At 37.0% G+C, this 57,671-nt stretch carries 49 protein-coding genes, 1 tRNA gene, 1 other RNA gene, 1 pseudogene and 1 other annotated feature (2 of these 53 running past the window's edge); of the genes and pseudogenes, 29 read left to right on the top strand and 23 right to left on the bottom strand.

Annotation, left to right across the window (positions count from 1 at the left end; translation table 11 throughout):
- The 10 genes from B9O19_RS05200 to B9O19_RS05155 form a co-directional block, all read right to left on the bottom strand.
- A protein-coding gene (locus tag B9O19_RS05200) for a cysteine desulfurase family protein (protein WP_245863026.1) crosses the window boundary here: on the bottom strand, positions 1-249 show its start. It extends 879 nt beyond the left edge of the window; 249 of the gene's 1,128 nt are visible here — the first part of the coding sequence; it begins with the start codon at positions 247-249; its stop codon lies off the left edge, out of view.
- Positions 250-296: 47 nt separating this feature from the next.
- A complete protein-coding gene (locus B9O19_RS05195) occupies positions 297-494 on the bottom strand; it encodes a hypothetical protein (RefSeq protein ID WP_102365415.1) in 198 nt (65 codons plus the stop codon).
- Entirely contained in the window at positions 484-1,929 is a 1,446-nt protein-coding gene (gene brxL, locus B9O19_RS05190) for a BREX system Lon protease-like protein BrxL (RefSeq protein ID WP_102365414.1), read from the bottom strand. Before brxL ends, B9O19_RS05195 begins: the two co-directional genes overlap by 11 nt.
- Before the next feature lie 12 nt (positions 1,930-1,941).
- Positions 1,942-4,212, bottom strand: a complete 2,271-nt coding sequence (gene pglZ / locus B9O19_RS05185) for a BREX-4 system phosphatase PglZ (protein ID WP_102365413.1) — start codon at positions 4,210-4,212, stop codon at positions 1,942-1,944.
- An 11-nt stretch (positions 4,213-4,223) separates the two neighbouring features.
- Positions 4,224-6,896: a hypothetical protein gene (locus B9O19_RS05180; protein ID WP_102365412.1), complete on the bottom strand. Its 2,673-nt coding sequence runs from the start codon at positions 6,894-6,896 to the stop codon at positions 4,224-4,226.
- A 23-nt stretch (positions 6,897-6,919) separates the two neighbouring features.
- A complete protein-coding gene (locus B9O19_RS05175) occupies positions 6,920-8,419 on the bottom strand; it encodes a hypothetical protein (protein WP_102365411.1) in 1,500 nt (499 codons plus the stop codon).
- Positions 8,420-8,431: 12 nt separating this feature from the next.
- Positions 8,432-10,753: a phosphoadenosine phosphosulfate reductase domain-containing protein gene (locus tag B9O19_RS05170; RefSeq protein WP_102365410.1), complete on the bottom strand. Its 2,322-nt coding sequence runs from the start codon at positions 10,751-10,753 to the stop codon at positions 8,432-8,434.
- 4 nt (positions 10,754-10,757) lie between these two features.
- Positions 10,758-13,340: a hypothetical protein gene (locus B9O19_RS05165; RefSeq protein ID WP_102365409.1), complete on the bottom strand. Its 2,583-nt coding sequence runs from the start codon at positions 13,338-13,340 to the stop codon at positions 10,758-10,760.
- A 486-nt stretch (positions 13,341-13,826) separates the two neighbouring features.
- Entirely contained in the window at positions 13,827-14,033 is a 207-nt protein-coding gene (locus tag B9O19_RS05160) for a helix-turn-helix domain-containing protein (protein WP_102365408.1), read from the bottom strand.
- A gap of 656 nt (positions 14,034-14,689) precedes the next feature.
- On the bottom strand, positions 14,690-15,550 hold the full coding sequence (locus B9O19_RS05155; protein ID WP_102365407.1) for a LysR family transcriptional regulator: 861 nt from the start codon (positions 15,548-15,550) through the stop codon (positions 14,690-14,692).
- A gap of 151 nt (positions 15,551-15,701) precedes the next feature.
- On the opposite strand from B9O19_RS05155, the pseudogene proB reads away from it, so the two are divergent.
- The 4 genes and pseudogenes from proB to thrS all read left to right on the top strand — a co-directional run bounded on the left by proB (position 15,702) and on the right by thrS (position 21,420).
- Positions 15,702-16,489, top strand: a pseudogene (gene proB, locus B9O19_RS05150) (glutamate 5-kinase).
- 3 nt (positions 16,490-16,492) lie between these two features.
- Positions 16,493-17,374 (top strand): DMT family transporter, encoded by an 882-nt coding sequence (locus B9O19_RS05145; RefSeq protein WP_102365406.1) that lies wholly within the window; start codon positions 16,493-16,495, stop codon positions 17,372-17,374.
- A gap of 505 nt (positions 17,375-17,879) precedes the next feature.
- Positions 17,880-19,295 carry an alanine/glycine:cation symporter family protein gene (locus B9O19_RS05140; RefSeq protein ID WP_102365405.1) on the top strand — a complete coding sequence of 472 codons (1,416 nt, stop codon included), beginning with the start codon at positions 17,880-17,882 and terminating at the stop codon, positions 19,293-19,295.
- Positions 19,296-19,365: 70 nt separating this feature from the next.
- Positions 19,366-19,587: a binding site (T-box leader), on the top strand.
- A gap of 69 nt (positions 19,588-19,656) precedes the next feature.
- Positions 19,657-21,420: a threonine--tRNA ligase gene (gene thrS, locus B9O19_RS05135; RefSeq protein ID WP_102365404.1), complete on the top strand. Its 1,764-nt coding sequence runs from the start codon at positions 19,657-19,659 to the stop codon at positions 21,418-21,420.
- A 153-nt stretch (positions 21,421-21,573) separates the two neighbouring features.
- On the opposite strand, the gene B9O19_RS11830 is transcribed toward thrS, so the two are convergent.
- Positions 21,574-21,750 (bottom strand): hypothetical protein, encoded by a 177-nt coding sequence (locus B9O19_RS11830; RefSeq protein WP_169925267.1) that lies wholly within the window; start codon positions 21,748-21,750, stop codon positions 21,574-21,576.
- A gap of 398 nt (positions 21,751-22,148) precedes the next feature.
- On the opposite strand from B9O19_RS11830, the gene B9O19_RS05130 reads away from it, so the two are divergent.
- Positions 22,149-23,381: a 6-phosphofructokinase gene (locus B9O19_RS05130; RefSeq protein ID WP_102365403.1), complete on the top strand. Its 1,233-nt coding sequence runs from the start codon at positions 22,149-22,151 to the stop codon at positions 23,379-23,381.
- A gap of 1,203 nt (positions 23,382-24,584) precedes the next feature.
- Here the strand turns inward: B9O19_RS05130 and B9O19_RS05125 are convergent.
- Positions 24,585-25,028 (bottom strand): SLOG family protein, encoded by a 444-nt coding sequence (locus B9O19_RS05125; RefSeq protein ID WP_102365402.1) that lies wholly within the window; start codon positions 25,026-25,028, stop codon positions 24,585-24,587.
- A gap of 176 nt (positions 25,029-25,204) precedes the next feature.
- On the opposite strand from B9O19_RS05125, the gene B9O19_RS05120 reads away from it, so the two are divergent.
- Together B9O19_RS05120 and B9O19_RS05115 are read left to right on the top strand one after the other, a co-directional pair.
- Entirely contained in the window at positions 25,205-25,522 is a 318-nt protein-coding gene (locus B9O19_RS05120) for a helix-turn-helix domain-containing protein (protein ID WP_158648920.1), read from the top strand.
- A 38-nt stretch (positions 25,523-25,560) separates the two neighbouring features.
- Complete coding sequence (locus B9O19_RS05115; RefSeq protein WP_102365400.1) at positions 25,561-25,869, top strand: helix-turn-helix transcriptional regulator; 309 nt, start codon at positions 25,561-25,563, stop codon at positions 25,867-25,869.
- A gap of 798 nt (positions 25,870-26,667) precedes the next feature.
- Here B9O19_RS05115 and B9O19_RS05110 read toward each other — a convergent pair.
- Positions 26,668-28,170 (bottom strand): IMP dehydrogenase, encoded by a 1,503-nt coding sequence (locus B9O19_RS05110; protein ID WP_102365399.1) that lies wholly within the window; start codon positions 28,168-28,170, stop codon positions 26,668-26,670.
- Between the two features lie 650 nt (positions 28,171-28,820).
- Between B9O19_RS05110 and B9O19_RS05105 the strand changes: the two genes are divergently transcribed.
- Positions 28,821-29,099: an HU family DNA-binding protein gene (locus B9O19_RS05105; RefSeq protein ID WP_102365398.1), complete on the top strand. Its 279-nt coding sequence runs from the start codon at positions 28,821-28,823 to the stop codon at positions 29,097-29,099.
- Between the two features lie 181 nt (positions 29,100-29,280).
- Here the strand turns inward: B9O19_RS05105 and mreB are convergent, their stop codons facing one another.
- Positions 29,281-30,285: a rod shape-determining protein gene (mreB, locus tag B9O19_RS05100; RefSeq protein ID WP_102365397.1), complete on the bottom strand. Its 1,005-nt coding sequence runs from the start codon at positions 30,283-30,285 to the stop codon at positions 29,281-29,283.
- A 364-nt stretch (positions 30,286-30,649) separates the two neighbouring features.
- Between mreB and B9O19_RS05095 the strand changes: the two genes are divergently transcribed.
- The 11 genes from B9O19_RS05095 to B9O19_RS05045 all read left to right on the top strand — a co-directional run bounded on the left by B9O19_RS05095 (position 30,650) and on the right by B9O19_RS05045 (position 40,282).
- Entirely contained in the window at positions 30,650-31,525 is an 876-nt protein-coding gene (locus B9O19_RS05095) for a substrate-binding domain-containing protein (RefSeq protein WP_102366615.1), read from the top strand.
- A gap of 27 nt (positions 31,526-31,552) precedes the next feature.
- Positions 31,553-32,407, top strand: coding sequence for a phosphate ABC transporter permease subunit PstC (gene pstC / locus B9O19_RS05090; RefSeq protein ID WP_102365396.1), 855 nt, complete (start codon positions 31,553-31,555; stop codon positions 32,405-32,407).
- Positions 32,408-32,472: 65 nt separating this feature from the next.
- Complete coding sequence (gene pstA / locus B9O19_RS05085) at positions 32,473-33,297, top strand: phosphate ABC transporter permease PstA (protein WP_102366614.1); 825 nt, start codon at positions 32,473-32,475, stop codon at positions 33,295-33,297.
- A 55-nt stretch (positions 33,298-33,352) separates the two neighbouring features.
- A complete protein-coding gene (pstB, locus tag B9O19_RS05080) occupies positions 33,353-34,102 on the top strand; it encodes a phosphate ABC transporter ATP-binding protein PstB (RefSeq protein WP_102365395.1) in 750 nt (249 codons plus the stop codon).
- A gap of 4 nt (positions 34,103-34,106) precedes the next feature.
- Positions 34,107-34,748, top strand: coding sequence for a phosphate signaling complex protein PhoU (phoU, locus tag B9O19_RS05075; RefSeq protein ID WP_102366613.1), 642 nt, complete (start codon positions 34,107-34,109; stop codon positions 34,746-34,748).
- Between the two features lie 12 nt (positions 34,749-34,760).
- A complete protein-coding gene (locus tag B9O19_RS05070) occupies positions 34,761-35,441 on the top strand; it encodes a response regulator transcription factor (RefSeq protein ID WP_102365394.1) in 681 nt (226 codons plus the stop codon).
- Positions 35,442-35,502: 61 nt separating this feature from the next.
- Positions 35,503-37,191 carry a sensor histidine kinase gene (locus tag B9O19_RS05065; RefSeq protein ID WP_102365393.1) on the top strand — a complete coding sequence of 563 codons (1,689 nt, stop codon included), beginning with the start codon at positions 35,503-35,505 and terminating at the stop codon, positions 37,189-37,191.
- 687 nt (positions 37,192-37,878) lie between these two features.
- On the top strand, positions 37,879-38,274 hold the full coding sequence (locus B9O19_RS05060) for a helix-turn-helix domain-containing protein (RefSeq protein ID WP_102365392.1): 396 nt from the start codon (positions 37,879-37,881) through the stop codon (positions 38,272-38,274).
- Between the two features lie 38 nt (positions 38,275-38,312).
- On the top strand, positions 38,313-39,116 hold the full coding sequence (locus B9O19_RS05055) for an ABC transporter ATP-binding protein (protein ID WP_102365391.1): 804 nt from the start codon (positions 38,313-38,315) through the stop codon (positions 39,114-39,116).
- Complete coding sequence (locus B9O19_RS05050) at positions 39,109-39,861, top strand: hypothetical protein (RefSeq protein WP_102365390.1); 753 nt, start codon at positions 39,109-39,111, stop codon at positions 39,859-39,861. The genes B9O19_RS05055 and B9O19_RS05050 overlap by 8 nt, the downstream gene beginning before the upstream one ends.
- A gap of 13 nt (positions 39,862-39,874) precedes the next feature.
- Complete coding sequence (locus tag B9O19_RS05045) at positions 39,875-40,282, top strand: YxeA family protein (RefSeq protein ID WP_102365389.1); 408 nt, start codon at positions 39,875-39,877, stop codon at positions 40,280-40,282.
- 369 nt (positions 40,283-40,651) lie between these two features.
- Here B9O19_RS05045 and B9O19_RS05040 read toward each other — a convergent pair.
- The 3 genes from B9O19_RS05040 to pdxR all read right to left on the bottom strand — a co-directional run bounded on the left by B9O19_RS05040 (position 40,652) and on the right by pdxR (position 42,580).
- A tRNA-Pro gene (locus B9O19_RS05040) sits at positions 40,652-40,728 on the bottom strand.
- A 151-nt stretch (positions 40,729-40,879) separates the two neighbouring features.
- The gene (locus B9O19_RS05035; protein WP_102365388.1) at positions 40,880-41,092 is read right to left on the bottom strand and encodes a hypothetical protein; all 213 of its coding nucleotides are present in this window, start codon (positions 41,090-41,092) and stop codon (positions 40,880-40,882) included.
- A gap of 105 nt (positions 41,093-41,197) precedes the next feature.
- Complete coding sequence (pdxR, locus tag B9O19_RS05030) at positions 41,198-42,580, bottom strand: MocR-like pyridoxine biosynthesis transcription factor PdxR (protein ID WP_102365387.1); 1,383 nt, start codon at positions 42,578-42,580, stop codon at positions 41,198-41,200.
- Between the two features lie 174 nt (positions 42,581-42,754).
- Here pdxR and B9O19_RS05025 point away from each other — a divergent pair, with 174 nt between their 5' ends.
- Positions 42,755-46,669, top strand: coding sequence for a glycosyl hydrolase family 95 catalytic domain-containing protein (locus B9O19_RS05025; RefSeq protein WP_102365386.1), 3,915 nt, complete (start codon positions 42,755-42,757; stop codon positions 46,667-46,669).
- A 953-nt stretch (positions 46,670-47,622) separates the two neighbouring features.
- On the opposite strand, the gene B9O19_RS05015 is transcribed toward B9O19_RS05025, so the two are convergent.
- Positions 47,623-47,946 carry a helix-turn-helix transcriptional regulator gene (locus B9O19_RS05015; RefSeq protein ID WP_102365385.1) on the bottom strand — a complete coding sequence of 108 codons (324 nt, stop codon included), beginning with the start codon at positions 47,944-47,946 and terminating at the stop codon, positions 47,623-47,625.
- A 122-nt stretch (positions 47,947-48,068) separates the two neighbouring features.
- On the opposite strand from B9O19_RS05015, the gene B9O19_RS12255 reads away from it, so the two are divergent.
- Positions 48,069-48,344: a DUF6794 domain-containing protein gene (locus B9O19_RS12255; protein ID WP_353964138.1), complete on the top strand. Its 276-nt coding sequence runs from the start codon at positions 48,069-48,071 to the stop codon at positions 48,342-48,344.
- 110 nt (positions 48,345-48,454) lie between these two features.
- Here the strand turns inward: B9O19_RS12255 and B9O19_RS05005 are convergent, their stop codons facing one another.
- The 5 genes from B9O19_RS05005 to smpB form a co-directional block, all read right to left on the bottom strand.
- The gene (locus B9O19_RS05005) at positions 48,455-48,730 is read right to left on the bottom strand and encodes a barstar family protein (RefSeq protein WP_102365383.1); all 276 of its coding nucleotides are present in this window, start codon (positions 48,728-48,730) and stop codon (positions 48,455-48,457) included.
- 101 nt (positions 48,731-48,831) lie between these two features.
- Positions 48,832-49,179, bottom strand: a transfer-messenger RNA (tmRNA) gene (gene ssrA, locus B9O19_RS05000).
- A gap of 26 nt (positions 49,180-49,205) precedes the next feature.
- On the bottom strand, positions 49,206-50,042 hold the full coding sequence (locus B9O19_RS04995; protein WP_102365382.1) for an alpha/beta hydrolase: 837 nt from the start codon (positions 50,040-50,042) through the stop codon (positions 49,206-49,208).
- A 27-nt stretch (positions 50,043-50,069) separates the two neighbouring features.
- Entirely contained in the window at positions 50,070-50,507 is a 438-nt protein-coding gene (locus tag B9O19_RS04990; protein WP_102365381.1) for a GatB/YqeY domain-containing protein, read from the bottom strand.
- A 24-nt stretch (positions 50,508-50,531) separates the two neighbouring features.
- Entirely contained in the window at positions 50,532-51,005 is a 474-nt protein-coding gene (smpB, locus tag B9O19_RS04985) for an SsrA-binding protein SmpB (protein WP_102365380.1), read from the bottom strand.
- A gap of 291 nt (positions 51,006-51,296) precedes the next feature.
- Here smpB and B9O19_RS04980 point away from each other — a divergent pair, with 291 nt between their 5' ends.
- The 8 genes in view from B9O19_RS04980 to rho are tightly spaced (at most 38 nt apart) and all read left to right on the top strand, a layout consistent with a single transcriptional unit that may run on beyond the window.
- On the top strand, positions 51,297-52,178 hold the full coding sequence (locus B9O19_RS04980; RefSeq protein WP_102365379.1) for a class I SAM-dependent methyltransferase: 882 nt from the start codon (positions 51,297-51,299) through the stop codon (positions 52,176-52,178).
- A gap of 22 nt (positions 52,179-52,200) precedes the next feature.
- On the top strand, positions 52,201-53,055 hold the full coding sequence (locus tag B9O19_RS04975) for an energy-coupling factor transporter ATPase (RefSeq protein WP_102365378.1): 855 nt from the start codon (positions 52,201-52,203) through the stop codon (positions 53,053-53,055).
- A gap of 38 nt (positions 53,056-53,093) precedes the next feature.
- Positions 53,094-53,936 (top strand): energy-coupling factor transporter ATPase, encoded by an 843-nt coding sequence (locus B9O19_RS04970; RefSeq protein WP_102365377.1) that lies wholly within the window; start codon positions 53,094-53,096, stop codon positions 53,934-53,936.
- Positions 53,937-53,970: 34 nt separating this feature from the next.
- The gene (locus B9O19_RS04965) at positions 53,971-54,780 is read left to right on the top strand and encodes an energy-coupling factor transporter transmembrane component T family protein (RefSeq protein ID WP_102365376.1); all 810 of its coding nucleotides are present in this window, start codon (positions 53,971-53,973) and stop codon (positions 54,778-54,780) included.
- A 1-nt stretch (position 54,781) separates the two neighbouring features.
- Complete coding sequence (gene truA / locus B9O19_RS04960; RefSeq protein ID WP_102365375.1) at positions 54,782-55,534, top strand: tRNA pseudouridine(38-40) synthase TruA; 753 nt, start codon at positions 54,782-54,784, stop codon at positions 55,532-55,534.
- A gap of 16 nt (positions 55,535-55,550) precedes the next feature.
- Positions 55,551-56,774, top strand: a complete 1,224-nt coding sequence (locus tag B9O19_RS04955; RefSeq protein ID WP_102365374.1) for a DUF5711 family protein — start codon at positions 55,551-55,553, stop codon at positions 56,772-56,774.
- 36 nt (positions 56,775-56,810) lie between these two features.
- Positions 56,811-57,458, top strand: coding sequence for a CvpA family protein (locus tag B9O19_RS04950; RefSeq protein ID WP_158648919.1), 648 nt, complete (start codon positions 56,811-56,813; stop codon positions 57,456-57,458).
- A 9-nt stretch (positions 57,459-57,467) separates the two neighbouring features.
- A protein-coding gene (gene rho, locus B9O19_RS04945; protein ID WP_102365372.1) for a transcription termination factor Rho crosses the window boundary here: on the top strand, positions 57,468-57,671 show its beginning. It continues 1,248 nt past the right edge of the window; 204 of the gene's 1,452 nt are visible here — the first part of the coding sequence; it begins with the start codon at positions 57,468-57,470; the stop codon falls past the right edge of the window.

Genomic DNA, 57,671 nt, shown 5'->3' with positions numbered 1-57,671 from the left:
TGTTCCTTTTATTGCCCAATTATCGCTTTCTGTACCACCAGAAGTAAAGTAGATTTCTTCTGGTTGGGCGTTAATACATTCTGCAATTATTTGCCTTGCATTTTTTAAAGCTTTTTTACTTGCTCTTGAAAATGAATAGGGTTGTGAAGCATTGCCATAATCGTTTAGCAAATATGGTTTCATAGCTTCGAAAGCTTCATCATCAAGTTTTGTTGTTGCTGCATTATCAGCGTAAACCAATTTTTTCATAAACACATCCTTTAATACTTTTGAAAGCACTTTGTTTTCGTTTTGATTTACAAAAACAGAGTACAACCTTCCTCTTTAAATTCTTCGATTTTATCCAACAATTCCTCAACTGTACAACCTAAATACTCTGCAAGACAATCCATACAATAAAAATTGGTAATATCAATTCCCAAAAGCTTTTTATTTATACCAATCGTATCTTTTTCTAAATCATTTTTTCCGCAAATAACACAATCAATTTTCATTACTAATATCCCTCACCGAAAAACTTGGTACATTTTTACCCTTAAATTCAGAATCAAGAATACCGAGCTGAATCTTTATAATTCCTCTCATTTTTGTAGCAGGTCTTAAACAATAGCGATTAAATTCACGAACATTTACATCATCAACAGAACGAACATTAGGGAACAAGAGTTTTAGATACGCAGTACATATTCTTTTTACAGCTTCAGTATCTCTTGTGTCAGAATGTTCCGGAACTTCTACCAATTTATCAACAATAGCACGATAACTGGCATCATCACGAAGCATATGCATAATCGTACAAAAATACTCTGAGTTTAATGCCCAACTGGAAATTTTTAAATCATCGTGCATTCTTGGAATATCCCATCCTTTAATAAAACCGTGGAATCTGTCTAATAATGCACTTTCGTGAAAAGCAGTAGGTAATTCGGAAAACATACTTTTATATTCGTCCATATTATCCTGACTAATATTTCCTAACAGAATAATTCCTGAATCTGCCACACCTTCATAATTTCCTACCGTAAAAACGCCAGACTCCATATAGCCTTTTAGTGCTGCTCTCATTTCATCTATATCAGTAAAGGAAATGGTCTGAACTTCATCTAATGCTACATAGTCGTTATTGCACACAAGTCCTTGTGTCCTTTTGCTAATGTCATAAAACATTTTTGCTCTGGACATTACTCCACCAGAAGAAAGCCATCCAAATTTACTTACTCGCCCAAACAAGTATGATTTACCAGTACCCTTTGGTGCAAGTTCTATCAAGTTGAGTCTTTTTTCAATAAATGGCAACAATCGAGTTAGCATAGCTAACTTTTGATGTTCATCTTCATAGCCATCAGCATTATAGTCAATTGCCCCCAATAAAACATCAATCCATTCACTGACAGTAAATTCGCTTCTTACATCTTTGTAATAATCAAGATCTATTGTATACGGACAAAAATTAGTGAAATTAGTCAACTTGATTTTACCCGGCATCTTTAGTTCTTCATCCGGCAACCTGTAGCCTAATTCGACAACACCCCAAGTCTCTTTTCCTTTAACCAATTCATCTTTGCACTCTTCCCAAACATATGGTTCAATGATCGTTTCTTTATTTGTTAAGCCAAAGTCCGGTAAAGCAAATGTGATTTCTTGATTTTTAATGTTAATATCGACCGTAATCTTTGTAAGAATCTTTACTCGTTCGTTTTCTACAATGATTCGATTTTTTATACTTATCCACTCATCCTTACGGGGGAGATAAGTGTGAATAAAATCTGTAAGTTCGTCTATATCAAAATTACCTTCATCGTCACCAAATTTTTTTAACAACCAATCTCGAAGGAAAGACGGTAAACTTAAAGCCGAAAAGAAATTGCTTTTTTTAAGGTCTTTATAAACAACCATTTCATCAAAGCATTCTCTAAGTTTTTCTTGCATTTCTTGTCCTCCTTATAGCAAATCTTTTTCTTGTGAGCTTTCTTTCTTAATTTCAAAAGATAAGCCGGTAGCAATTAAATTATTTGATGCATAAACATCAACACTATATCTCTTAGCTTTTTTTAACTGTGGCATATCTACAAGGTACATATTATTATCTTGTTCTTTAGCGTCATAATACTTTCCGTCAATAAGAACCGCAACGTTTTGTAGTTTTGTCTTAGAAAATAGTCTTATAGCTGCTTTTTTCCTAAAGCTAACTGTAATAACTTTTTCGATAATAGACACTTCAATATCCTCAGCAAATTTAGTGATTTCAATAATAGGCACTACAACCTCTTCTAAAGTAGCACCTCCGTGCACCTCAACATTTGCTTTTCTGCCACCTTTGAAGCGGTCATAATTAGCAATAACCCAAAAACCATCTTCTTCTGTTGCAAATTCACTTTTCACATCTGCATCGGTTTTAGGGCAACATCTTCCAGAGTGTTCTCCCTTTGACTGCATTTCCCACATATTTTCAGTTTCGTGTATTACTGCCAATCTACTAGCACCGTGGTCTGATACCATAATAGCTTTTTCACAGTTCCCTTGAGTTAGCTTTAATTTGATATTATCAAGCGTTTCGTCAATAATTTCTAGCTCTCGTATTATGTGAATAGGTTGTTTTCTCTGTCTGTAATCGTAATCGTTAGTGCCGTGATGTTTGATTTCATCCAGTTCTTTTATTGAATTTACTAAAAGTCCTCTTGTTTCGAAATCACTTACAAATTCTTTGTTCTTACTTGTGATAGATGGTAAATTAGCACAACAGATTGTTGTATTAGCCATCAGTTCTTTCTCTTTACACTTAGCAAGAATATATGACAGATATTCGACACCCATCGCATCCATAAAGTATAGCTGTGAATCAGTTTTATCAATCTTATCCATTTTTGCAGTTCGAGGTTCAAGTATCAAATTATACTCTCGAAGTCTTGCCTGCTGTGTCATTAGTTCCTCTAATTCCGGAATTACTTTGTTAATTACTTTGCTATATGTATACATAGAAAAGTAATTATCCAATAAAGGCACATTGTATCTATAATCACGAATATAAGCATATAGGTCAGGATATACGAGGGAGAGTATTTTCTCTATTTCATTTTTAGAAGTGTTTTGATAATACTTTTCAAGCAAGGTTATTATAAGTTCCTTTTCTTGCCTTGTATTATCTGTTAAGTAATAAATAGCTTGTTCTTCTTTTTGCAAAACAACCTTGCAAAAATCAACAACCTCATTTAATGGATTTCCGAAAGCCATTAGCAAAGATTTTCTTTGTTGATAGAACTCGTTGAAATCATAATCTGTATGTTTCTTTTCCAATATGCTTCTAAACACTTCTCTTATTAACTGCGAATATGTTTTAGAATTATTTGCTGCCATTGACAAACAATTATTGTTTTTGGCTCCAAAGAGTTTTAATGCAATATAATATAACCATTTTTTCTGTTCAGAATATCCGCTATAACTTGGGATTGCTATCTCAAGACTTTGATGACTGCCAAACTCACTGTCACATATTTCAGTAAATGATTTCCCTGAATTCATTTTAGTAAGTAAATAGTCCCATTGACTTGAAGTTCCGAATGTTTCATCAAGTGAAGATAAAACAACATCTTTTCCAATGATGACCTCATACGCTTTGCTCATATCTACTATTGTATAAATAGATTTTGGGTATGTATCCTTATGTTTTGTTGTTATCACAAAAATCTTTTCTTCATTTGAATTTTCAATTTTTTTGACAACCTTTTCAATTCCATCAACGATACATTCGTCCGAAGGAACTGGTAGTTCCCTCGACACAAAGACTATTTGGGGTAATGACGTCTCATCTCCATCAATCAAACAAATACTGCGTGATAATCTTGGGTCAGAAAAGTTCAATTGTTTCTCACATTGATATGTCATAACTACAACGTGACCGGAAATAGTCATATTGATGATGCTTACTAAATATTTTTTTATTTCTTCTTCTCCGTAGAATCTTAAAAATGAAGTCAACCCTACAAGAAAACATTTTTTCTTTTCGGTTGAAATATTGGCTAACAGGGTTTCTATACGAGGAAGCTCATCTTTATTGCAAAATTCAGAAGCATCAATAATGTCATTATCATCCACGGAGAAATGGGTTACTATTCTATCTAAATCATCACCATTTTGAACATTTACAAGTAACGGTTGAGCAATTTCTGATGCCAAATATTTAGTTATCTTTTTTATACAAGCATCAAGTTTCATCCCTGTCCTCCTTAATTATCTTTTATGATTGCCATACCAACTATCATATCGTCTTTGATAAGGTCTTTTAAGTATCTTTTAACATCTTCTAAAATCATATTGTCAATTTTCTCAAGAGCCTTATCGCATCCACCTTGATTGTATTTTGCTTCTGCCATTTGTCTCAGCTTCTTTTCAACTTCTGGCAAACCAAACCAATCATATGCGTCTGCCGTAATTCGGCTATCCAAATATTGTTTTACTTCATCTAGATTGGTAAGCATTACATCATAATTTTTAATAATCGAATCAACAAATGCCTTATTGCGAGCATTTTCATCATCTAATTTTGTGAAGAAAGTAGCTGTTGAAAAATAAGCAATAGCTTTGTCGATGGAAGCCTCATCAGGATGCGCTTTGTTTACAGCGCCAAATGCAGCTTTCGCTATTTGAATTTCCTTATCTTCAACCATACACAAAATAGGCATCTTATATTTTTTAGACCATTCTCTTGGTGTATCTGTATTAGTTTTTTCTTTCCATATTTTTTTCAGTTTCGCAGATTTACTGTTCCTCTTGTATTCTTCGACCTTGTTATTGATTATATTTGTATACTCTGTCTTATCCTTCGTAAATGAACCAGTAGGAATAGTATTATAAATTTCTTTGATTTCTTCATCGGTAAATCCTTCAAGATAGAACTCGCAAACTTTCTTGAATAAATCAATTTGGTTACCATAGAGTGTTCTAAAATTGTCTGCATTAGCAATGAGCAAATCATAGAATTTTTGTTTTTGAGAATCTAAGATTACTCCGGATTTTTTTACATTGTAAAGAACTTCCAAGAAGGCACTAAATCCATCCAAATAATTTTTTGCAGCAGGGTAAGAAATTCTAATATACTGACATTTGTCGCACCATTCTCTCACGGTATTTTCAAATGTTGTGCTTTTAGAAATAACTTTATTGCTCTCAACAATAATCTTGTATTCGAGTATGACTTCTCGGATTTTCTGCTGTGCAGTTTCAACATTCCATACCCAGTTTGCTGCATCTGCATCAAATTTTTTACGGAGAATATTGATATACTGTCCACTATCTCCAGCCTTTTCAGCTAATGTAATCAGTTCGCCATTATCAAATTCTTTTAGATAAGCCTTCATACCTTCAGTACATTTCTCTTTGTTCAGAAGTATCTTTAAGTCATTTGCAGCTTCCTTGTTCTCAATGCAAAGTTTACCAATCGCATAAGCAATATCATTATCACTTGTGCTGCCAGCTCCCATATTGTTACTATTCGCAATACCACAATAATAATCAAGAATTTTTATAAGAATATCCTTATTTGTTTGAGTTTCTACGTCAGAAATAATAGATTTAATAGTCCAAATAGGGAATGTGTATTCTTTCATTTTACTGCGAATACGTTCTCTAGTTTGTTCAATAGATGTACAAAGACTTTTCGATATTTCGAATGCAATAGATGTTGCTTCGTTGAACGCTTTTTCATCTTCAGTCATTGCAACAATATATTTATCTTTATATCTCGGGTTAGGGGTAATCTGCAATTTGATAATTTCATCAACCATCTCTTGCAATTTATTGATACTCAGCACATCGTTAGTCAAACCATCACTCCAACTGAATGTACCATCAACATATTCCTTTAATACAAAGCCTAAGACAAATGCCGAGAGGTTACAAGGCATAAAACCAAAAGGTTCTGCCTTTAATTCATCATATATTCTTGCAATAGAAATACGACCGCCATTATCGAAAGCATCTTTGATAATCTTTTCTACACTAATCTTTATTTTAGAAATCAAAAGATGAGGTTTGTCTACCCAGTATTTTCCTTCGTACTTCCAAGCTTCACCCAACGCATTTTCAAGTTTTGTTGCAGGGTTTGCGGATTTAAATGTTCCTTGAACTTCTTGTTTAACACCACAAGCAACACCTTGTTTCAAAGAACTAGGCATATACATATTATCAGTAACATTATAAGTCCCTTCTAAACAATTCTTGTACTTAGTTTTGTTAATGTCGGAAAGCGTGGAGTATAACATCTCAATCGTTGTAGCTCTTTCACCATCTTGTTTTTCGGAAGTGTAAACAATAAATTCACCGCCGGAAATACGATTCTTCCACTTTTTCAAAGCTTCTTTTGCATTTGTTTCATACTGACGAGCCAAGTTGTTATCTTTGCCTTGATGATACATTGCCTGAGCCATATTTTCACAATATTGCTCGTATCCATCTTTTCCTAGTGGGGTAGTAGACGCATCAACAAATATCATTTTGTAACTACCGTCTTTTAATGCATTCTTAATTTTTTTGCCGAGAACAACACTTTCGCTATCATCTTTTGCAAAAGATACAACAGCGACAATCTTGTTAATATAGTTACTTTCCTGATTGCGTAATAACTTGATAGTCGAATCAAAATCAGAAGATGAAACATATCTCATTTCATAACGTAACTTTAATGCACCACCTAATGTTACAGCCTCAGATACCTGTCCTTCGTTGACCAGTGTTGAGGTTGTCTTTTTCTTTACTTCTTCTTTGAATTTCTCGATAGCTGCCATATCTCCAGCATTTACTAAAGCGGAGTATTGCGTTTTACCACCACCAAGAGGTTTTTTATAAAGAATTTCATCACGTACAAGCTTCTCCGCACATCTTCCGGCAGCTCCACTGTCCATATCGGAGCCTTCAAATGCGTTGTTTATATTCTTTTCATTAGGAATAAAAAGTTCAACCGAATCGCCAACTTTTTGAGATATTGCTTGCAAAAGAAGAACTGTCTGTAATACTTTTTTTCTTCGTTACTAAGCTGTTTTGTTGCTGCACGAGAATAGCAATCTAAGATAGAGCGAATATCGTGAGAAAGATATTCTTTGCCTTTTTCATAGAAGAATTCCCATAGCATATCTATAGTAAGCAGCGGATTATCATCATCCGGACCGTAGTTATCAATAAACCATTGAAAGCCTTTGATTTCATCACCTCTATCATTTTTGATGAAGTCAAACATACTACGTTGATTAGAGTCAAACGCAGAAGAAATATGTTTTAACAATAGTGCAGTATAAGGATGAATTGGAAGAATATCTTTCAATTCCTTGTCCGATATATTTGCACTGGCTTTTACAATTTTTCTGGAGTCGTAAGTTCTATCATAAAGGTCATCAACAGTCATCTCCCAATCATCAAGAACAGCTTCATCCTGATTTTTCTCCATAGCAGCACCCATAAGTTGGAACGCCATATTTTCAGGAAGCTCAATAATACAAGTAGGTTTAATAAAACGGTCAAGAATCTTTGACTTATCTTTATCAGCATCATCAAACAAGCCTGCGCTCTTATGAGTTACAATTATCAAATAAAATGGGTCTGTTTCACTAATTTCAGCAATTTCTTGAAAACCAGTGAGACTTCTAGTGTTATTATTAAAAAATTCTGTAAATTCGTCCCAAATAAATACAATGGCTTTAAGGTTATTAGCTTTTATAATCTCTTTAATCCAAGCTACAAGACCTGTGGTGTCTAAAGATAATACTTTTATTTGACGTTCATCAGCAACCTTGAAAATTTTATCCATAAGAGCAATCAGGGCATCACCTGATAAAGTGTTTAATTTTTCAAGAATATCATCCGCATTATCTCCACCGAATAGGTTTGAATATTCTCCAGTTACAAGAGAATTAAAATAATTTTTATTTGCAGAGTCTTCAAGCCATTTAATAATAGCTCCTTTAAGGGCGCTATTGCCTTTATTTTCTATGCCTTTATCTTTAAAAGCTTTTTCAATGCTTTCCTGAATAGCAAACACGAGATTGTGGTCACCACGAATAGAGGAAGAACCATATCTATGTACAGTGAGAATTTCTCCACTATTCTTTGCCCCTTGAAGTTTGTTAAAAAGGTCATTATCCATTTGAAATTTTTCGAAATATTCCTTTGTTTCTTCTTCAGAAGCATCAAGCAGTTTTTTCAAAGTTAGTACGGCGTGTGATTTACCAGTTCCGTAAGCCCCCTCAACCCAAATTGAACGCTTTTGCTCCTTACGAAGCACATTAACCGTATCCTTAACTAATTTAATGAATGTAGCGTGTGGATAATATTTTTTCCACATATCAGGATTGTTGTTAATAACAGCTTCATTTACCGCCGGAAAGTAGTCTGGGTCTATGTCAAAATAATGACGATATTTATCAAATGCCATATTTTTTCCTCCTTAGAACAACTCAAGAACATCTTTTGATGTTTTATCGTTTCGCAAAGTGATATTATCCAAGTCCAATGTGAATGAACTTGTAATGAATTCTGGATAGTTTACAGATAAACCATTAAGAATTTTTTCCATCTGCTCACGTTCAATACCAAAGATTTCTGTCGGACTTACACCATCACTATCTATATCGTGATTTAGTAGGCGAGAAAGGGTAAACTGATAGTAATCACCGCAGCTCTCAGCAAACTTATACAAACTATAAAGAATTACACGAGGGTCAGGATTTTGCCACGGCATTCTAGTAATTGATATTAGTTTATTTTTTTCTTTTGTTGCAAATCCAAATCCCACCTCGCTGAATGGCAGTTCTACAAATCTTGAGAAAGAACTCCAAATATCCTTTACCCAACTTTCCTTAGCTCCATCCGAAACCAATAAAGAAATAGTATAATCCTTGCCATAGGTTTCATTCATATTCATTCGTTTAATCAACCAATTAAATTGAGGAGTATATGCTAGATTTGACAACATAATCGCCCAAGCTGAGTCTGAATCAAGTCCTAATTTGTCAATAACTTGAGCAGTTTTGCTAAATCCTGTTTCATCTAACAGTTCAGCATCTCTCAAAAATCTTTTAAAGAAACTGTACATTTGCGATCCAAGAGAGTGTCTATCATCAAAATCATTTTTATAACTGAAGTATTGTTGAAACCACTCCATCTTAGGAGCGTGATGTGAATAGCAATTTAAACTTTTTGTTGCAGACATTTTTAGTCCTCCTTTTGGCATTTCTAATGATTTATATACTAAACATCCTTTTTCGACTTTGTGACATTGCGAGCAATGAACACATTTATCATTTATTTCAAATACACCATCTTTCATTGTGATGCATCCATTATGGCAGTCTGCTTCACATTCTCTACATTTGACACAACACGCTGATTTTCTAAAAACACTTTTTAAGAGTTTTATGAATAATGGATTTTGTTTTGGTAATGAAGCATCATACCTTACTTCGATATTATCATTTTTTTCAATAACCTGAACTTCATATTGTTCATTTCTAAACATTATTTTATAAGGGGAAGTATCGTTTAATAAAATACCAATTGTCTTAATCCATTCCTTCCACGGTGTTTTTGCATTTGTAATTTTTATAGAATGTACATCTTTACCTGTCGATTCTACATAGTTCATCTGCATATCAATATCCCTACCGTTTTTCCTTGCTTTCCAACCACCGTTTGCTATAAAGTCGTCCAGCTGTGCTTCTGAAGTAAAGCTTTTTTTATACATACACTTTACAGCATCAATCAATGAATCAAATTCTTTTGTGTACCAAATTCTTGCCATATAGTCATTTCTCTCAGCAGCTCTTGGACATACAAGACATCCCGCTCTACGATTTCCTTTTTTGTAAGCTTCACTTAAAAGAATGCCTTCTGAATATATATATAAATACAACTCAGCAGAGTTCCACTCAAGGATAGGGTTGCAACTGTATTGCCCTTTATGTTTTTCTCCTAAGCTCACATAGTCATATTCGCTACGAGATAAACTCTCACTCGCTCTAACACCTATAAATGCCATACCTGTAAAATTTGGTTTTCCAGTTAATTCTCTCAATGCAAGAACTTGTGGCGCTGTCTTATGTACGCTACAACACCATCTTGTTACAGTTGCTGGCGGACCAAATTTTCTCCAAGATTCATTTGGGGTAAAATCAGATTTCGCCCTAATAAACTCAATCCCATTATTATGGCATTCATCTTCAATTTTATTTACAGCATCATATGTATCAGGAAACTCCATTCCTGTATCACCAAACAATACTTTAAATGTATTATGAGGTAACGCTCTTTGTACAATATCAAGGGTTACAATACTGTCTTTACCTCCGCTAAATGCAATGTAGAAAACATCGACTCTATCTTTGTATTCAACATAAGTGTTAAACACTTTTTTTATTGTATCCTGCGTAAGTTTTTCTAACAGGTCTTTGTTTTTTTCTACCATTCCCGGAATGTCTACAAATCGCAATGGCTCATTGTTTGGTTCGGGCTCATCTACAATTATCAGCTCCGGTGCAGAATATAACGAGCCTCCTTTTGTTTTTGCGACAAGCCTTCCTCTATACCAATAATTATTTGCCTCTACCCACATATATGGATAGGTGTCGTTCTTATCGTAATTCCAGTATTTATCAAATCCTAGAATATCTAATTCCTTATAATAAACCGGTCTTGGCTCCTTACTAAAAGATAGTGGAGAACTATTTAATAGCAGACCACCAGTTTCTAAATCCCATTCGTATGAATACATATTTTTAAAATCCCTTCTGGTTTCTTAGTTCTTTTGCCTTGATAAGTAGTTGTTCAATACCAGAATAACTCCGTCGAGCTAAATAACCCTTATCACACAAATATTGCAAAGCTGTTTCCTTTTGTAAAGGAAGTCCATTTTTGGCAAGCACATCTATTACTAATTCATCTAGTGTATCTATGTCAGAGATTTTTTTTACAATGGCACCGACACAAACGCCTTCATTATAGCTAGAGTGTACCAGTTTGTAATTTGGACTGTACTTTGCAACATAGTGTTCAAGCAGAAAACTATTCCAGTTAAATCCTGCGTCTGGAAACAATCCAAATTGTTTAATTTCCCCAATAGCAATATAATCTCCAATACAAAAACGGTCTATCGCTTCATCTGTTTTTGCAAGGTTAAAAGAAGCGTGAAATTTTGTGACAAATTCATTTTTGTTTATTCTTAGGGAATTGTCATAAACTGCTTCAAAATAAATTACTGTATCTAATTCTTGTTTAAGTATTTTCAATTCATCAAGAGTAAATGAATCTTTATGTTTACAGAAGTCTGCAAATACCTCCATCATTGACAGTGCTTGTCCTTTAGAACTAATAATATTTCCTTTAAATGAAAATCTGCTTCTTAATTTAAAGCCAATAGCATCTCTCAAACCTTTATCAGATATTAAAGTGTTTTGCTCAATGATATAAGGATATTTTTTCTTTATAATATCAATCAACTCATTACCACTTATAAATCGTTTTTCATCAATTGAGTGTTGAATAATTGTTGCTATATCTTCCAGCTCGTCGTAGCTAAGTGTAACAGCACTAATATGAAAATGTTCGCCACGACTATTACTGATGAATTCGCCATACTGGTTGAGTACTGTTTTAATCTTCTGCTCTGGAATATGAGAAAGAATTGAAAACATTTCACTATCTTCCATTGGAGACGTTTGTTGAACAAGACAATTTTTTATTTCATCATAAAGTGTAGTACTAACATTGGCATCTTTAGATATGAAGTTTTTACCGATGTAATAATTACCATCATTCATATATGTCAAGTAAGCTTTTAACATACTTGCATTATACATACAATGGTCAAGAAAATCATCTGAAAATTCTTTAAATAAAGCTTCATAGTAAATAACTGTCTTCCCTGATTGAAAGTTATCGTTAATAAACGAGAATAATTTCATTCGTGTATCTTCATCAAGAATTTTTTCTGGTATATATACCTTTTCTTCGTGGATAATTCCACACTGTTGAATACACTTTGTGATGTTATCATCATCCATATCAATCATACTGTCGTGATATTTTTCCCAATACTTTTTAAACTTTCTAAGTTCAAGAGGAGAGTTTATTCTATATCCTTTTGAAAATTTTTCAATAAGGATTTCGGTAAATGGTTCAATGTTAATAGATATTGTTGGTGTCACAATAGTGTTTCCGCTACTGCTAATGTATAGCAATAACTTGTTTATTCCAGCTCTAAAGCGATTATGTTGTTTGTCGTTATATTCCATAAAAAATTTATTGCTAAACAATTCATCAGCAGTTGCTTTGGCTTCATGATAATTATCCGAATAAAGTCGACAATTAACAAATTCATTATCTATAGCATATTGTTCAGCAGTGTTTACAGCAGAGACATAACTGCGACAAGTAGGAATCGCCATACCTTGTTCATTATTAAGCCAATTAAAAAAAGCTTCTCCGTTAGCGTTATTCTTGATTCTTTTTGAAGATTTCAATTCTTCAGATGGGTGGATATCTGCTTTCTTTTCGTACTTGATTATCAAATTTTCTTCATCGACCAAGCATATATCGAGTAAACTTTTAATTTTACGAACAATATCTATTGCACTTAAGTTTGTTTCCAAGTATTTCTCATTCAATATTTCTTTTGGAGCAACCATTAAACCGTAATGCTCACTTGTGCAAAAATCCATTCTTCCGTTGACGGTGTTGAATGATTTGTTCAAAGGTATGACATCAGCGTAGTCATCATATAGTTTTTTGAATACCTTTATATAAAGTTGTTTCCAAGAAGAAAAACCTTGAATTTCATCACCAAAATATGATGCATATATAGGTTTTGTATATGCTAGGTCAGATATTTCAGAAAATGAAAGCTCTTTAATTGCTTGGGGGTTATCAGCATTCTCATCTTCAATAAGATGAGCAGCGACAACATTAGCCGTATTTTTCTTTATTTCAGTTTCAGGAATCGGTAATTCTGTTTTAGATATTGTTTCGAGTCCTATCCCCATTGAACTTTTATTCTCACTTTTCGCTGAAATATTTTCTTTTATGTATGTAATATAATATCGCATAGCAGAACAAATTTTACTGATTTCTCTTTTATGCTGATAGCGGAATAATTTATTTTGCTCAACAGTTTTTTGAGCCATTTTTATTATGTCTATATCTGTCGTCTTGAGAAGTGATTGCTTTAATACTTTTGTTTTGATGCAGAATTCATCTATAACTTCATACGACATATACAGTTCGGATAACTGAGCAGGAGATACCTTTTGGGATAACCAATCGACATAACGCTCTCGGTTATCTTTTTCAGTTGCTTCAATCATTTTCTTCGCCTCCTCCAGTAGTTTATCAAACTGCCTTCTATCTTCTCTTAATAGTTTAACAGTTTCAATAAATAGTTAGAAGCCGGCTTAACTACCGTGTAACCTTTATATGCCGACTCCATACTATGCATTTGAAATGTAATTCCATTAACATTTCTATATACATCATCGATAAAAACATTTTGTTTTTTTGCTAATTCTCTTAATTTTACAGACACTATTTGAATTGCTTCTTTTCGTGATAATTTTCCATCTAAATAATGCAAATAATAATCGAGCAGGATGACTGCTTCATATTTATTCCATTGTTTTTTAACACCTATAATTCAAACATTTCATTAAGGACTTCTTTAAACGTAAGAAGTCCTTAATGAAATGATTCCTTCCTTTATCGTATTATATTTAACAAAAAATGATATTTTGTTTTTTCTTTCATCGATTGGATTCAATTTCACATTTTAGTTTCACCATGATAATCCTCTCTAATTATTCATCTAATATCACTTCACAAATATCACCGATATCACAATGGAAAACTTTACATATTTTTATCAATACATCAAGCGATACTGGTTCATTTTTATTTAATTTTGTAGCTACATAAGGAGAGAATTCAGCGGCTCTCATCAAATCAACTCTTTTCATCTGATTGTCTATCATAAGTTTCTGAAGTTTTTTATAACATATTTTCATCTACAATACTCCTTCGAAAAATTACTAAAACCAAAGGCAAATGACAAACTAATTTAGTATATATTATACTTTATAATTGTTAAAATGTCAATAATTATACTGAAATTAGTATGTTAGATACATTTAGTTGTCGTATTTTTTCTACACCTAATATTAATTATGTTGCACAACTAATATAATTTACAAATAAAGTAGGATTTGTTCCTTCAGGTAAACTATATTTTAAGTTTTAAAAGATTGTCTCTTAGAATATTTAAAAGTTATATTAATATTTTCAGTTTTATAGTTACATTCATTTTTTCTAAACATATCTATTTTTTATTTATTTATCAACAAGCCTCTTTTTTTAATTACTTTTTTATATTGTATCACCTCCATTAACACCTTCGTTTCACGACTTAACAATGAATAACGATGACAATTAATAGAAGATCTGCATTTACAAACTTTCTGTCATTCATCAGTTTCTTATATGAATTATAGCATTCTGTAGCAATCAGAAGTCCTACGCAAATAACACACAAGTAACAAAAACGAGTAAAAACCCCGTAAAATTGAGCTTCTTAGTGAGACAAAAGTTCTCAAAGAGATAATCAGAAATATAATTTTAACCTCCCATTGTTTGGGAGGTTTTTTATTGTATCAGAATATATTTGTTATCTAAATTTTAAATACTCAATAAACTTATTTACTGCAAGCGAAGCAGTTTTTCTGTCCTTCATTGCAATCCCGATATCTCGGTGTGCCGGTACATCGAGTTCTTTTATTATAATATTATATGGAACCCTTTTTAGTATCAGTTCAGGTAAAATGCTGACGCCTAATCCGCTTTCTATCATAGACATTATTGCGTAGTCGTCCCAGGTGGTGAAATGAACAGACGGGGTTAAATCATTATTTTCAAATATCTCCGATACTTCGGCTTTTGCGCCCTTTTCCAGAAGCATAAAAGGCTCTTTGCAAAGAGCTGAGACCGGGACATTTTTGTTCCTGGATAACTCATGATTTTCAGGCAGTACAGCCAAAAGCCTGTCGCTTTCCAAATATAACGCGTCAAATTCAGAACGGGTTGGAAGACGCAAAAAACCGCAGTCGACGCGTCCTTCTGATATCCAGTTTTCTATTTCAGTGTAGTCTCCCAGTAATAATTCATAATCTATATTTGGGTAATCCTTTTGAAATTCTTTTATTATATTGGGAAGCCAGTGAGTGGCTACACTTGAAAAAGTTCCAATTCTTATAAGCCCTGATTGAAGTCCGTTTAATTCATCTATCTGCATTTGAAGTTTTTCATACTCTTCACAGACGGATTTAGCATATGGAAAAATTTTTAAACCGTCCGATGTGAGCTTAACGCCTGATTTGCTCCGTTCAAGGATTGAAATTTTCCACTCGTCTTCTAAGTCGTTAATCATTTTGCTAACAGCCGACTGAGAATAACTGAGCATATCGCCGGCTTTAGTAAAGCTTCCGTATTCCACCGCGGCAACAAAGGCCATATATTTAGATATATTCATTAGTAAAGCTCCGTCCTTATTCATTCTAATTAGTAATGTAAAACATTATAAACATTCTCTTTTGGAAGTGATATAAAAATGATATAATAACATATAGAATTTGTCAACATAAAAGGGATAATAAATCTTTTGAAATAAGTGGGGTATAAATATGAGCTTACATAATAATCGCGTTGTTATTAAAGTGGGAACATCGACTTTGACGTATCCTAAAGAGAAGAGTAATTTAAATTCGTTTGCAAAGATAGCAGAGACACTTTCTGAAATACAGAAAAAAGGATATGAAATAATTGTGGTATCATCCGGGGCAGTGGCAATTGGTAAACATAAGTTAAAAAATGAAAGAAACTATAATAACTTAAGATTAAAACAAGCATTTGTGGCGGTTGGTCAATGCAGGATAATGTATTTGTACGACCTATTTTTAAAAAAGCATGGAATTACAGCCGCACAAATTTTATTAAATGCTGAAGATGTTGCAAATCAGCAAAAAAGAGAAAATTTGATAAAAACTTTTAATACATTGCTTAAAATGAATATTATTCCTATAGTAAATGAAAACGATTCCGTGGGATATACAGAAATAGAATCAAAAGAAAAAGTTTTTGGTGACAATGATATTTTATCTGCCGTTGTTGCTGTTTTATGTAAGGCGGGCAGGCTTATCATTCTTTCTGATGTTGATGTATTTTACGATAAAGACCCTCATTTGTGGGAAGATGCGAAACTAATAAGAAAAGTTACAAAAATAGATAAAAATGTTATGCAGGCGGCAGGCGGAGCGAGTTTTGGTACAGGAGGTATGAGAACCAAGCTGAAAGCGGCAAAGCTGGCTGTTTCCAAAGGGATTAACACTGTACAAATGGTAAATCACCTGATATTCTTTATAAAATTTTAGACGGTGAAAACGCAGGCACATTGTTTGTGGGAAAGGATTAGACTATGAAATTTTCGTATGTTAAGTATATATTTGCTCTTTTGCTGTTTGGGTCAAATGGGATAGTGGCAAGTTTCATTAATTTAAGCAGCTATGAGATAGTATTTTTTAGAACTTTAATAGGAAGTTTGTTTCTTATATCTATATCTTTTATCGCCGGAGGAAGGCTGACGTTTTATAAACATAAAAAGCAATTTTTATATGTTGTTATATCCGGAGCTGCAATGGGAACAAGCTGGATATTTCTATATGAAGCGTATCAACAGATTGGTATAAGTGTTGCATCTCTTGAATATTACTGCGGACCTGTTATAGTTATGGCGCTGTCGCCTATAATATTTAAGGAAAAATTGAGTTTTACTAAAGGGCTAGGGTTCGTTATTGTCGTTTGCGGATTGTTTTTGATAAACGGGTATACAATTGGAGAACAAAAAAACCTTTGGGGGTTGTTTTGCGGTCTTATGTCAGCGCTAGTATATGCCGTAATGGTTATCTTTAATAAAAAGGCGTTGGATATAAAAGGGTTAGAAAATTCAATGCTGCAATTATTATTTAGTTTTATTACTGTCGCCGTGTTTGTCTGTCTTAAACAAGGTTTTGTAATAAAGACTAATATTTCAAGTCTGCCGTTTATTTTAATTTTGGGTTTATGCAATACAGGTATTGGATGTTATCTTTATTTTTCATCCATAGGCAAACTGCCGATACAGACTGTAGCAATTCTGGGGTATATAGAACCTTTGTCAGCAGTTATATTTTCTGTTATATTTTTAAAGGAAGTTATGACGTTTACGCAAGCTATCGGAGCTTTGCTGATAATAGGAGGAGCGGTATTGGGTGAATGTATATTTAACAAATCAAATTATCGGTGTAAAAGAAGATTATAGGCGAAAGTTTTTTATATAATTATAGTTGTAATATCAAAAATAGATTGCTTTACAAAAAATTGTTACTTGAAAGGTTTGATTATTTAGAATATAAAGTAAATAGTTATATTCATAACCGCACATAGAATAATAAATACTAAACAAAGCATAAAAATTTTAAACCTTTTTAAGCAGAAAGATGAAGATATTTTTATTTTTTAAATATAGTTTATAAATTGTAAAGTATCCAACAGCATTTATAAAAATTATAGTATTCACTTTTGTATTTCTAAATTCTTCTTGAATAATTCACCTTGTTATGTTAAAATTTTTTATAATGGCGGAAGCAATATTTTAAAATACTCTCGTCATTTATGTTGTATAGACGTTTGATTGCGAATCATTATTAAAATTATAAGTGTTGTTATAAAGCAAGTTTTATATTTTAATAACTGAATTTTTAAATATATTTGATTGGTATCCCGGTTATAAGTAGATTATTTGGGAATTAGACAGGGTGGAAATTATGCTTGAAAACGTAGGTCGGGTTTTAACAAAAATAGATGATTTTGTATGGGGGCTTCCTCTTATACTTTTAATTATTGCAGTTGGTATTTATTTGACTGTTCGGCTCAGGGGTCTGCAAATTAAACATTTGCCCAAAGCGCTGAAATTTATAGTAAAAAACGAAGAGAACGGCGACGGAGAAGTGTCAAGTTTTGCGGCTTTGTGCACCGCTTTGTCGGCGACTATAGGAACCGGAAATATTGTTGGTGTGGCGACTGCAATTTGTGCCGGAGGTCCGGGCGCGCTTTTTTGGATGGTTATTGCCGCACTGTTTGGTATGGCGACAAAATATTCAGAGGGTCTTTTGGCGATTAAGTATAGGGTGATTGAGCCGGACGGACATGTTTTGGGCGGCCCGTTTTATTATATAGAACACGGAATGGGCAAAAAGTGGAAGTGGCTGGCAAAGTTGTTCGCGTTTTTCGGCGTCTGCGTGGGTCTGCTGGGACTTGGAACATTCACTCAGATAAATGGAATATCTTCTGCTGTAAACAATTTTTTTGACCCTAACATGAGCAATACGGTTAAAATATTCGGAATGGAATATTCATGGACTGTTATTATAACCGGAATTATTGTTACTGTTTGTACAGGACTTGTAATCATCGGTGGAATAAAGAGAATTTCAACAGTATCAGAATTTGTCGTTCCGTTTATGGCAATCTTATATGTTACGGTCTGCGTAATTATTCTTATTGTAAATATAAAGGCGATACCGGCGGCGTTCGGGGAGATTATAGCCGGAGCGTTCGGTTTTAAAGCAGCCGCCGGAGGTATGCTTGGGGCAATGGTTTTGGCTATGCAGAAAGGCGTAGCCAGAGGAATATTCTCAAACGAAGCGGGCTTGGGTTCCGCGCCTATAGCGGCGGCGGCAGCCCAAACAAAGGAACCGGCGCGTCAGGGTCTTGTCACTATGACCGGAACATTTATTGATACAATCGTTATCTGCACTATGACCGGACTGTGTATAGTTATCACCGGAGCATGGAGACCTGAATTGGCGCTTGAGGGGGTAGGCGTTACTACATACGCTTTTCAAAATGGACTGTTTTTTCTGCCCGGTGCAGTGCCGGCCTTTATAATCATGCTGTGTCTGGTATTTTTTGCATTTACTACTATTCTCGGCTGGGATTATTACAGTGAAAAGTGTCTGGAGTATCTTTCGGGTGGAAATTTAAAGGCTGTAAAGGTCTATAGATGGATTTACATATTAGCTGTCTTCTTCGGGCCTTATATGACCATATCTGCCGTTTGGACAATAGCCGATATATTTAACGGTCTTATGGCGCTTCCTAACCTTATAGCGATAGTGGCTTTAAGCGGCGTTATTGCGTCAGAAACCAAGAAGTATTTTAATAAGTTTGGAAACAGATAGCTATAGTCTACTTAGTTTAAGAAGAGTTGACAAACAGCAGAGCGCATGATATAATTACTTAAAACATAATAGAAAAGCTGAGAAGGAGAGAGTAGCTTTTATTAACCATTCAGAGAGAGGGACGTTTGCTGAGAGTCCCTTATGGAAGATATTTGTGAAAACCACTCCGGAGCCGCATATCTGAACTTATAGTAAGATTTGCCGTACGCCTGCGTTAAAGGATAGGGTTTGATTGAACCTAAAGTTAAAATTCTGAGGTGGAACCGTGCATTGAACTTTATGCACCCTTAGGACACATAGGTTATCTATGTGTTCAAGGGTGCTTTTCTTTTATGTTTAATAATTTTTAGGAGAGATTATTATGAAGATTATTGAGAGAGACGGAACTGTAAAAGAATGCGAGCCGGAGCAAGAGCTTCATGTTCTGCGGCATACTGCGGCGCATGTAATGGCTCAGGCAATAAAACGGCTTTACCCCGAAGCCGATTTTGCTTTTGGGCCGGCGACAGAACGTGGTTTTTATTATGATGTGGATTTAGGAGATACAAAGCTTACCGACGAGGACCTTTTAAAAATCGAAGATGAAATGCGCCGTATAGTAAAAGAAAATCTGCCCATAAAACCGTTTATATTGTCTTGGGAAGAGGCGGCTGAATTGCTGAAAGAGAGAAACGAAAAGTATAAGCTTGAACATATAGACGATTTGTCTGAAGACGCCGTAATAAGCTTTTATCAGCAGGGCGAATATATAGATATGTGCGTGGGTCCCCACCTCTGCTATACAAAGGCTTTAAAAGCTTTTAAAATAACACAGCAGTCAGGGGCGTATTGGCGCGGTGATAAGAATAACAGGATGCTGACCCGAATAAATGGAATAGCTTTTAAAAATCAGGCCGAACTGGAGGAATATTTGAAACTGCGTGAGGAAGCGGAGAGGCGTGACCACAGAAAAATCGGCAAAGAAATGGAGCTGTTTATGTTCAGTGACGAGGGGCCTGGATTTCCGTTCTTTCTTCCAAAAGGTATGGAGTTAAAAAACGCTTTAATAGAGTACTGGCACGAAATTCATAACAGGAGCAGTTATTCAGAAGTTTCGACCCCTATGATTATGAGCAGAAGTTTGTGGGAAACCAGCGGTCACTGGGAGCATTATAAGGATAATATGTATACGACGCGGATTGACGGTGAGGATTATTGCGTCAAACCAATGAACTGTCCGGGCGGCGTTTTGGTTTATAAAAGCAGACCTCACAGCTATCGCGAACTTCCGATTAGATTGGGCGAACTTGGGTTAGTTCACCGCCATGAAATGCGCGGCGCGCTTCATGGTCTTTTCCGGGTTCGCTGTTTCACTCAGGACGACGCGCATATTTTTATGAAGAAAGAACAGATTAAGGATGAGATTGTCAGCGTTATTGACCTAATAAGCGAGGTTTATACAAAGTTTGGGTTTAAGTATACTGTAGAACTATCAACAAGGCCGGATGACAGCATGGGAAGCGACGAGGACTGGGAGAACGCAACAAATGCGCTTATAACAGCGCTTGAGAGCAAAGGGCTGCCGTATGAGGTTAATGAGGGAGACGGAGCGTTTTACGGCCCTAAAATAGATTTTCATTTGGAAGACAGCTTAGGGCGTACATGGCAGTGCGGAACCATACAGCTTGATTTTCAAATGCCGCTGAATTTTCAGCTTGAGTATATAGATGAGAATGGGTCAAAACAGCGTCCGGTTATGATACACAGGGTGTGTTTCGGCTCTATAGAACGCTTTATAGGTATTTTAACAGAGCATTATGCGGGGAAATTCCCGGTTTGGCTTGCTCCGGTGCAGGTAAAGGTGTTAGCGGTATCTGACAAAAATTTGGAATATGCTGAAAAAGTATATCAGAAGCTGTCGGAACTTGGAATACGCTGTGAATTGGATTCCAGAAACGAAAAAATAGGGTATATGATACGAGAGGCAAGGCAGATAGACAGGGTTCCGTATATGCTGATTATCGGCGGAAGAGAAGCAGAAAATAAAACCGTTTCGGTCAGGGACAGAGCAACAGACCAAACGGAAAGTATGACCTTTCAGGAATTTGCTGAACGTATACAGTATGAGATAACAAAAAGATTATAAAATAACTGTTAAAACCCCCTTATGGTAGTTTTTGTTCTGCCATAAGGGGGCCGTTTTTTTGCTGACCGTTTTAATTACAGTTTTTAATGGTGTTGTTCATTTTTTGTTCTGCCTGCATAAACCTAATCACGGTTACCGGAAACAGTTAAACTTTTATTCAGATATATCAGGCGGGCCGAAATTATAAATTTCATAATACGACTCAAGTTCTGCGTCGGTTATAGGCTCAACCTGGATAAGACCGGTGCAGTCACCGCTGCTGCAGGCGTTTCCGAGGTTAAACTTTCCTTCTATATCTTTAAGCTTTTTTCTTTTTTCAAATTCTTTCATAAAGCTTCAGCTCCTTAAATACTTATATTCTTAGTATTTTGTCTGCGGCGTTATTCTAAAATTTGTTGCGGTTGTTATTGAAAATAAAAAAATGCCTATTGACCCAATTATATATTTCCCACTTATATCTTAAAATATACTTTAAATAAAAAAACAAAGGTTTCTTGTGTTTTTTACCAATTTTGCTGCGAAAAATTTTACCATTATGACATTGAAAATCAGGCGCTTATCTGCTATAATAATTTGTATAAATTTTATATTATTTATTTAATATGTTAAATATTTTTATTTATTATCTCCTAAATGTTTTTGATGTTTAAATTATAAAATAGAGAGGGTATTTTATATAATATTGAAAAAATTTAGGGTTTAAGTTATTAATTAGTCGAAAGGGGATAATCACTTTGGTAAAAGGCAATGTTGTTGTAGGTCAGTCCGGGGGTCCGACCTCTGTTATTAATTCAAGTTTGGTTGGTGTATTTAAAGCCGCAAAGGATGCGGGAGTAGAAAAAATATATGGTATGAGAAACGGAATCGAAGGGTTTTTAAATAAAAAAGTCGTTGATATGTCCGAATACGTAAAAAATGAACTGGACATTGAGCTTCTAAAGCGCACCCCGTCGTCTTTTTTGGGTACATGCCGTTTTAAACTGCCGTCTGTGGAGGAAAGCGAGGCAACATATAAATTATTGTTCAGTATTATGGAAGAGCTTGATATAAAATATTTCTTCTATATAGGCGGAAACGATTCTATGGACACTATAAAAAAGCTGTCAAATTACGCCGAGGAAATAGGCAGCGATATTAGGTTTATGGGAGTGCCGAAAACTATTGATAACGACCTGGCTGTTACAGACCACACACCGGGTTATGGAAGCGCTGCAAAATATATAGCGTCGGCGCTGAAAGAAATAATACGCGACGTAAATACTTATCCAACCGAATCGGTTACGGTTGTGGAAATTATGGGCAGAAACGCCGGCTGGCTCACTGCAGCGGCAGCTCTTTCAAGGGCTGAAGACTGTCCTGGACCCGATCTAATTTATCTGCCGGAAGTAACTTTTGACTACGACAGATTTTTAGAGCAGGTGAAGGCTGTTAAAAAGAAAAAAACCTCTGTAGTTATTGCGGTTTCGGAGGGAATAAAGCTGGCTAACGGCGAATATGTTTGTGAAGACAATAAACAGGCGACATTCGAGGATTCTTTCGGTCATAAATCACTTGGCGGAACCGCTTTATATTTGGCGGATTTTATTGGCGCCAACTTAGGTGTTAAGTCCAGGGGTATTGTGTTCAGCACGCTTCAGAGATGTGCGTCGCACATAGTGTCAAGACGTGACATTACCGAGGCTTTTATGGCTGGGAGCGAGGCTGTTCAGGCGGCCTTAAACGGCGAGACAGGCAAGATGATTATATTTACCAGGACGTCAAACGAGCCATATAATATAATATGCTCTACATATGATGTAAATAAAATAGCCAATATTGAAAAGGTTGTTCCGGACGAGTGGATAATAAATGACGGAACATATGTTTCGGATGAATTTTTGGCATACTGCCGTCCGCTTATAATAGGAGAACTGACTCCGTTTATGGTTGACGGACTGCCGCGTCATTTGTTCCTTGATTAATTTGTTCTTTGAATAATATAGATTATTTGTTAACTTAAATTATAATAAGATTTAAATTTGTTAGGACTATAACAGTTGGATATTACAAGGAATTAAAGGTCTTGTTTAATTAAGATGGTGTGTTTCTTTATTATAAGGTTATACTGAGATTTGTCAGAAGCGCCGGCGCATGTCAGCTATTAATAAAAGCTCCGCAGGAACTGAGGGATGCGATTATTGGCTGTGCGGAAAGCATAGTATTATTTGAATTATTAATTTACGTATTAATATAGATGAATTAAAAGCTTAACAAATATCAGCCGTACCTCGCAATGAATATGAAGTACGGCTGAATTTGTATATAAACCTATACCGACTAAATTTAATTAGATATACAAAAAGGTTTTCAGTGAACATCGGTAGGGCGCATTTATGCGCCGCGTTAGGTGAGCTATCATCTGAACACGCAGTGTTCAATATACAATTTTCTTACATATGACATTATATAATTTTTTTATTATTTTACTTAACTAAAAAAAACTATCTATATACTATGTATATGACCCCATATAAAAAATTTTATTATTACATAATAAGGTGTTTGAACCATTTCTTTTTCTCGCAAGAAAAAGAAACGCTTCACCAAAGAAAAAGTGCTTGCTCGCTTAGGTCGCCTATCGGCTCCAAGGGGCGCTCGCCCCCGCTCATTTCACCATGAAGCATGGCTTCATGATGAAAAAAGCCCTGTAACTTTCCCGTTGACTTTGTGAACTACCGTGATAAGAGATATTCCGAGTTCCTATTAATTTAACTTATCAAAAAACTAAGTTTTCAGCTTTTATAATACACAAAAAATTGGGTTTTTAGTGAACATCGGTAGGCTTGCGATAGCAAGCTCGTTAGGTGAACTATCATCTGAACACATAGTGTTCAATATATAACTTATTGACCTTTTTTAAAATTTAAAGTCTGTTTTATATATTCCTTTTACGCATGTTTTAAACTAGTAACAACTCAAATAAATATAGTCCCACAGTAAGTATACATAATATTAACAATATACGTTTTAGAAAAAACATAAATAATTAAAGTTAAATGTTTTATGTTAATATCAAATATATATTCAGCGGATTCAAAAATAACAGATTGTTCAATCTTGACTCATATTTTATAATTTAGTTAATTTTTTAGATGAATCCGCTGAATATATATTTGAATAATTAATTAAACGCAGTTAATTATTTGTATATTTGTTTTTTCAGCATATTTTTTTGTTTTATATGCGCCTCCATCTTGTTTTACATAACAAATAATTATATCTGAATTATCGACAAGCCATTGATTTCGCATTTTTATCGCTTGTTTATAATGAACATCCCCGAAATCGGGTGAAATAATTTCGTCAAACAATATGGAGTATTGTTCCTTATTAGCGTTTATTCGTTTCATATAATAAGGAATTACCCAATATATTTTAATATTTCTATGACAACTTTTTAAATTTCTTACTATACTTTCACAAAGTTCATCAAAATCTCCCATATGACCGGTATAAAAAACAGTTACCCCTTTATTTTCTACTAAATCTGTAATTATCTCTCTTACCTTATCATTAATGTTTTGAAAAACAAATCTATGACCACAGAAACAACAGGATTTTTCACTCATACTCTTAACACCGCCATAATATTTTTTATTTCCCCAAATACAATAATAGTTATAAAAAGAACTTAATGTGTAGCATATTACAATTATATAATATTTAATCGGATAAATCAATGCAAATTAAAACTATAATCATATATAATGTGTATACTATTATTGTATAATATATACATAAGTGGGTGATTAAAATATATACACAATTTATACGTGAAAGAATTGCAAAGTTAAGAACACAAGAAAATATTTCTGCACGAGAACTAGGATTTAGGCTTGGGCAATCAGGCGGATATATTAATTCAATTGAAAATGGTAACTCTCTTCCTTCATTAAGAGGATTTTTAAATATATGTGAATACTTTCAAATAACACCACATGAGTTTTTTAATGAAGATATAGAGTATCCCAAAATCTTACATGACATAATGAGTGGATGTTCTGATTTAGATAAAGAAACATTGGATAGTATACTTGTTCTAATAAATAAAATAAACAAATAGAAATATTTTTACAAATTTAATATAAGGAGTTAATCTATATGGATGAAAATTTTATATGTAAAAGAATTGCAAAGTTAAGAACTCAAGAGGATATTTCCGCACGAGAATTAAGCATAACATTAGGACAATCAGAAGGATATATAAATACAATAGAGAATGGAAAATCCTTACCATCGTTAAGTATGTTATTAAATATATGCGAATACTTTCAAATAACACCACAAGAATTTTTTTGTGAAGATGTTGAATACCCTAAACTTTTGCATGATTTAATATCTGAATGTAAAAGCTTAAAAAGTGAATATATAGAAAGTATGTTAACACTAGCAAAAGGTTTGAAAGAATAATTAAAATATAATTTGTTAGATAAATTTATATATTGAACACTACGTGTTCAGATGATAGCTCACCTAACGCGCTTGCTATCGCAAGCCTACCGATGTTCACTGAAAAACCGACTTTTATAGTGGATTAAATTAATAGGAACTCGGAATATCTATTTTCACGGCAGTACACAAAGTCAACGGGAAAGTTACAGGGCTTTTTTCATCATGAAGCATGCTTCATGATGAAATGAGCGGGGGCGAGCGCCCCTTGGAGCCGTAGGCGACCTAAGCGAGCAGGCACTTTTTCTTTGGTGAAGCGTTTCTTTTTCTTGTGAGAAAAAGAAATGGTTCAAACACCATTATTATGTAATAATAAATTTTTTATAGGGGGTCATATACAAAGTTAATTTTGTTAAATATCTTTTTGATATATTGAACACTACGTGTTCAGATGATAGCTCACCTAACGAGGCAGATTTCATCTGCATTGAGTATACATATTAATGACATTGCAGGTAATGGCAAAACAAGTTAGTATGTATCACACACACTTTTAAAAAAAGTGTGGTCACACCTACCGAAGTTCACTGAAAAGCCCGCTTTTTTAGTGTAATAATTAAATGATTCAAACACCTATTATAAGTAAAATAATAAATATTATATGGGGTCATATACAAAGTTAATTATAATTTTTAATAAGCAAAATAACTATATATTAAATGGAATTATATACAAAATCGATTTCTGCCAATAAGCCGCAGGCTTAATTGGACACGGACACAAAAATATCCCTGTCTAAACTAGACAGGGATATTTTTATTACTCATGATTTACATTATCCTTCACTACAACGTCATGGGCTCCGCCCTCAATAATCGATACACTGCTTACCAAAGTCAGCTTTGCTTTATTCTGGAATTCAGAAATGCTGGTCGCTCCGCAGTTGCACATGGTAGAGCGAACCTTGCTCAGGGTGGTTGTTAGATTATCGTGCAGTGAGCCGGCATATGGAACATAACAGTCCACTCCCTCTACAAATGAGAGCTTTGCCGCGCCGCCGAGGTCGTACCTCTGCCAGTTTCTCGCTCTTGCGCTTCCCTCACCCCAGTATTCCTTCATGTAACTGCCGTTGACCATAACTTTATTGGTCGGGCTTTCGTCAAATCTGGCAAAGTATCTGCCTAGCATACAGAAGTCACATCCCATAGCGAGCGCTAATGTTATATGATAGTCAAGAACAATACCGCCGTCAGAACATATCGGAATATATACTCCGGTTTCTTTGAAATATTCGTCTCTTGCCTCTGCTACCTCTATGACAGAAGTAGCCTGTCCCCGTCCTATACCTTTGGTTTCACGGGTGATACAAATACTTCCGCCGCCTATTCCTATCTTTATAAAGTCTGCGCCCGCCTCAGCTAAGAATCTAAAGCCTTCTCTGTCTACTATATTGCCGGCTCCGACTTTGACTGTGTCGCCGTATTTTTCACGTATAAATTTTATAACTCTCGACTGCCATTCAGTATAACCCTCACTGGAATCTATGCAGAGAATGTCTACCCCTGCCTCTACGAGAGCCGGCACACGCTCCTCGTAATCTCTTGTGTTTATACCTGCTCCAACCACGTATCTCTTATGTGAATCAAGCAGTTCAAGAGGATTCTCTTTGTGCTGTTCGTAATCCTTTCGGAATACAAATGCCACCAGTCTTCCGTCATCGTTAACAATGGGCAGTGAATTGAGCTTATGTTCCCATAATATGTCGTTGGCTTCTTTTAGAGTTGTGCCCTCAGGAGCTGTGATGAGCTTGTCAAACGGGGTCATAAAAGTTGAGATTTTTTCATCAGGCGACATACGGCTGACCCTGTAATCACGGCTGGTTACTATACCCACAAGCTTGCCGTTTTGTGTTCCGTCTTCTGTGACAGCTATTGTGGAGTGGCCTCTTTCAGCCTTTAATGCAAGAATATCGGCTAAGGTCTTGTCCGGGCTTATATTTGAGTCTGACTCAACAAAACCGGCCTTGTATGCTTTAACTTTCCTAATCATTTCAGCCTGCTTTTCTATAGGCTGTGAGCCGTAAATAAAGGATACGCCTCCCTCTCTTGCGAGGGCAATAGCCATATCAACGCCTGAAACCGACTGCATTATGGCGGACACAAGCGGAGTGTTCATAGATAATGCGGGTTCCTCACCTTTTTTATATTTAACGAGCGGTGTTTTTAAAGAGACGTTGCCGGGAATGCAGTTAGAATCAGAGTAACCCGGTACAAGCAAGTATTCACTGAATGTGTGAGATGGTTCTTTGTAATAATAAGCCATATTTATATCCTCCTATAAAATTAATATTGTGAATAGTATGGTAAGTAAATTTAAGATTTTAAGTTTGCCGGTAAAAAATGTATAATATCACGCGTCTTATATAACAATATATGAGCTGATATTTTATCCATATATTACGGCAATTTTGTTAGATAATAAATTAAAAATTAATTGTCGTTTTTTTAATAAGATATTATATCATAGAGTTGAATATTTGTCAAAGAATTGCTAAAAATGATTTTAAGTGAAAAATCTTATAAATTCATCAAAATGACGATATAAAGCAAGCCGTGAAAACGTGGACTGAACTCAAAATTGAATTGGAACAAAAAAATATCTTCCTTTTTTTGGTGAAAAGTTACTATAAATTCATGTTTTCAGGGCTCAAAAGGCTCAAAAATTTGTTTATTTATACAAATATTTTATAAATCAAAAAAATAGTGTGGAAATTTGCAGTTATTTGTAGTAAAATAAATACGTATTGGTGGATTAAGGGGATGGGAGTATTTGCAGTGCTTATAGGCTATAACTATATTGTTGTGGCAAACGGTCATTCTAAGACGTTAACCTGAAACAGACATGCAGATATTAACCCTACTTAAAGCTTTGAAAAAATAATTATTTTATATATTTTTTTAGGAGGACAAAAAATGAATAAGCAAGAATTACTTTCAGCTATGGCTGAAAAATCAGGTTTGACAAAGAAGGATTCAGAGGCAGCACTCGCAGCTTTTATTGAAACAGTTCAGGATACTCTCAAGAAGGGTGAAAAAGTTCAGTTAATCGGATTTGGAAGCTTTGAAGTTAGAGACAGAGCTGCCAGAACAGGAAAGAACCCTCTCACAGGTGAAGAAATGAATATTCCTGCTGCAAAGGTTCCGGCTTTTAAGGCTGGCCGTGCTTTAAAGGATCTTGTTAACAACAAGTAATTTTAAGAAAATATATAAAAGGAATGCGGTTTAGCCGCATTCCTTTTTTAATTTAAACTTTATTTTGCTGATCTGTTTTTATAATTAGGATTTAAAACAAATTTTATTTTTTATAATTACCAAAGGTTTAACATGTAACCTGCCGTTTATAAAATTGTGCAGGAGTTTTCTAAGTAAGATTTTATTTTCGTTTTAACAGCTCCGGGTGATCCATGGCTTTTCCGAGGCCGGTTACAACGCAGGTTTCAGGGTCGTCTGCGACTTTGGCCTTCATATTGAGCTCACGCCAGATAAGGTTGGTAATACCGTAAATTTTAGAGCATCCGCCTGTGAGTACAATACCGTTTCTGCAAATATCACCGATAAGTTCAGGCGGAGTTTTTTCAAGAAGCGTTCTGATGGCGTCAACTATAGCTCCGGCGGATTCCTTAAGCGCGTCTAAAATTTCATCGCTTGAGACCTGAATTGTCTTTGGCAGACCTGAAACCAAACTTCTTCCGCGTGCTTCCATTGCTAAAAGCTTGTCCCTTTTATAGACGCAGCCGATTTTTATCTTTAATTGTTCCGCAGTTCTTTCACCTATCAGAACGTTATATTTTTTCCTGATATATCTTATGATAGCGTCGTCAAAACTGTCTCCGGCTGTTTTAATAGAACTGCTTATCACTATTCCGCCGAGAGATATAACGGCAATATCGCAGGTTCCGCCGCCTATATCCACGACAACGTTTCCTTTTGCTTCCTCAACGTTTATCCCAACTCCCAAAGCTGCCGCCAAAGGCTCCTCAACCAGGCTGACCCTTCCGGCGCCTGCCTGAATTCCGGCGTCAATAACGGCGCGTTCTTCAACCTCCGTTATATTGCTTGGGACGCTGACAACCATTCTCGGTTTTATAAACGCTCCGATAAAACTGTGTCCCGACGATTTTTGAACAAAATGCTTGAGCATTCTTTCAGCTGTCGAATAGTCAGAAATAACACCGTCTTTAAGAGGTTTTACCGCTATGATGTTTCCGGGTGTGCGGCCCAGCATTTTTTGAGCTTCAGCACCGACCGCTATTATTCTGTCCGTGCCGGAGTCCACCGCCACAACGCATGGCTCCCGGTCTATTATTCCTCTGCCTTTCACATAAACAAGAACGGTAGACGTTCCTAAATCTATTCCAATATCCTGCCCAAACATAATGAGGATTCTCCTTCCAAAATATTACAGATATGTTACTATATTGCAACACAATGATTATTGTAGCTTAAAATATTCCTATTGTCAATAAAATTTGCCTTAAACCTTTTTACAAAAAGCGACTTAATTATACAAACCAACTGTGTAAAATACTGCTGAAAGAGTTAGATTGGAGTATTAAAACCTTATAATATTTTTAAATTAAGGGACAACAATAAAAATAGTTAACCTAAATTTAACATTAGCATGATTTTGGATTTAACATTAGGGTAATAATATAAATATGTTAAGAAATGCAGAATTTGCTAACGGAATCAGCGGTATTATCAAATCGGTTGATTTAAAACAATTAAAAGGAGAGAAAAAGATGAAAATTAAAAGAGGGTTTATCTTAGCGGCGGCTGTATCGGTTTTAGTGTTGGGATGTATGGCTTTAACTTCATGCGGTTCTGATACCGCCGGCAAAGGCGGAAATATTACGGTTATTTCAAGAGAAGACGGTTCGGGAACAAGAGGAGCGTTTATTGAACTTTTTGGAATAGAGGAGATAACTAACGGTGAAAAGATGGACATGACTGTGGATACAGCGGATATAACAAACAGCACCTCTGTAATGATGACAAGTGTATCAGGCAATGTGAGAGCAATAGGTTATATTTCGCTGGGTTCGCTTAATGACAGCGTTAAAGCGCTGAACGTGGACGGCGCTGAAGCGACGGCTGAAAATATAAAGAACGGCACGTATAAGGTTTCACGTCCATTTAATATAGTGACAAAAGATAACGTTTCGGAAGTGACAGGAGACTTTATAAAGTTTATCCAGAGCCAAGAAGGACAAAAAGTGGTTGAAGACAATCATTATATTTCGGAAGCGAACACCGGAAATTATGCGGGTACAAAACCGTCAGGCAAAATTGTCGTATCGGGATCATCTTCAGTTACGCCGGTTATGGAAAAGTTGAAGGAAGCATATTCCGATTTAAATCCAAACGCTGAAATTGAAATACAGCAGAGTGACTCAACAACAGGAGTGACCAACGCTTTGTCAGGAGTATGTGACATTGGAATGGCAAGCCGTGAGCTGAAGGACAGCGAAAAGGAAAAGGGCGCAAGTGCTACGGTAATAGCCCTGGACGGTATAGCGGTTATAGTTAACAATGAAAATCCTTTAAATAATATTACATCGGAGCAGGTTAAACAGATTTATACCGGAGAGACAACCGGTTGGGATGATATTCATTAATACCAATCATATAATGGGGTATTTATTATGACGAAATTTAAAGAAAAATTTATGCACGGTGTGTTTTTATTCTGTGCGTGCGTATCAATATTGGCGGTTCTTCTGATTTGCGTTTTTTTATTTGCGAACGGCATACCGGCTATGAAAGAAATCGGTCTGTTTGACTTTCTGATGGGAAGACAGTGGAAGCCGAATAATAATATATACGGAATACTGCCGATGATATTGGGAAGTATATATGTTACTGCCGGAGCTATTGTAATAGGCGTTCCAATAGGCATTCTTGTGGCCGTTTTCATGACGAGGTTTTGTCCGAAATGGCTGTATAAAATACTTAAACCGGCTGTTGATTTGCTTGCGGGAATCCCATCGGTTGTGTACGGATTTTTTGGGCTTATGGTAATAGTTCCGCTGATTCGTGATTTGTTCGGCGGGAGCGGAACGAGTATGTTAGCCGCGTCAATTGTGTTGGGAATAATGATACTGCCGACTATAATATCCGTCAGCGAGTCTGCAATAAGAGCGGTGCCTGAAAGTTATTATGAAGGTTCGCTGGCGCTTGGGGCAAGTCACGAGAGAAGCGTATTCAGGGTAGTTCTGCCGGCTGCTGCTTCGGGAGTTATGGCCGGCGTGATACTTGGCGTCGGGCGCGCTATCGGAGAGACTATGGCGGTTATTATGGTTGCGGGAAACCAAGCGGCTTTGCCGAGAGGATTGTTCAGCGGCGTAAGAACCATGACTGCAAACATTGTTTTAGAAATGGGATATGCTGCAGATTTGCACAGAGAGGCCCTTATAGCTACCGCGGTGGTGCTGTTTGTGTTTATCCTAATTATAAACGTCTCTTTTTCAGTTTTGAAAAGGAGGTCGGAAAATAAATGAGAATAATTTTGAGACCGTCAGGCGAGGCAGCGGCGGAACAAAGATTTGCCGGGAGGCGCAGCGGAATGAATAAATCAAAGCTACAGTCAGTGATTTTAAGAACTCTTGTATATACAGCGGCGTTTATAACATTCGGCGTTCTTATTTGTCTTATTGCTTATATATTGATAAAGGGAATTCCAAACTTGTCGCTAGACCTTTTCAGTTTTGAATATAACTCTGAAAATGTCTCGCTTTTTCCGGCCTTGATAAACACAGTTGTTATGACGGCTCTGTCATTGGTTATAGCGGTGCCTTTGGGAGTGTTTTCTGCTATATATCTTGTTGAGTATGCAAAGAGAGGAAACAAAATAGTTGGTCTTATCAGACTGACTGCGGAGACGCTTTCAGGAATACCGTCCATAGTTTATGGATTGTTCGGATTCCTTTTGTTTGTCACAGCATTTTCATGGGGATATTCCCTGCTTGCGGGAGCGTTTACTTTGGTTATTATGATACTGCCCGTCATAATGAGAACCACTGAGGAAGCTCTTAAAGCTGTTCCGGATACTTTTCGTGAAGGCAGTTTTGGTTTAGGCGCCGGGAAGCTTAGAACAGTGTTTAAAATAGTTCTGCCGTCAGCGGTGCCGGGGATTTTGGCCGGAGTTGTTTTATCTGTCGGCAGAATTGTGGGAGAGACTGCGGCTTTAATTTATACAGCAGGAACAGTAGCTCAGATTCCGAGCGGTTTATTCGGTTCAGGAAGAACCCTCGCTGTACATATGTACGCTCTGTGGAGCGAGGGGCTGAACACTAATCAATCCTACGCTACAGCCGTTGTGCTGCTTATTATAGTAGTGATACTGAACGCGGCTTCATCGGCATTGGCTAAGAAAATTTCCAGCAAATAATATTGGGTTTATGGATTCCAGCAAAATCCAAATTTAAGTATAAGGATAAAAAATTATGAGTGTGATATCCATTAAAGATTTAAATCTTCATTACGGGGATTTTCATGCTTTAAAAAGTGTAAACATGGAAATACCTAAAAATGAAATAACCGCATTTATCGGTCCTTCAGGCTGCGGCAAATCAACATTGCTTAAAACCCTTAATAGAATGAATGATTTGGTTGAGGGCTGCAGAATAGACGGAGAGGTAAAACTTGACGGTATAAATATATATAAGGACATGGATACTAATTTGCTCCGCAAACGGGTGGGAATGGTTTTTCAAAAGCCTAATCCCTTTCCGATGAGTATTTATGACAATATAGCGTATGGTCCTAGAACGCATGGGATAAAATCAAAGGCTAAGCTTGACGAGATAGTCCAAAAGTCGCTTGAGCGCGCCGCTATATGGAATGAAGTAAAAGATAGATTAAAGAAAAGCGCGCTTGGTCTGTCAGGAGGACAGCAGCAGAGATTGTGTATAGCGAGGGCGCTGGCTGTTGAACCGGAGGTGTTGCTTATGGACGAGCCCACGTCGGCTCTCGACCCGATTTCAACTTCAAAAATAGAAGACCTTGCGCTTGAATTAAAAAAGCGTTATACTATCGTCATAGTGACCCATAGTATGCAGCAGGCAACGCGTATATCAGATAAGACCGCATTTTTTCTTTTGGGTGAAGTGGTTGAGTTCGGAGATACTGAACAGATATTCTCAATTCCTAAGGATAAGAGAACAGAAGACTATATTACGGGAAGGTTTGGTTGATACTATGAGAAGCAAATTTGACAGACAGCTTGACAAACTAAACAGAGAGCTGATTGAGATGGGTGCTCTGTGTGAAAATGCGATTGACTGTGCGATACGGGCTTTGCTAAATCATGATAAGGAAACAGCTGATGAAACTCTGTCTATCGAGGAAGAGATTAATCAGATAGAAAAGGCCATTGAAGGTTTGTGTTTGAAGCTCCTGCTTCAGCAGCAGCCTGTGGCAAGTGACCTGAGATTGATTTCCGCGGCCTTGAAAATGATTACGGATATGGAACGTATCGGAGACCAGGCGGCAGATATAGCCGAGATAGTAATCCACACTGAGTTAATGGACGGATATAACAGCGCGCATATTAAAAAAATGACTAAAGCGGTTTCCAAAATGGTAACTGAGAGCGTTGACGCATTTGTCGGAAGCAATCTGGAGTTAGCCCAGGATGTAATAAACAGAGATGATGAAGTGGATGATTTATTTATAGAAGTAAATAATGATTTAATAAAATATATAACTGAAAATCCCCAGAATGCTTCGGCTGCACTTGATTTGATGATGACTTCAAAGTATTTGGAGAGAATTGGGGACCACGCGGTAAACATAGCTGAGTGGGTAGAATTTTCTATCACCGGAGTTCATAGAGAATAGTGAGGATAAAAAATGATTTATTGTGTTGAGGATGACAGCGGGATTCGGGAATTGGTTGTATACAGCCTTGAAAATACAGGATTTTCGGCTAAAGGCTTTGAAAATGGAAAACAGTTTTTTGACGGATTGGATGAGAGCAGTCTGCCGGATATGGTGCTGCTTGATATAATGCTGCCCGGTGAAGACGGAGTCAGTATACTTAAAAAGCTGCGTGCCAATCCCAAGACCAGGAACTTGCCGGTTATTCTTCTGACCGCCAAAGATTCCGAGTATGATAAGGTTATCGGTCTAGACAGCGGCGCAGACGATTATGTTGCAAAACCGTTTGGAATTATGGAGTTAATCTCCAGAATTAAAGCGGTTTTAAGAAGATGCGGTCATGAGGGAACTGTCTCAGACGACTGTGTATATAACATCGGCTGCATAACACTTAACACAAAAAAGCACTCTGTTGAGGTCGACGGAAATAGTGTCGAACTGACGTTAAAGGAGTTTGAAGTATTGCGCCTGCTTATGAAAAATCAAGGAACGGTAATAACCAGGGATATACTGCTCGAACAGATATGGGGATATGATTTTGACGGCGAGACCAGAACTGTCGACGTACATATAAGAACCCTTCGTCAAAAACTGGGTCACGGAGGAAATATAATAAAGACTATTCGGGGCGTAGGATACCGGGCGGAGGAATGATATATTGAGTTAACTGTTGGGCGGCACAGTAAATTGTATTTGAAAGAAAGGGGGCGTCATTATGAAACTGAGCAGCAGAATTTTTGGAGGAATTATATTAACAACGTTAATAAGTGTTGTTTTCACAACAGTTATAGTCGCCGGACTTTTATATAACAATCTATCAAATGAAACAAAAACACAAATAAAAAACGAAGCTGAATATATAAGTGAAATTCAGAATATTTCTCCTGTGACTATGGACATAAGCCGGCTGGGAAATAGGGGACAGAACCGTATAACCCTTATAGGTTCTGACGGAACGGTTAAGTATGACAACTACAGCGACTTTAATGATATGGAAAACCATATTGGGAGACCTGAGGTACAGGACGCGCTTGAAAAAGGGAGCGGCGAGAGTACCAGAACGTCTGACACATTCGGTAAAAAGACATATTACTACGCCGTAAGACTAAGTTCAGGCGACATACTTCGTGTTGCATGTGAAACATCCAGTATGTTTGGAGTAATTTTTAAGGCTATGCCGGGAATATTGTTCTCAATTATAATTTTGCTTGCTATAGCTATGTCAGTCGCCGGATTCCTTACCAAAACTATAGTAAACCCTATAAATGAGCTTGATATAGATAATCCCACCGCGGCAAAGGCTTATGATGAACTTTCGCCTTTACTTGTAAAAATCGATACTCAAAACAAGGAAATGATTGAGCAGATAAGCACAATTTATGACACTCAGAGAGAAAATGAATTTATAACGCAGCATATGAATGACGGATTAATAATCATTAGCAGCGGCGGACATATTATTTCGGCTAATATGGCGGCAAAAAAAATATTTGATTTTGATAATGTCAGCAGTAATAACGGAAAGATAAATTACCTAAGCATATGCCGTGATAAAAAGTATATGGAGGCCGTAGAAAAGGCGTTTCATGGAATATCAGGGGATATTACGCTGGAACGCGGAGAACGTATATACAGAATATCAGTATCATCTGTTGCAAAAGATTTTTCTGCGGGGAATGGAAATGATAAAATATATGCTGTTTTAATGTTTATACATGACGTGACTGAGAGAGAAGCGTCAGAACAAATGCGAAGAGAATTTTCAGCTAATGTTTCACATGAGCTTAAGACCCCTCTGACTTCTATAATGGGATGCAGTGAAATTATGAAAGCCGGAATAGCCAAACCTGAGGATATGCCGAGATTTTTAGGTCAGATAAATTCTGAAGCAAAACGTTTGTTAGCTTTAATAGATGATATTATACGATTGTCAAGCCTTGACGAGGGTAATGGCATTGAGATGAGTGATGTGGATTTATACAAAGTTTCCGGGGACGTATTAAACGAGCTGGAGATGAAGGCAAAACAGAGTAAGATTACTCTTGAGCTTGAGGGGAGCAGCCAAAGTATTGAAGGAAACGAGCGCCTGATTCATGAGATGATATTTAATCTTTGCGATAACTCTATCAGATATAATAAGGAGGGCGGAAAAGTAAAGATAACAGTAGGTAAATCAGGAGATAAAAAATTTATATCAGTGGAGGATAACGGTATAGGCATACCAAAAGAAGAACAGGACAGAGTGTTTGAGAGGTTTTACAGAGTAGATAAAAGTCATTCAAAAGAGACCGGAGGTACGGGTCTGGGACTGTCAATAGTAAAACATACTGTTTTAATTCATAATGGAAAAATAACTATGAACAGTGAGGTTTCAAAAGGCACGAAAATAACGGTAACATTTTAATTATATCTTCAAAAAAATTTTTGCTGTATTAAACTAACAGCAAAAGAAGGTGGTTTCAAAAAGGAACCTCTATTTTGGTGAACTGGTGTTCTTATAGAACTTATTTAAAAACTCAGTAAAATAAAGATTTTTGATTATCAGTAGTCAGTATTAACCTCAAAATTAAATATTTTTATAATGCTCTGACGTAAGAAAGTCGGAGCATTTTTGCGCTCTGAAACGCAGTTTTTGCTCTATTTGCCATTGTATATTTTATTAAGGATTCAAGTTATATTACGAAAGGAAATGTATTTAAAATAAATATTAAAAATGCAAAACAGCTATCTCCTGAATCCAAAACAGAGAAAGATGTATATTTGCTTAACGACAAAAAACTGCTTTGGTCTCACCTGAATTATTATAACGGTAAGATTTGTTCAATGTGTAACTAATAAAAGAAAACGAGTGTGAAAGTTTTTATTGGAAGGAGCACTTGTATAGATTGTTGTATTGAAGTATAATAATTTATGGATTAAAAGAAATTATTAAATAACTTTATGTAAAAGCCATGAAACACCATGTAAACTGCAAATGCAACTAAAAATTGCGGAATAGTTGGTGGAAGCAACCATGAGTTTTCGATAGAATATGTACAGAAAAGCAAATGAAACGATGTTTTTCACAAAAAGCAAATTGAAAGGAGAATAAATGAATACGACTAGATTTTTAACTGTAACAGTTGCTCTGCTATATTGTTTTTTTTGGATAGCAGTTGCGGGAGCAGCCGTTTATCTTTTTGTGTTGGTTGTCAGAGCACTGAAAAAATATATCAATACAAAAGAAATAAGAGAAGAAAAGAAATCAATACGAAAATCTTTGGGAGAAGTGCTAAAGGAAAACAGACTTCGCTGTAAAATGACGCAGGAATTTGTATCAGAAACATTAGGAGTTAGCAGACAGGCAGTTTCTAAATGGGAAAATGGAACATCTGATCCAAGCACCTCAAACTTGATTGCTATTGCAGAATTATATGGCGTATCTTCTGAGGAACTATTAAGAAGTACAAATGCTGGTTGCCAAAAAAATTCCAAAGAAAAAAAGTAAGAACAATATAAAAATGTATAAACAGGAGAAAGGTAAAGATGATTACATTATCAAAAATATATAAGAATTATGATAATCTTAAAGTTTTGAAGGATGTCAATCTTCATGTAGCAAAAGGGGAGATTTATGGCTTGATTGGGAAAAATGGTGCCGGGAAGACAACGATTTTTAAAATTATTTTAGGATTAACTGAATTTGAAAGCGGAACGCTGTGTATTGCCGGCAGTAAGAAAAAAACAGAATTGCCGCAGAAACGTAAAAAAATAGGTTTTTTTATAGGAAATAATTTCTATGATTACCTGACAGCAGAAGAAAATTTGCACTATTACAGGCAGTTGAAAGATATTAAAGACAAAGAAGAAGTAAAACGTGTTTTAAATCTTGTGGGATTGGAAGGCGTAACGTCTAAATACGGTTCTTTTTCTATGGGAATGAAGCAAAGACTGGGAATTGCAAATGCTTTGCTCGGAAGCCCTGAAATTCTGCTGTTAGATGAACCTATTAATGGTCTTGACCCTCAAGGTATTGCTGATATAAGGACTCTTATTGTAAGCTTGAATAGGAAGCAAAATATGACGATTATTGTTTCTTCTCACATTCTCGGTGAATTGGAACACACCGCAAATAAATTTGGGTTTGTTCATCAGGGAACTGTGTTAAAGGAAATTACACATGATGATTTGAAAGTAAAAAGAAGCGCGGTTCAAATTTATGTAGGAGATTTGGAAAAGGCACGTTCTGTTTTAAAACAAAACAACATTCCTGTTTTGCAGGAATCCTCGGCTTATAAATCTTTGGAAGATTATTATTTTGATTTGGTAGGAGGAAAAAGATGTGAGTAATTATGTTTTAGCGGATATTAAACGTATTTGTCATAAAAAATCGTTTCTTAGGACAATCGGAATATATATTGGGTTGTTTTGTATAATGATGTTTATATATTTTAATCCTACATATACGGCGGATGCTTATGTTGCAAAAACGACAATATTTTTAGGTTTTTTTCCTCTCTTTGTTGGTTTGACTGTATTTCTTTCTGTGTTTTATGATGATTTCAAAAGTAAATCCATTCAGGTGGCGATTGGATATGGACTTCAACGACATAAAGTTGTTCTGTCAAAGGTCATTGAAAGTATTTTGTTGATTTTTGCGTCTATCTTCTGTATTGGTATTTTAACATTATTAGCTCCTGTGGTATTGGGACTTGCTTTGAATCAGACGCAGGTCATAGAGCTTATTCTTAGCGTGATAGTTGAAGCATTACGAGCTGTGGGATATATATGTATTTCAGCGATACCGGTTTTTTATACACAAAATGCAGTGAACGGCACAATAGTATACGTTCTGCTTTCATCAAGAACTGTAATGCTTCTTGCCACTATGATTTTAGGACAAGAATTATTTGTAAATATGATTGGAGATATGACAAAGTATTTTTATACATCTCAGCTATATAGCATTCGCAGCGCCTTTTTGCAGAATGGAACATGGGACACATCGACGATGTGTGCAGCATTGAGTGTCTATGTGGTGTTACCTGTCGTAATATCGGTATTCAGTTTTGAGAAAAAAGAATTGAAATTTTAGGAGGAAAGCTGAAATGAAAAAAATAATAACTATCATAGTTACTATTGTTATAGTTATGTGCGGGGCGTTTATGGTTAAAGGCTATTATAATGACCGTTATGTAGCATCGGATAGTTTTTATACACAGATTCCGTTAGATGAAGTAAATGAAGATTCATGGCTTGTCAATAAGGACGGAGTAAATCAGGAAAAGGGAAAAGAATATAATCTTATTGGGTATAACCAGAATGGAGAAAGGAAAGAACTATCGTTTAAGAAAAAAGGAAATGCCGAAGATTATTATGAGCCGGGAACTTACATTAAGGTAAATACAAGCAAAACTTTAGTTGTAGGAGTAGAAATTATCATTGAAAGCGACATACCAAAAGAAGCTTTAAACAAAATAATTTCTTTAGGAGTTAAGGAACAAAGAAATCAATAAGATTTATAATAATATTATTGAAACATGAACAAAAAAATATTACAAGAACGATTAGTCTTTCAATTATGTTTCACAAAAAATTAAAGGCTATAATAAAGGTGAATATTAATACTATAGGGTTGATTTTTTGAAAAGAGTGGTATTTGATAAAATCAGGTGTATAATGGATTTGGCAGTATAATATGGGTTTGCAGAAATTGTTATAGGACAATTCCATAAAGTTATCACAGCAGGAATGTCAGCTAAAGTGAATGGAACTCGCCATTTGCAGACAGTAGTTGTGAAGCATATTCATTAGACTGGTGATTCAAAAAATTAAAAACCGAGTGTTCTTACAGAACTTTTCAAGTCCTGTAAGAACACTCGGTATGGTCGGAGTGACTGGATTCGAACCAGCGGCCACCTGAACCCCATTCAGGTACTCTACCAAACTGAGCCACACCCCGTTATCTTGTTATATGTATCTGCAACAATAATGAATTATAGCATATATTGAAATTAAAATCAATACTTTTTCAGGAAATTTTTTGTGTTTTTATCATAAAAATATCCGAACACGCTGTGATGATGTTCGGATATTTTCGAATATAAGTTAGCTTAAAAATTGTCGCTCAGCCCGGCAACCAAATCCTGCATTTCATGTTTTGTCTGAACACAGCGGGCTTTGTTTATTACGCTGTGTCTTTCCGCGTCAGTCATTTTTGCAAAATGCTCAAGAGCTCCGGTGTTCTGTGCAAGCGCCATGCTCAGACCAACAGGAATATTGTTATAATCCAGCATTTTTTTTGCTCCTTCCTCATTGTTATTCATATTATCACCTATACTTATTATTGACAATATAATATTTGTTATACACTTGTGATAAGAAATATTTTCCAAACTAATTTTATCTATTTACTGTTGATAATATATATTCTAATCAAGCAAATGTGAAAGAGCGGCAATTCCTTCTTCTATCTCGTTGTTTGTAAGTCCTCCATAACCGAATATGAATGTTTTATCCGGGAGTTTGTCAGACTGTTTAAAAAGGAAGGCTGAAAGCGGCATTATTTTTACTCCGGCCTTATATGCTGATTTTTTGAGTTCCTGTTCTGTTTTTTCAGTTTTAAAAGTTACTAAAAGGTGCGTTCCGCCGTTGTCTCCATGTATTGTTAACCGGTTTGCGAATGGAAGATTGTTTAGGGCGGATATCAAAATATCTTGTTTTTCTTTGTATATCTTTCTTAAGGAATTAACATATTTGATAGCGTGTCCGTCTTTAATAAGCTCCGCTACAGCAAATTGTTCTGCCCGTGAGGCAAGGCAATTATAAAACGGAAGTTTAAGGCTCCATTTTTCTATCAGCGGTTTTGGCATAACTAAATAGGCAATTTTTATTCCAGGGGCGAGGCTGCGGGAAAAATCACCCATGAGAATTACTCTCTCGGAATCATCCATAGTGAATAAAGATCTAGGCGCGTTTTTTTGGTATATAAAGCTTCCGTCATAATCGTCTTCAACTATATAATGGTTGCCCATCTTTGCCCAGTCAAGAATTTCACGGCGTCTATCCTCACTGATAATCTGGCCGACCGGAAACTGATGATTAGGCATAAAATACAGCACGTCAATATCACTGTTTAATAAATTTTTTACATCGAATCCATCAAAACCTATATTTAATAATCTTGTTTCTGAAACGCTGTCTTGAATGCTGCTGAAAGAGCGGCGGTAGCACGGATTTTCCAATCCCCAAATTGTATCTTTTCCGAGAACGCGGCAAAGACATGTAAGAATGTAATCAATTCCCGCGCCTATAATAATTTGATTTTCGTCGCATTTTATACCTCTGACCGCATACAAATACTTTGCAACCGCTTGTCTTAAACATGGGTCTCCGGGCTTTTCTCCGTGAGAAAATAAGTCCGGCTGGTCGTATATGGCGTTGCGGTAAATCCTGGCGAGAGATTTTTTCGGAATTTTGGAGAGTTCAAGACCGTTTTGGCTGAATATATATTTTGCATCGCTCTGCGTCTCCCAATCGAGATGAACGGAGTCTTGAAAAAGATTATAGTCAGGATTAACATAAAATCCGCTTGAGGCCTTGGGGACAATATAACCTTCACTTTCGAGAAGCTGATATGCGCCGAGCACGGTATTTGTGCTTATGTTAAGCTTCTGAGCTAATTTACGGCGTGACGGAAGCCGTTCTCCGCCGGTAATTTTCCCGGAGATAATACCGTCTTTTATATGGTTATAGAGCTGCTTATAAAGAGGAAGTTTTGAATTTGGGTCAGGGTAGAACTCAAGGTTATCCATAATTTGCCTCCAAAACAATGATTTATCCTGCTTTTTTATTTAAGTTTTTTTACAAAAATATAACTAATAGTATTATACAAAATTGGTACCAAAAAATCAACATTAAAGCGGTTCTATAAAATAAATTATTTTCGAGGTATAATATGTTTACCTAATAAATAGGAGGAAAAGAAAATGAGAAAAGTCTGGAAAAGATTGTTAAGTTTTGCGGTGGGCGTTAGTTTAACCGCTGCAGCTTTCGGCGGTGTGGTTCTGTCGCAGTCCTCAGATGTTTCGGCGGCAAAGAACTTTGACCCTGAAACTGTAATGTGGACAAATAATATGGTTGAAAATGTGGATGAAAATTACTCAAGCATGGATCCAAACTGGAGCAATAAGGACAAGAGCGACGTTCAAAGTCCATATGCGAAACCGGGTGAAAAGTTAGATAAGTGGTCATATGCTGAGTTCCTATGGACTCACGCATATCCTATAGGCAACGGCAGAATGGGTGGTATGGTAGCCGGAGCTATCGACAAAGAAATCATTCAAATCAATGAGGATACCATTTGGAGCGGTTCTCCCTATGCGGATTTGCAGAATGAGAATGGCGAAATTGTATCAAACAATTCAAACACGGATACTACTGCTATCGCTAATGCAGAGCGTATTTCGGCAGTTAACCAGACAAGCGGAAGCAAAGAGGGCGGCTGGAGATATTTCCGCGGTGCTGACGCAAACGGAAATCCGGCAGAAATAGGTTCGGCTGACGCTGTTGTCGGAGATGAAACATTTAGAACTAACTTCCCGGCGTTTGCCAATAAGAGTATCTCAAATCAGGCTTTAAACAATGATAACTCTGCTACGAACGAAGCGGTTCAAAACAGATACAGTATGGAACGCATGGTGGAATCAACATTCTTGGGAAATCCAAAATCACAGAAAGTTTTCAAGTCGTTTGTTGAAGTATATCTTGACTTTAATCAAAGTCATAAGGACGTAACAAATTATACAAAAGCTTTGGATATGGAAACCGGTACCGTTACTGTTGACTATGATTATAACGGCAATCACTTTACAAGAGAAAGCTTTGCCAGCTATCCGGACCAAACAGTGGCTACGCATATAGAATCAGACGGCGACCTCAATTTTGACGCTGCTTTCCATACATACCATAATCAAGACGCGTCAGCCTATAAGTTTGAAAAAGTAAGCGATAATGAACTTAAGCTTACCGCGCGCGTTACAGACGGAGGAAAGAGCAATGAGCCGGGCGGTCCTAACGTTATACGCTTTGAAGCTCACATGATAGTGGACAGCGAGCCGGGAGCGGTTTTAACAGTTTCTGATGATAATACCACAATTAATATAAGCGGAGGAAAGACAGCTACAATCTATGTTGTCGGAGCTTCGAATTATGTGGACTATCTGAATGTTGACAACGCTAAGCCGGCAAACGACTGTGCGGTTTACGTAAGCAACGTTAAATCAAAAGATTATCAGACAATAAAGAGCAGACACCTCGCAGATTTCAGTGAGCAGTTTACCCGCACATCTTTATCTCTTGCAAATAAAGAAGGCGTTAATAATTCTAATGTTCCTACAGAGAAGAGGATCAGAAAAGATGTAAACGGTGACAGCGGTTATAAAGTAGGAGCAGACAGCTCACTTTCAAAGGCTAATGCAAACGGCGTATACAGCGCTTATGGAGACGGTGATAACCAGCTGGCGGCACTGGAGTTCAATTATGGAAAGTATCTGCTCATATCCGGTTCGAGACCGGGACGTGATGGTAATGCCGCAACCGGAGATATTCCAATACAAATAAGTCAGCCTCTGACCCTTGCGGGAAAATGGAACGCAAGCAGAAGCGCTTCGTGGGGCGGAAAGTATACTATAAATATTAATACTGAAATGAACTATTGGCCGGCACAGCCGCTCAATTTGGCTGAAAATGAAAAGCCGCTGATAGAAACTTTTGCCTCATTGGCACAGGGCGGTTCTATAACTGCTGCAAACCAGTACGGTATATATAACGACCGAGGCGATGACACATATCAGCCGGGAGACCCATGGGTAATGCACCATAACTATGACTTGTGGCGCGGTACTATGCCTATAGACAACGCAACAGCAGGCTTATGGCCTACCGGAGGAGTATGGCTGCTTGACCATGCTTGGCAGTATTATCAGTATAATTTGGATACCGAGTATTTGGCAGAAGTTTATCCATATATTAAGGGTGCTGCATCATTCTTTACAAAGTACTTGGTTAAAGACCCTGTAACCGGATATTTAATTACAGCGGCGTCATGCTCGCCTGAACAGGGCGGAGTTCAGCCGGGACCGGCAATGGATACACAGTTGGTTAGAAACCTTTACGACACTGTTCAAAAAGCGGCTAAAGTTTTGGGCAAAGAGACAGAAGACGCTGATTTGCTGGCTAAGATAGCAGAACAGATGCCGTCAAGTTATTTGGCAGATGAGCCGGGTAAGGTTGCGCCGAATCTTATTGACGAAAAAGGCCTTATTAAAGAGTGGGCACGCGGAGATGTTGCTTTTGACTTCTCGACGGTTGCTGATGGAAGCGGAAAATATAAGAATATAATTAACCCGTTTACAGGTGCGTCAACAAGCATAAATGAGCATATTGCAAACAATAATAACGGACACAGACATTGTTCACAGCTTTGGGAGATGTTCCCGGGCAAGCATTTGAGCGCTTACAGCGAAAATGAAAGCGAGCAGGATATATTTAAGGCATATCAGAGTTCTGTCAGCGGACGCGGAGCCGGCAGCGGTCAGGGCTGGGGTGTCGCATGGAGAATCAATTTAAATGCGCGTGCGCTTAACGGCGACTTTGCATCGACATTGCTTAATCAGTTGTTTACAACCCGTACATCACCAAACTTATTTGACCAGCATCCTAACTTCCAAATAGACGGAAACTATGGTGCGGCAAGCGGTATAACAGAGATGGTTATGCAGAGCCATGATGGTTCAATCAACCTCATTCCGGCAATACCTTCAGATTGGCAGGCAGGAAGCTTTAAGGGGCTTAAAGCACTCGGCGGAGCTACAGTTGATCTGACTTGGAGTGAAGGCAAACCTGTTGAAGCAAAGGTTACTGCAGCAACAGACGGAGAGTTAAAAGTCCGCAATAAGTACATGGGAACAGCTGTTGTAAAGGACAGCGAAGGAAACGTAGTGACCGGAACACTTAATCAGGACGAGACTTTGCTTTCATTTAACGCGACAGCTGGTAAGACGTATACAATTGACAACTTCGGCGAGACCGAAAAGGAATATATAGAAGCGACATGGGATAGTTTAGCTACGGATGCTAAAGGGTTCTTTAATACTGTCAACGATTCACAATTGCCTAAAATAGAGAGTAAAACCGGCAATGTGGGATTTATATATAACACATATTATCCCGCTCACGGCGGAGTAGCAGGTGAAGTTGGATATTATTATCCGGACTGTACTATGGATAGACTTAAGAGTCTTTCGCTTGAATTGGATACCCGTGCTAAGACTGACGGATATGTTTCTATAAGACTGGATTCGAAGGACGGTCCTGAAATCGCACATAGTATGGTTACAGCAACCGGGTACAGCGCGCAGGATTTGGGCAAGATTACTGTTCCTGAAGGCGTGACAGGAAAACACGACCTTTATGCAGTATTTTATACAGAAGGAAATGTTAAAGATAAGTGGGTAGCGAATGTAAAGACTTTGCACGGAGTATATGAGGTTAAAAATCCGAATTATAATCCTGACCCGGACGCAAGCGCAACTCCGGATGTTGCTCCGAGCGCAACGCCATCTGCAGACAGCGGATTAGAAGTAACTGAAGCGGAAGGAAATTACACAGCCGCCGTAAGTTCGAATGTGTTTGACGGACGCGCAAATGCGACAGTTATATTTGCGCTTTATAACGATGAAGGCGTATTGATTGACATAAAGAGTGCAGGTGTGACGCCAGAGACAAACACGGCGGTATATGCTCCTGCGGCGAACGGAAATCTAAAAGTTATGGTATGGGATGATGTGACTAATATGACGCCGTTAGTGGATACTCCATATGAAGCTAAGGTATCCGTTTAAGTTAAGGACGAATTTTAATAAAATTCTAGATTAAAAGTAAAAAGCCCGCCGGTTTTCATATAAAACCGGCGGGCTTATGTATTAATGTTTTATAATAACTAAGTTTAATAGTTTATTATCATAAATTATATAGTTTTAATAAAATAATTGTATATTGAACACTGCGTGTTCAGATGATAGTTCACCTAACGCGGCAAACTACGTTTGCCCTACCGATGTTCACTAAAAACCCTGATTTTTGTGTTAAATAAAATTAAACCTTCAATTTTTTAATAATTAAATCAATTGTAACTCGGAATATCTATTTTCACGGTAGTACACAAAGTCAACGGGAAAGTAACAGGGCTTTTTTCATCATGAAGCCACGCTTCATGGTGAAATGAGCGGGGTGCGAGCGCCCCTTGGAGCCGTAGGCGACCTAAGCGAGCAAGCACTTTTTCTTTCTTTGCGTATACATATTATTGACATTGTAGGTAATGGCAAAACAAGATACTTTATATTACACACACCTTGCAGGTGTGGTCACAGGTGAAGCGTTTCTTTTTCTTACGAGAAAAAGAAATGGTTCAAACACCATTATTATGTAATAATAAAATTTTTTAATGGGGTCATATACAAAGAAAATAATTTAAAACAATATATAATAACCTATCTAATTCTTTGACTTACTGCGTTCATATGGTGTAGGATTATCAGTTAATCTAAGAAGATAATCCACACTTGTGTTATAGAAAATTGCCAATTTTATTAGAGTTTCAATAGGATAATTCAATACACCAATTTCGTATTGAGAATATGTATATAAACCATTTCTTTTTCTTGCGAGTGTGACCACACTTTTCTTAAAAAGTGTATGTTATATATACCTACTCATTTCTTTACAACCTACAGTGTCATTAATATGTATCAATGCAGATGAAATCCGCCTTGTGAGGTGCGAAGTCGCAGATGTGTTAATATCTTTTATTATCATCTTTATAACTTTCTATTAAATTAATTATCAATTCTGTATCCTTTTCATTAAGTTTTTTTAATCCTTTTATTATTTTATGTATTTGTTCAGGGTACTTCATATTTTCATTAAAAAATTCGTAAGGCGTTATTCCAAAATATCTGCATATTTCAAAAAATTCTTTCATGGACGGCATCGCTTTTTCTGATGTTATATGATTTATATATCCTTCAGAACGTCCCATATCTAAACTCATACATCTTTCTGATACATTTTTTCTCATCCGCAATTCTGTTATTCTTTTCCTTATATATTCCTCATACATTTTTTCTCCCCTCAATCTACTTTAAAATTATTTATATTATATTTGATTGCTTTTTTATAGCTTAACATAAAGTTTAATTTCGTATTCACTTTTATCTGATTTTAAGATATTACTATTTTGAGGTGATTAATTTGAATTTATACAGTGAAATTGAAAATATATTTCCAACACTTGAAAGTCTGTTTTCAGAAAAAGACTTATTAAAATTTAAAAATACTAGAATTATTGACTTATATCGGTACCATTTTGGATTAGGTACATGGATAAGAAATAATTTAATATACCCTAAAGATAGTGTCCTGTGTGATCTATTTATAGAAAATGGTATAGAACAACCTGATGACATGTCTTCGTTTATAATTAAATTATTTCATTATTATGTATGGAATAAAATTTAAAATATTTTAAAAATATGTAATAAAAAAGACATCAAAATAATAAAAACCACAGCTAAAACTGTGGTTTTACTTTGTTACCTTATTAATCTAGTTATTTCTTATATTTATATTTAAGACATAATTTCAAATTTTATATTTTCATCTTCATCTTCTAATCTTTTGAATATATCAAATATCTTATTCATATACTCATCAAAATCTTTTGGCAGAGTATTAACGCCTTTCACATAAATGACGGTATCAGGAGGACAATATTCCCACAAGCTATCCCATAGTGCAGACAGATTATTTCCATAAAAATCAGGAAATCCAAAAGTATTTTTTATAATCAAATGTAATTCTAATGGTGACTTGCACCCGGTTAAATCTAATGTTATCTGATTCATAATTTTTCATTCCTTATTTTGTTCTTTGCCTGGCTATAATATCTTTAAACTAATTTATAAATATAAAATTAAACCGGCTTAATTTGCCGGTTTTTATATTTTGGTGGAGGTGAGGGGAATTGAACCCCTGTCCAAAGAAGTATCCTCAAGAGGCACTACGAGCGTAGTCAATGGTTAAAATTCCCTTACTGTGCAGTCCATTGACAAACTGCATAGCTCGGTAGCTTCATTAATTCATGGCCGGGTCAAAGCTTTCCCGGCTCACGTTCACCGCATCATTGATGCCCTAACCTGAGTCTGCGGTAAACTCAGGCGGACAAGCTGCAACTAGGCAGCTAAAGCTACGTTATTATTTTTAGCGTTTAATTTTAAAGTTGGGCTTTTAACGTGGCGCCCGCCACGGCTCGCTCCTCAGGCCTCTACGACCCTGTCGAAACCATTACACCCCCATGTGTAAATATTATAACTATTTATATTATAACTGGCTGTTTATCCAGTTTATTGAAAGCTCCATCCATCCGGTTACGCCGGGTACAAAATGCTTTTCCTCGCATCCGGTCAGCTTATTGCCGAGCGACAGTCCGTGTTTTCCCTTTGGGTATATATGAAGTTCGTATTCTACTCCGTGTTCCAGCAGAGCGGACGCGAACCGCATTGAACTGTATACAGGCACCGAACTATCCTCAAATGTGTGCCATATAAAACTTTTAGGCGTGTTTGAGGTCACGCGCTTGTCCAAACCAAAATATTCAAGCTTTTCAGGTTTGCCCTCCGTAAATCTTTGCTTGGTGCCGTCGTGCGTTTTTCCGTCGTCTTCTATTATAACCGGATAGCACAAAATCAAACCGTTCGGTTTGTTTTCTTCTCCTGTCGCTTCCGAACCTTTCTGTATCATAGGCAAGTCCCAATATACTCCCAGTGAAGCGGCAAGATGACCGCCGGCGGAAAACCCGCATACAAAAATTTTGTCCGGGTCTATAAAATATTCATCAGCTATAGCCCTTACGGTCTTGACGGCTTTTGAAAGCTCGCATGTAGGAGCAGGCCAGCCGGTTGGTTCTATTGAGTAATCGAGAAGGAATCCATGAAATCCGGCAGCGCAGTATTTAAGCACAATCGTCTCCGCCTCTCTGCTTGACCTTGAGCGGTATCCGCCGCCGGCGCATACAATAATAGCCGGGCGTTTGTTCCATAGGGTTTTTGAAACAAGCTCAGGTTCAAGAATATATGAGGTTAGTTTTGCCGTTTCATTAGGTTGGTTTGAAGATAGTTCAGCATAATCCACCGACATATCAAAACTTTTGATAATCATTGGTCTTCCTCCATAGAATCAATACAACTATTTGCAGAGCTCAGCCACAATTTGGTTTATTAATTTGCCGTCTGCTTTGCCTTTTAACTCGCACATTACCGATTTCATAATCAAGCCCTTGTTGCCGGAAGCTAGTACGTCTGAGAATTTTTCGTTTATAATTGTCTTTATTTCGTCAGCGGACAGCTGTTTTGGAGCGAATTCACTGATTATATTTACTTTCTCATTATATTCAGCCAGCAGCTCGGTTCTGTCCTCAGGACATGTCTCCACTTGCTCCTTGGCGGTTTTAAGCTCCTTTAAAATAACAGTTTCAACCATTGATTCCGGAATATCGTCCCGGCATCCCTCGTCAATGGCAACCTTTTTAACGGCGGCAATTAGCCCGGAGATTGTGTCTTTTCTGTTCTTCTCCTTTGCCTTCATTGCGGCAATCATTTCGGTTTGTAAGTCTTTTATAGTCATGATATATCTCCTAACTCCGCGGTTTTATCCACGGTTATAATTCTTAATGGCGCGGTCTATGTTTCTTTTAGCGTCACGCTTTGCCATAGCGTCACGCTTATCGTAATTCTTTTTACCTCTGCACAGACCTATTGAAACTTTAACAAGCTGTTTTTTAAAATATACTCTCAGAGGTATAAGCGTGTAGCCCTGCTGTTGGGTTAAACCGATAAGACGGTTTATCTCACGTTTGTGCAGAAGCAGTCTGCGCGCTCTTTCGGGGTCTTTGTTAAATATATTTCCGTGCTCGTACGGGCTTATATGTGTGCCTATCAATATGGCTTCGCCTGTTTTGAGTGAAACATAGCTGTCTTTTAAGTTAATCTTTCCGGCGCGCACCGATTTGACTTCGGTTCCCAAAAGTTCAATTCCGGCCTCGAATTCTTCATCTACAAAGTAATCATGAAAAGCTTTTTTGTTTTGCGCTATTACTCTGTCCGCCGGTTTTTTGTCAGCCATATTCTCACCTCTTTTGGATTTTAACTGTGTAAAAAAATTTTGTTCTGAAACAATTCAAACAAAAAATCTTATCTGTTTAGCTTGTACATTATACTTTTATTTTTAACAAAAGTCAAGTGTATTGTCACAGTAATTTGATGAAAAATCCGCCTAATTTCGGCAGTTTTTAAATATGTTTACAAATCTCTCACCCTTGACTTTCAATACAATACGTGTTAAAATATACATTAAATTATTATTGGGCAAATTTACCCAAATTTATCTTGTTTTGTAATTCAGCGGAGGATCTTTATGTTTTTATCCGATAAGTGGAAAGATTATGAACTTTTGGACGCGTCTGACGGCGAAAAGCTGGAGCGCTGGGGAGATGTTATTCTGCTCAGACCCGACCCTCAAATAGTTTGGACAGTGAGCGAGGCGGACAAGTCAAAGTTATGGAGAGCGGCGGACGCCAGGTATGACCGAAGCCATACCGGAGGCGGCAGCTGGAAGACTTTTAAAAAACTGCCGAAGTCCTGGACTATAGGTTACCGTGAACTCAAATTCGGAATAAAGCCTATGGGATTTAAACATACGGGGCTTTTTCCGGAACAGGCTGCAAACTGGGACTGGTTTTCAGATATAATCAAAAATAGCGGCAGGCCTAAAAATGAGGTAAATGTTTTGAATCTTTTCGCGTATACCGGAGGCGCTACTATGGCGGCGTCTGCCGCAGGAGCCAGCGTTTGTCACGTTGACGCGGCAAAAGGTATGGTTACCTGGGCTAAGGAAAACGCTGTTTTGTCCGGTCTTGATGAAAGGCCTATCAGATATATTGTTGATGATGTAAAGAAGTTTGTGGAGCGTGAGTTCAGACGCGGCCGCAAATATGACGGTATAATTATGGATCCGCCTTCTTACGGCAGAGGCCCGGGCGGCGAGGTCTGGAAAATAGAAAATGAGCTTTTTGGTCTTATTGAATCGTGTTTAAATGTCATGTCTGACAATCCCCTGTTTTTTTTGGTTAATTCATATACTACCGGAATGTCGGGCAATGTAATGAGCAATATTTATAAACTCACGCTCTGCAAAAAGTTTGGCGGAGAAATTGATATAGATGAAATCGGTCTGCCTGTAACAAACGGCGGACTTGTGCTTCCATGCGGCTATTCAGCACGCTGGGTTAAAAGATAATTGTATTTAGGGGTATCTCTTTATGGAAGATATAATAACTGTCGACAACTTAATATTTGAATACACGGACGAGGACACCGGAGAGAAAAACCGTGTGCTCGATAATGTGAGCCTGAACGTTAAAGAAGGAGAATTTTTAGCGGTTCTCGGGCATAACGGGTCCGGAAAGTCAACGCTTGCAAAGCATTTTAACGCTATTTTGCTTCCAACTGATGGCAAGGTGTTTGTTGACGGGATAGATACTTCTGACGAAAGCCGGCTTTTTGATATACGCAGAAGGGTCGGGATGGTGTTTCAAAATCCCGATAACCAAATGGTTGCCACAATTGTTGAAGAGGACGTTGCGTTTGCCCCTGAGAATTTAGGGGTATCGCGCGAGGAGATAAGAGAGCGTGTTGATAATGCGCTGGAAACTGTAGGAATGACCGCGTTTAAGCGGCATGCGCCTCATATGCTCAGCGGCGGTCAGAAGCAGAGGGTTGCTATTGCGGGAGTTTTGGCTATGCAGCCCGAAATATTGGTTATGGATGAGCCTACGGCAATGCTTGACCCGAACGGCAGAGCGGAAGTTATACAAACAATAAAAAAGCTCAACCGGGAAATGGGCATGACTGTTATTCTGATTACTCATTATATGGATGAGGCGGTTCAGGCCGACAGGGTTATAGTTGTTGACAGCGGACACATTTCTATGGAAGGCGCTCCCCGAGATATTTTTCCGCAGGTAGATAGGTTGGTGGATTTGGGACTGGATACACCTCAGTCCACATATTTAATATATATGCTCAATAAGCTCGGTCTTGACTTTAATCCGCGCGTTCTTAATGATAAGGAGTGCGCTGAAGAATTAATAAAGAGACTAAAGAAGAATTGCTGATAATTTGATATGATTTTCTTATACGGAGGCAGGCATTAATGATTAAGCTTGAAAACGTAAGCTATACATATATGAAGGGCGGTCCATTTGAAAAAAAGGCGCTTGACAATGTGAGCCTGGAGGTGAGACCCGGTGAGTTTATCGGGGTTATAGGCCATACGGGTTCAGGCAAGTCAACTATGATACAAATGCTGAACGGTCTGTTAAAACCATCTGAGGGCAGAGTTTTTATAGATGGAACTGATATTAATGATAAAGGCGTAAATCTTCGGGATATAAGGTTTAAAGTCGGATTGGTTATGCAGTATCCTGAGTATCAGCTTTTTGAAGAAACGGTGCTTAAAGATATTTCATTTGGTCCGGCTAATATGGGTCTCCCTCGTGAAGAGGTTGAGGAGAGAGCTAGGTTTGCCGCAAACATGGTAGGGCTTAATGACAGTCTGCTTGAAAAATCACCGTTTGATTTGTCCGGCGGTCAGAAGCGCAGAGCAGCCATTGCCGGGGTTTTGGCAATGGAGCCTAAGATTTTGATTTTAGACGAGCCGACGGCAGGGCTGGATCCGGCAGGACGGGATGAGATATTGTTTAAGATAAGAGATATGCACAAGAGGATGAATTTGACGGTTCTTTTGGTGTCTCACAGTATGGAGGATGTTGCAAAACTTGCCGACAGAATTCTTGTTATGAACGGCGGCCATGTTGAGATGTTTGATACCCCTGATAAGGTGTTCTGCAAAAGCGGAAGACTTCAGGAGATTGGGCTTAATGTTCCTCAGATAACAAGGGTGATGGATAGGCTCAGAGAAGCTGGGATTGACGTTCCGGGAGGTATCTACACTACTGGGGACGCATACAGAGTGCTGGCTCCTATGTTGAAGTAAAATATTTAATATAGTTTTATTGAAAGGCGGAAAAATGCTAAAAGATATAACACTCGGTCAATATTTTCCCGGGAATTCTTTTATCCACAAGCTGGACCCGAGAACTAAAATTTTAATAATGATAGCGTATGTGGTTTTGGTGTTTATCGTTCAGAATTTTTACGGCTATTTGGCATTGGCGGTATTTTTGGGGATTTGTGTTTTTGTGTCAAAATTGTCTCCTAAGTATTTAATAAAAGGGCTTAAGCCGATAATGATATTTATTGTGTTCACAGGGCTTTTTAATTTGTTTTTGACCTCAGGCACGCCCGTATGGCATTGGTGGATATTTACCATTACCAAAGAGGGTATACGCTTTGCGGCGTTTATGGTTCTGAGGTTGATTTTTCTGATTTTAGGCACATCTCTATTAACTTTGACAACTTCTCCGATAGCGCTGACAGACGGTCTCGAATACCTGCTGACCCCATTTAAAAAAATTCATGTCCCGGCGCACGAGATAGCTATGATGATGACTATCGCGCTGAGGTTTATACCAACATTGCTGGATGAGACGGATAAGATTATGAAAGCTCAGTCTGCCAGGGGGGCCAGCATTGACAGCGGAAGCCTTCTGAGCAGGGCAAAGGCCATGGTGCCGATACTTATTCCTCTGTTTATCAGCGCTTTTCGCAGGGCTGATGAGCTTGCCACGGCAATGGAATGCCGCTGCTACAGAGGCGGAGAAAACAGAACCAGGCTCTATGAACTTAAATTCTCAGGAATAGATATAATGAGCTGGTTATATGTTTTAATATTGCTTGGAATAATTCTTTCACTGAATTTTGGATTTGGAAGTTTTTAATATGGAAAATATAAAAAATATTGCAATGAGAATCAGGTATGACGGAACAAATTACCACGGCTGGCAGTCTCAATCTAATGGGGTAACTGTTCAGAGCACTATAGAAAAGGCTCTTTCGGAACTGACCGGGTCTGATGTAAAGGTAACAGGCTGCAGCAGAACCGACGCCGGCGTACATGCTTTGGATTATATTTTTAATTTTAAATCAGAAACAAAAATCCCGGTGGAAAAACTGCCGTACGCGTTGAATTATAGGTTAGAAGACGATATAACCGCCCTGGAAGCCTGGGTTGCGGCGGATGATTTTAATTCGCGTTTTTCTGTAAACGGAAAGCGGTATATTTATAATATTTGGAACAGCGCTTTAAAAAATCCATTTTTAAATAGATATAGCTGGCATTTTCCATACAAATTAGATTTTAAAAAGATAAAAGCTGCTGCTGTTTTTTTTGAAGGAAAGCATGATTTTGCTGGGTTTATGGCGGCAGGAGGACAGCAGAAAACGACTGTCAGAACTATTAGCGTATGCGGAGCGGAGCAGAGCGGGGAGTTTCCCGAACTGCTGACAATAACCGTTGAAGCTGACGCATTCTTATATAATATGGTTAGGATAATTGTTGGTACGCTTGCGGATGTAGGCACCGGCAGAATTGAGGTTTCGGATATTCCTGAAATTATATGCAGTAAAGACAGACGCCAAGGCGGTATTACAGCTCCGCCTCAGGGGTTGTTTCTAAAAAAAGTATATTTATAGCTGAGGATGACCTGATATGAAATTTGATCTCAACAAAGAGTTTAGCTTCTCTCAGATAGGCAACTATTTAAAGAGAAAGTATGACTCCGCAGTAAAATTTATAAAAAAGATGGATGGAAGCAGTATAAAAAATATTACTGTCAAAGGTAAGGTCGTCCGTATCAACGCAATTCGTTTAAGCTTTATCGCGGCGGTTTTAGCAGTGCTTTTGGCTCTGTTTGTAAACATTGTTATAGTTCCGAATACTACATACCGTGCATATTCGGATTTGGAGTTTGATACGGGAGGACAGTATATTCAGTATGCTTTCGGCAAAGATGTTTTGTTGCTTAACAAAAGTGGAATCAAGGATGTTAACAACAAAGGCGGAGACGTTTGGAATATAAAAATGACGCTCACGAATCCGACAATAGATATTGCCGGAAAATACGCGCTTTTAGCGGACCTGGACGGAAATAACAGCTTGAATCTGTATGATACAAATGGGAACAATATAGTAAATTATCCAATAAGCACTGATATATTGTCAGCTAAAGTCAATAAAAAGGGATATGCGGTTGCCGCGCTTGCCGAAGAAGGTTATAAGGGCACAGTGGTGGTTTTTAATAAAAAGGCTGACGAGGTGTTTAAATGGAACAGCGGAGAGGGATATATAACGGACGTTGATATATCAAAAGACGGCAAGTATATTGCCGTTGCGCAGATGATGAGCGACGGAGACGAGACTTATTCAAAGATTCGGGTTATGAATACGTCAAACGGACAGGAGAGCGGCACTGCAATTTGCGAGGACACTCTCATTGCGAAAATTAATTTTGATAAAAACAGCAATATAACTGCTGTCGGACAAAGCAAGATATTTGGATTTTCAAAAAAAGGGAATAAGAATTTTGAAATTGATTTAGCCGGAAAATCACCTGTCAAATATGATGTTGAAAACGGTGATAATCTGTTGTTCCTGTGCAGGGACAGCAGGGGAAACTCAGTGCTTGAGATTTATAGTATTTCGGGCAAATATCTCGGAAGTTATACCAGCAGTGACGAGATAAAAAACATTGCCGGTTATAATGACAATATAATCGCAGCGACTTCCAGAAACCTTATATGTTTAAATTATAAAGGAAAACTTAAAAAATCTATAGAGATATCACATGATATAATGAGCATAGGTATATATGGGAATGAACGCAATGTTTTGGTTCTCGGAGGGAATAAGGCTGATATTGTCAGGATAAAATAACAGAGTTTGTCGGAAAATATTCTAGGAGGTTTCACGGTGCTTGATATTCTAACAGCATGTTTTTTCACAATTTTTATCTGGGTGGGTTATAAAAACGGTTTTTTAAAATCAGCATATAAGGTAGCGGCTTTTATTGCGAGCATAATTTTGGCATATATCCTTTATCCTTATATTAAGGATTTTATAGTCGGAAGCGCTTTTGGAGATATGATTCGTTCAATTGTGCAGACGAAATATGTTGAACCCAAAATAGCCTCGGAAACATTAACTGCGACGGCGCTGCCGGAGTACATGAGAAGCATGGTGGCAACCGGACAGACGGCTTTAAATGACGCTTTAACCAGCTTTATTACAAATTTGGTTTTAAACTTGATATCGTTTTTGTCGGTGTTTATTATAACCCGAATTTTAATTTCTATTATAGGAAAAGTGGTTAATATCGTTTCAAGACTTCCCGTGATAAGATTTTTTGACAGAGCGGTTGGAGTGGTATTTGGAATAATTGAGGGTGTTATCATAATATATTTAGTTTTGGCTCTTGTATATGCTATAACCCCGCTGAGGGAGAATGAAAATACTCAAAAATATATTTCAGAATCAACCCTGACAAAAGCTATGTATGAAAACAACCCGATAGTGCAGTTGGTTACGCCGACGGATTATGATAACTTGTCGTCAAAGTAGGAGGATTTAATGAACAGGAAAAGCAGCTCCGCTGAAATGGAGAAACTAGAAAATATGAAGATAGTTGAGCTCAGAGAATATGCTAAAAATCTGGGTCTTAAAGGCGTTTCAAAACTCAAGAAACAGGAGCTTATTGAAGCGGTTTCTGATTTTATTGAAAATGAAAAATCGGGAAAAACTGAAGAGGTTAAGAATTCGTCAGAAGCTTCTAAT

The sequence above is a fragment of the Monoglobus pectinilyticus genome (assembly GCF_002874775.1).
GTDB lineage: Bacteria > Bacillota > Clostridia > Monoglobales > Monoglobaceae > Monoglobus > Monoglobus pectinilyticus.
Note: the sequence above shows the minus strand (reverse complement) of the source record. Positions and strands in the feature narration are given on the sequence as shown.

Coding starts and splice junctions, on each gene's coding strand:
- B9O19_RS05195 (WP_102365415.1), bottom strand. CDS start 494: ATGAAAATTGATTGTGTTATTTGCGGAAAAAATGATTTAGAAAAAGAT.
- brxL (WP_102365414.1), bottom strand. CDS start 1,929: ATGCAAGAAAAACTTAGAGAATGCTTTGATGAAATGGTTGTTTATAAA.
- pglZ (WP_102365413.1), bottom strand. CDS start 4,212: ATGAAACTTGATGCTTGTATAAAAAAGATAACTAAATATTTGGCATCA.
- B9O19_RS05180 (WP_102365412.1), bottom strand. CDS start 6,896: ATGGACAGTGGAGCTGCCGGAAGATGTGCGGAGAAGCTTGTACGTGAT.
- B9O19_RS05175 (WP_102365411.1), bottom strand. CDS start 8,419: ATGGCATTTGATAAATATCGTCATTATTTTGACATAGACCCAGACTAC.
- B9O19_RS05170 (WP_102365410.1), bottom strand. CDS start 10,753: ATGTATTCATACGAATGGGATTTAGAAACTGGTGGTCTGCTATTAAAT.
- B9O19_RS05165 (WP_102365409.1), bottom strand. CDS start 13,340: ATGATTGAAGCAACTGAAAAAGATAACCGAGAGCGTTATGTCGATTGG.
- B9O19_RS05160 (WP_102365408.1), bottom strand. CDS start 14,033: ATGAAAATATGTTATAAAAAACTTCAGAAACTTATGATAGACAATCAG.
- B9O19_RS05155 (WP_102365407.1), bottom strand. CDS start 15,550: ATGAATATATCTAAATATATGGCCTTTGTTGCCGCGGTGGAATACGGA.
- B9O19_RS05145 (WP_102365406.1), top strand. CDS start 16,493: ATGAAATTTTCGTATGTTAAGTATATATTTGCTCTTTTGCTGTTTGGG.
- B9O19_RS05140 (WP_102365405.1), top strand. CDS start 17,880: ATGCTTGAAAACGTAGGTCGGGTTTTAACAAAAATAGATGATTTTGTA.
- thrS (WP_102365404.1), top strand. CDS start 19,657: ATGAAGATTATTGAGAGAGACGGAACTGTAAAAGAATGCGAGCCGGAG.
- B9O19_RS11830 (WP_169925267.1), bottom strand. CDS start 21,750: ATGAAAGAATTTGAAAAAAGAAAAAAGCTTAAAGATATAGAAGGAAAG.
- B9O19_RS05125 (WP_102365402.1), bottom strand. CDS start 25,028: ATGAGTGAAAAATCCTGTTGTTTCTGTGGTCATAGATTTGTTTTTCAA.
- B9O19_RS05115 (WP_102365400.1), top strand. CDS start 25,561: ATGGATGAAAATTTTATATGTAAAAGAATTGCAAAGTTAAGAACTCAA.
- B9O19_RS05110 (WP_102365399.1), bottom strand. CDS start 28,170: ATGGCTTATTATTACAAAGAACCATCTCACACATTCAGTGAATACTTG.
- B9O19_RS05105 (WP_102365398.1), top strand. CDS start 28,821: ATGAATAAGCAAGAATTACTTTCAGCTATGGCTGAAAAATCAGGTTTG.
- B9O19_RS05095 (WP_102366615.1), top strand. CDS start 30,650: ATGAAAATTAAAAGAGGGTTTATCTTAGCGGCGGCTGTATCGGTTTTA.
- pstC (WP_102365396.1), top strand. CDS start 31,553: ATGACGAAATTTAAAGAAAAATTTATGCACGGTGTGTTTTTATTCTGT.
- pstA (WP_102366614.1), top strand. CDS start 32,473: ATGAATAAATCAAAGCTACAGTCAGTGATTTTAAGAACTCTTGTATAT.
- pstB (WP_102365395.1), top strand. CDS start 33,353: ATGAGTGTGATATCCATTAAAGATTTAAATCTTCATTACGGGGATTTT.
- phoU (WP_102366613.1), top strand. CDS start 34,107: ATGAGAAGCAAATTTGACAGACAGCTTGACAAACTAAACAGAGAGCTG.
- B9O19_RS05070 (WP_102365394.1), top strand. CDS start 34,761: ATGATTTATTGTGTTGAGGATGACAGCGGGATTCGGGAATTGGTTGTA.
- B9O19_RS05065 (WP_102365393.1), top strand. CDS start 35,503: ATGAAACTGAGCAGCAGAATTTTTGGAGGAATTATATTAACAACGTTA.
- B9O19_RS05060 (WP_102365392.1), top strand. CDS start 37,879: ATGAATACGACTAGATTTTTAACTGTAACAGTTGCTCTGCTATATTGT.
- B9O19_RS05055 (WP_102365391.1), top strand. CDS start 38,313: ATGATTACATTATCAAAAATATATAAGAATTATGATAATCTTAAAGTT.
- B9O19_RS05045 (WP_102365389.1), top strand. CDS start 39,875: ATGAAAAAAATAATAACTATCATAGTTACTATTGTTATAGTTATGTGC.
- B9O19_RS05035 (WP_102365388.1), bottom strand. CDS start 41,092: ATGAATAACAATGAGGAAGGAGCAAAAAAAATGCTGGATTATAACAAT.
- pdxR (WP_102365387.1), bottom strand. CDS start 42,580: ATGGATAACCTTGAGTTCTACCCTGACCCAAATTCAAAACTTCCTCTT.
- B9O19_RS05025 (WP_102365386.1), top strand. CDS start 42,755: ATGAGAAAAGTCTGGAAAAGATTGTTAAGTTTTGCGGTGGGCGTTAGT.
- B9O19_RS05015 (WP_102365385.1), bottom strand. CDS start 47,946: ATGTATGAGGAATATATAAGGAAAAGAATAACAGAATTGCGGATGAGA.
- B9O19_RS05005 (WP_102365383.1), bottom strand. CDS start 48,730: ATGAATCAGATAACATTAGATTTAACCGGGTGCAAGTCACCATTAGAA.
- B9O19_RS04995 (WP_102365382.1), bottom strand. CDS start 50,042: ATGATTATCAAAAGTTTTGATATGTCGGTGGATTATGCTGAACTATCT.
- B9O19_RS04990 (WP_102365381.1), bottom strand. CDS start 50,507: ATGACTATAAAAGACTTACAAACCGAAATGATTGCCGCAATGAAGGCA.
- smpB (WP_102365380.1), bottom strand. CDS start 51,005: ATGGCTGACAAAAAACCGGCGGACAGAGTAATAGCGCAAAACAAAAAA.
- B9O19_RS04980 (WP_102365379.1), top strand. CDS start 51,297: ATGTTTTTATCCGATAAGTGGAAAGATTATGAACTTTTGGACGCGTCT.
- B9O19_RS04975 (WP_102365378.1), top strand. CDS start 52,201: ATGGAAGATATAATAACTGTCGACAACTTAATATTTGAATACACGGAC.
- B9O19_RS04970 (WP_102365377.1), top strand. CDS start 53,094: ATGATTAAGCTTGAAAACGTAAGCTATACATATATGAAGGGCGGTCCA.
- B9O19_RS04965 (WP_102365376.1), top strand. CDS start 53,971: ATGCTAAAAGATATAACACTCGGTCAATATTTTCCCGGGAATTCTTTT.
- truA (WP_102365375.1), top strand. CDS start 54,782: ATGGAAAATATAAAAAATATTGCAATGAGAATCAGGTATGACGGAACA.
- B9O19_RS04955 (WP_102365374.1), top strand. CDS start 55,551: ATGAAATTTGATCTCAACAAAGAGTTTAGCTTCTCTCAGATAGGCAAC.